This window comes from Spirosoma knui (genome assembly GCF_054780635.1).
The window spans coordinates 1-57671 of record NZ_BAAGVY010000011.1; the positions used below are offsets into that span (position 1 = coordinate 1).

The 57671-nt window shown below is 50.9% G+C and carries 43 protein-coding genes and 1 tRNA gene (1 of these 44 running past the window's edge); 19 read left to right on the plus strand and 25 right to left on the minus strand.

The features are described from left to right. Positions 1-318 precede the first annotated feature (318 nt). On the plus strand, positions 319-513 hold the full coding sequence (locus ACYVIY_RS20590; protein ID WP_460978291.1) for a hypothetical protein: 195 nt from the start codon (positions 319-321) through the stop codon (positions 511-513). A 145-nt stretch (positions 514-658) separates the two neighbouring features. On the opposite strand, the gene ACYVIY_RS20595 is transcribed toward ACYVIY_RS20590, so the two are convergent. From ACYVIY_RS20595 to ACYVIY_RS20610, 4 genes are all read right to left on the minus strand, one after another. After that, a complete protein-coding gene (locus ACYVIY_RS20595; protein ID WP_460978292.1) occupies positions 659-1219 on the minus strand; it encodes an RNA polymerase sigma factor in 561 nt (186 codons plus the stop codon). Between the two features lie 614 nt (positions 1220-1833). Beyond that, on the minus strand, positions 1834-2310 hold the full coding sequence (locus ACYVIY_RS20600; RefSeq protein ID WP_460978293.1) for a DUF2214 family protein: 477 nt from the start codon (positions 2308-2310) through the stop codon (positions 1834-1836). Next, complete coding sequence (locus ACYVIY_RS20605; RefSeq protein WP_460978294.1) at positions 2310-2729, minus strand: DUF4267 domain-containing protein; 420 nt, start codon at positions 2727-2729, stop codon at positions 2310-2312. The genes ACYVIY_RS20600 and ACYVIY_RS20605 overlap by 1 nt, the downstream gene beginning before the upstream one ends. Before the next feature lie 64 nt (positions 2730-2793). Then, positions 2794-3369 carry a Crp/Fnr family transcriptional regulator gene (locus ACYVIY_RS20610; RefSeq protein ID WP_460978295.1) on the minus strand — a complete coding sequence of 192 codons (576 nt, stop codon included), beginning with the start codon at positions 3367-3369 and terminating at the stop codon, positions 2794-2796. Between the two features lie 376 nt (positions 3370-3745). On the opposite strand from ACYVIY_RS20610, the gene ACYVIY_RS20615 reads away from it, so the two are divergent. After that, on the plus strand, positions 3746-4540 hold the full coding sequence (locus ACYVIY_RS20615; protein WP_460978296.1) for an SDR family NAD(P)-dependent oxidoreductase: 795 nt from the start codon (positions 3746-3748) through the stop codon (positions 4538-4540). A gap of 139 nt (positions 4541-4679) precedes the next feature. Here the strand turns inward: ACYVIY_RS20615 and ACYVIY_RS20620 are convergent, their stop codons facing one another. Together ACYVIY_RS20620 and ACYVIY_RS20625 are read right to left on the minus strand one after the other, a co-directional pair. Continuing rightward, a complete protein-coding gene (locus ACYVIY_RS20620; protein WP_460978297.1) occupies positions 4680-5258 on the minus strand; it encodes a Crp/Fnr family transcriptional regulator in 579 nt (192 codons plus the stop codon). A 544-nt stretch (positions 5259-5802) separates the two neighbouring features. Continuing rightward, on the minus strand, positions 5803-7074 hold the full coding sequence (locus ACYVIY_RS20625) for a sensor histidine kinase (protein WP_460978298.1): 1272 nt from the start codon (positions 7072-7074) through the stop codon (positions 5803-5805). A 1193-nt stretch (positions 7075-8267) separates the two neighbouring features. Here ACYVIY_RS20625 and ACYVIY_RS20630 point away from each other — a divergent pair. Further along, entirely contained in the window at positions 8268-9509 is a 1242-nt protein-coding gene (locus ACYVIY_RS20630; RefSeq protein WP_460978299.1) for a sensor histidine kinase, read from the plus strand. A gap of 40 nt (positions 9510-9549) precedes the next feature. On the opposite strand, the gene ACYVIY_RS20635 is transcribed toward ACYVIY_RS20630, so the two are convergent. The 3 genes from ACYVIY_RS20635 to ACYVIY_RS20645 all read right to left on the minus strand — a co-directional run bounded on the left by ACYVIY_RS20635 (position 9550) and on the right by ACYVIY_RS20645 (position 10800). Continuing rightward, positions 9550-9963, minus strand: coding sequence for a hypothetical protein (locus ACYVIY_RS20635; RefSeq protein WP_460978300.1), 414 nt, complete (start codon positions 9961-9963; stop codon positions 9550-9552). Positions 9964-10055: 92 nt separating this feature from the next. Next, positions 10056-10487 (minus strand): hypothetical protein, encoded by a 432-nt coding sequence (locus ACYVIY_RS20640; protein WP_460978301.1) that lies wholly within the window; start codon positions 10485-10487, stop codon positions 10056-10058. A gap of 16 nt (positions 10488-10503) precedes the next feature. Next, positions 10504-10800, minus strand: coding sequence for a hypothetical protein (locus ACYVIY_RS20645; RefSeq protein WP_460978302.1), 297 nt, complete (start codon positions 10798-10800; stop codon positions 10504-10506). Between the two features lie 411 nt (positions 10801-11211). Here ACYVIY_RS20645 and ACYVIY_RS20650 point away from each other — a divergent pair, with 411 nt between their 5' ends. Next, positions 11212-12750 carry a family 43 glycosylhydrolase gene (locus ACYVIY_RS20650; RefSeq protein WP_460978303.1) on the plus strand — a complete coding sequence of 513 codons (1539 nt, stop codon included), beginning with the start codon at positions 11212-11214 and terminating at the stop codon, positions 12748-12750. A 60-nt stretch (positions 12751-12810) separates the two neighbouring features. Here the strand turns inward: ACYVIY_RS20650 and ACYVIY_RS20655 are convergent, their stop codons facing one another. After that, a complete protein-coding gene (locus ACYVIY_RS20655) occupies positions 12811-13038 on the minus strand; it encodes a hypothetical protein (protein WP_460978304.1) in 228 nt (75 codons plus the stop codon). Positions 13039-13379: 341 nt separating this feature from the next. Here ACYVIY_RS20655 and ACYVIY_RS20660 point away from each other — a divergent pair, with 341 nt between their 5' ends. Together ACYVIY_RS20660 and ACYVIY_RS20665 are read left to right on the plus strand one after the other, a co-directional pair. Next, positions 13380-13982: a YceI family protein gene (locus ACYVIY_RS20660; protein WP_460978305.1), complete on the plus strand. Its 603-nt coding sequence runs from the start codon at positions 13380-13382 to the stop codon at positions 13980-13982. Positions 13983-14253: 271 nt separating this feature from the next. Further along, positions 14254-14832 carry a DUF308 domain-containing protein gene (locus ACYVIY_RS20665; protein ID WP_460978306.1) on the plus strand — a complete coding sequence of 193 codons (579 nt, stop codon included), beginning with the start codon at positions 14254-14256 and terminating at the stop codon, positions 14830-14832. Positions 14833-14917: 85 nt separating this feature from the next. Here the strand turns inward: ACYVIY_RS20665 and ACYVIY_RS20670 are convergent, their stop codons facing one another. From ACYVIY_RS20670 to ACYVIY_RS20680, 3 genes are all read right to left on the minus strand, one after another. Beyond that, positions 14918-16390 (minus strand): TonB-dependent receptor, encoded by a 1473-nt coding sequence (locus tag ACYVIY_RS20670; RefSeq protein WP_460978307.1) that lies wholly within the window; start codon positions 16388-16390, stop codon positions 14918-14920. A 208-nt stretch (positions 16391-16598) separates the two neighbouring features. Beyond that, positions 16599-18062 carry a S41 family peptidase gene (locus tag ACYVIY_RS20675; RefSeq protein WP_460978308.1) on the minus strand — a complete coding sequence of 488 codons (1464 nt, stop codon included), beginning with the start codon at positions 18060-18062 and terminating at the stop codon, positions 16599-16601. A gap of 114 nt (positions 18063-18176) precedes the next feature. Then, entirely contained in the window at positions 18177-18530 is a 354-nt protein-coding gene (locus ACYVIY_RS20680) for a YraN family protein (protein ID WP_460978309.1), read from the minus strand. A gap of 91 nt (positions 18531-18621) precedes the next feature. Here ACYVIY_RS20680 and lipB point away from each other — a divergent pair, with 91 nt between their 5' ends. The 5 genes from lipB (at position 18622) to ACYVIY_RS20705 (ending at position 23461) form a co-directional block, all read left to right on the plus strand. Next, positions 18622-19392 carry a lipoyl(octanoyl) transferase LipB gene (lipB, locus tag ACYVIY_RS20685; RefSeq protein ID WP_460978310.1) on the plus strand — a complete coding sequence of 257 codons (771 nt, stop codon included), beginning with the start codon at positions 18622-18624 and terminating at the stop codon, positions 19390-19392. 72 nt (positions 19393-19464) lie between these two features. Then, on the plus strand, positions 19465-19869 hold the full coding sequence (locus tag ACYVIY_RS20690) for a hypothetical protein (protein WP_460978311.1): 405 nt from the start codon (positions 19465-19467) through the stop codon (positions 19867-19869). A gap of 34 nt (positions 19870-19903) precedes the next feature. Beyond that, positions 19904-20641 carry a 3'-5' exonuclease gene (locus ACYVIY_RS20695; RefSeq protein ID WP_460978312.1) on the plus strand — a complete coding sequence of 246 codons (738 nt, stop codon included), beginning with the start codon at positions 19904-19906 and terminating at the stop codon, positions 20639-20641. 73 nt (positions 20642-20714) lie between these two features. Next, positions 20715-23249, plus strand: a complete 2535-nt coding sequence (rnr, locus tag ACYVIY_RS20700) for a ribonuclease R (protein WP_460978313.1) — start codon at positions 20715-20717, stop codon at positions 23247-23249. A 140-nt stretch (positions 23250-23389) separates the two neighbouring features. Then, positions 23390-23461: transfer RNA gene (locus tag ACYVIY_RS20705), tRNA-Arg, on the plus strand. Positions 23462-23663: 202 nt separating this feature from the next. Here the strand turns inward: ACYVIY_RS20705 and ACYVIY_RS20710 are convergent. Further along, positions 23664-27986, minus strand: a complete 4323-nt coding sequence (locus ACYVIY_RS20710; RefSeq protein WP_460978314.1) for a choice-of-anchor Q domain-containing protein — start codon at positions 27984-27986, stop codon at positions 23664-23666. Between the two features lie 158 nt (positions 27987-28144). On the opposite strand from ACYVIY_RS20710, the gene ACYVIY_RS20715 reads away from it, so the two are divergent. Beyond that, positions 28145-31222, plus strand: coding sequence for a hybrid sensor histidine kinase/response regulator transcription factor (locus ACYVIY_RS20715; protein ID WP_460978315.1), 3078 nt, complete (start codon positions 28145-28147; stop codon positions 31220-31222). Positions 31223-31342: 120 nt separating this feature from the next. Here the strand turns inward: ACYVIY_RS20715 and ACYVIY_RS20720 are convergent, their stop codons facing one another. From ACYVIY_RS20720 to ACYVIY_RS20730, 3 genes are all read right to left on the minus strand, one after another. Next, complete coding sequence (locus ACYVIY_RS20720) at positions 31343-33487, minus strand: beta strand repeat-containing protein (protein ID WP_460978316.1); 2145 nt, start codon at positions 33485-33487, stop codon at positions 31343-31345. Between the two features lie 642 nt (positions 33488-34129). Then, a complete protein-coding gene (locus tag ACYVIY_RS20725) occupies positions 34130-34549 on the minus strand; it encodes a response regulator (protein ID WP_460978317.1) in 420 nt (139 codons plus the stop codon). Further along, complete coding sequence (locus tag ACYVIY_RS20730; protein WP_460978318.1) at positions 34546-36447, minus strand: PAS domain-containing sensor histidine kinase; 1902 nt, start codon at positions 36445-36447, stop codon at positions 34546-34548. The genes ACYVIY_RS20725 and ACYVIY_RS20730 overlap by 4 nt, the downstream gene beginning before the upstream one ends. 412 nt (positions 36448-36859) lie before the next feature. Here ACYVIY_RS20730 and ACYVIY_RS20735 point away from each other — a divergent pair, with 412 nt between their 5' ends. Beyond that, on the plus strand, positions 36860-38248 hold the full coding sequence (locus tag ACYVIY_RS20735; protein WP_460978319.1) for a hypothetical protein: 1389 nt from the start codon (positions 36860-36862) through the stop codon (positions 38246-38248). 129 nt (positions 38249-38377) lie between these two features. On the opposite strand, the gene ACYVIY_RS20740 is transcribed toward ACYVIY_RS20735, so the two are convergent. The 4 genes from ACYVIY_RS20740 to ACYVIY_RS20755 form a co-directional block, all read right to left on the minus strand. After that, positions 38378-40564: an alpha-galactosidase gene (locus tag ACYVIY_RS20740; RefSeq protein ID WP_460978320.1), complete on the minus strand. Its 2187-nt coding sequence runs from the start codon at positions 40562-40564 to the stop codon at positions 38378-38380. A gap of 123 nt (positions 40565-40687) precedes the next feature. Then, a complete protein-coding gene (locus ACYVIY_RS20745) occupies positions 40688-41284 on the minus strand; it encodes a 3-keto-disaccharide hydrolase (RefSeq protein ID WP_460978321.1) in 597 nt (198 codons plus the stop codon). Positions 41285-41336: 52 nt separating this feature from the next. Then, the gene (locus tag ACYVIY_RS20750; RefSeq protein WP_460978322.1) at positions 41337-43325 is read right to left on the minus strand and encodes a glycoside hydrolase family 97 protein; all 1989 of its coding nucleotides are present in this window, start codon (positions 43323-43325) and stop codon (positions 41337-41339) included. A gap of 24 nt (positions 43326-43349) precedes the next feature. After that, complete coding sequence (locus tag ACYVIY_RS20755) at positions 43350-44489, minus strand: lactonase family protein (RefSeq protein WP_460978323.1); 1140 nt, start codon at positions 44487-44489, stop codon at positions 43350-43352. Positions 44490-44798: 309 nt separating this feature from the next. Between ACYVIY_RS20755 and ACYVIY_RS20760 the strand changes: the two genes are divergently transcribed. Then, the gene (locus tag ACYVIY_RS20760) at positions 44799-45677 is read left to right on the plus strand and encodes an OmpA/MotB family protein (protein ID WP_460978324.1); all 879 of its coding nucleotides are present in this window, start codon (positions 44799-44801) and stop codon (positions 45675-45677) included. 84 nt (positions 45678-45761) lie between these two features. Here the strand turns inward: ACYVIY_RS20760 and ACYVIY_RS20765 are convergent, their stop codons facing one another. Both ACYVIY_RS20765 and ACYVIY_RS20770 read right to left on the minus strand, forming a co-directional pair. Next, entirely contained in the window at positions 45762-46568 is an 807-nt protein-coding gene (locus ACYVIY_RS20765) for a lipoprotein signal peptidase (protein ID WP_460978325.1), read from the minus strand. An 83-nt stretch (positions 46569-46651) separates the two neighbouring features. Further along, positions 46652-47872, minus strand: a complete 1221-nt coding sequence (locus tag ACYVIY_RS20770; protein WP_460978326.1) for a proline dehydrogenase family protein — start codon at positions 47870-47872, stop codon at positions 46652-46654. 276 nt (positions 47873-48148) lie between these two features. Between ACYVIY_RS20770 and ACYVIY_RS20775 the strand changes: the two genes are divergently transcribed. Then, positions 48149-49246, plus strand: a complete 1098-nt coding sequence (locus tag ACYVIY_RS20775; protein ID WP_460978327.1) for a chorismate mutase — start codon at positions 48149-48151, stop codon at positions 49244-49246. A gap of 51 nt (positions 49247-49297) precedes the next feature. Here ACYVIY_RS20775 and ACYVIY_RS20780 read toward each other — a convergent pair whose 3' ends face one another. Together ACYVIY_RS20780 and ACYVIY_RS20785 are read right to left on the minus strand one after the other, a co-directional pair. Further along, on the minus strand, positions 49298-50242 hold the full coding sequence (locus ACYVIY_RS20780; RefSeq protein ID WP_460978328.1) for a DUF4249 domain-containing protein: 945 nt from the start codon (positions 50240-50242) through the stop codon (positions 49298-49300). Positions 50243-50253: 11 nt separating this feature from the next. After that, positions 50254-52653 (minus strand): TonB-dependent receptor, encoded by a 2400-nt coding sequence (locus ACYVIY_RS20785; RefSeq protein ID WP_460978329.1) that lies wholly within the window; start codon positions 52651-52653, stop codon positions 50254-50256. A gap of 224 nt (positions 52654-52877) precedes the next feature. Between ACYVIY_RS20785 and ACYVIY_RS20790 the strand changes: the two genes are divergently transcribed. The 4 genes from ACYVIY_RS20790 to ACYVIY_RS20805 all read left to right on the plus strand — a co-directional run. Further along, complete coding sequence (locus tag ACYVIY_RS20790; RefSeq protein WP_460978330.1) at positions 52878-54218, plus strand: NAD(P)/FAD-dependent oxidoreductase; 1341 nt, start codon at positions 52878-52880, stop codon at positions 54216-54218. Between the two features lie 86 nt (positions 54219-54304). Beyond that, positions 54305-56491: a S46 family peptidase gene (locus ACYVIY_RS20795; protein WP_460978508.1), complete on the plus strand. Its 2187-nt coding sequence runs from the start codon at positions 54305-54307 to the stop codon at positions 56489-56491. Positions 56492-56581: 90 nt separating this feature from the next. Continuing rightward, positions 56582-57106: a DinB family protein gene (locus tag ACYVIY_RS20800; protein ID WP_460978331.1), complete on the plus strand. Its 525-nt coding sequence runs from the start codon at positions 56582-56584 to the stop codon at positions 57104-57106. A gap of 3 nt (positions 57107-57109) precedes the next feature. Further along, positions 57110-57671 carry the 5' portion of a S9 family peptidase gene (locus tag ACYVIY_RS20805; protein ID WP_460978332.1) on the plus strand. It continues 1649 nt past the right edge of the window, so only the first 562 of its 2211 coding nucleotides appear in the window; it begins with the start codon at positions 57110-57112; its stop codon lies beyond the right edge, outside the window.

A 57671-nucleotide genomic window follows, 5' to 3' on the forward strand; every position in this document is an offset into this window, starting at 1 on the left:
CGAATGGCTTCCTGAACGATAGAATAGCGGTCTTCGGGGGTGAAACTTCGCCTAATTTTACTCATGATTTCTGAATGTAGTAGGACTAAACTGTTTTTACAATTTTGTCCAGCCATTCAGGGGGTTAAGACAACCTTTTTTGACAATAGAAAAGTAACCTAGATTTTGAACAGGTGAGCGTGATTTAGAGTCTAGATTTTAAGTAAGTTCTTCATTGTCAGCCGAACCGAAAATTTACCCATATTTAGTTAACCGGGGGCATGACCAAAGTAGAAAGTGTACGTCTAAAGAAGGTCTATATACAACTATATAAGTCTAATGAACACCTCTTTAATGATCGCTTTATCGGTAGTCGGCCAGCTAATACTGGCTATCAGCCTTGGCAAGGAAGCCCTTACTGTTTCAACAACCGGACTTGTCCGGGTAAAACAAATCCTGATCAGCAGTGTCTTTCTGGGGTTTGCCATCATGCTGAGCTGTCTTCTTTACTTTACGCTTACTCAGCAGGGTTGATATTTCTCTGCAAACAGAGACGCTTACCCTGAACTTGGGCAAACAAAAGAGCAAAACCGAACACTGTATAAGGTTCGGTTTTGCTCTTTCTACATTAGACGTCAGATCTCAGAAGAGGTTATTAAAAGAAGAGAAGAAACGTAATTTATTTACCATACTGGGCAATGTATACTTGCTGAAGTCTGTCCCGCGTTCGCTTGAGCCGCATCTTTACCGCACTCTCCGATAAGCCGTACTGCTGCGCCAGTTCTTTAACCGAAAGGTTTTGCTCATACTTAAGCTTGAGAAGTGCTAGCTCGTCAGCAGGCAGGGAGTTGACAACGGCCTCAAGCTCTCCATGCCGTTCCTCGCAGTTGGCCACGTCATCAACACTAATGGCGTCGGGGCACTGGTTTTGCAGGTCTTCCGATAAAGATTCAGTGAGCATGCGCTTGCCTATACGAAGCTGGTCCAAGCAATGATGGTGGGTGATTGAGTAGAGCCAGGTAGAGAAGGTAGATCGATGCTGGAAAGAGTCAAGTTTGTTGAATACCTTGATAAAAATGTCCTGGGTGAGATCCTGAGCAGCCTCATCATCTTGAGTCATAGACAGACACTTTTGATAGACTTTCTGAGCGTAGCGTTGGTAGAGTGCCTCAAAGCCGTCATTTTCAACTGATTGCTGATAGCGTGTCGCTAATTGTTCATCTTTGCATCGTCGAGCCATAAGAATAGAAGATTAGGCGGGTTGAACGCCCTATTAAGTTTAGGTTACTACAATAAATGTAATAGTATGTTATTGCATCTCTCTATTTTACAACTGTTTCGAGAAATAGTAAGGTGATTTATAGTTATCAATATTAGATGATCATTAATAAATACACCCTATTTAATAAAATTTTTTAAGAATAATTTATGACTATTTGTTGTGGCCTGACCGCTTAAAAGATTTAGGGGTTTAATAAGTTAACTTATCTTTTAAGTTGCTTAAACCTATTCAGTTACCAACATTAGTACTTATTTTGCTGCTAACACGAAGTATTTAAGAATAAGTGTAGGAGAGATGTTCGTTTACGCGAAGAATTAATACACCTGTTATTAAGCCATGCTTTATTGCGGGCTTCATTAACAGGTGTATGTTGGGGATTACGGAACAGATGGCAGAATCTATAAACACTAGAAAAGCGAAGGAATAGCTGGTCTGAGATCCGGCACGGTACGCCGTGGCTCAATCATCAAGCATGCCAGATCATTAATTCGCTTAGGTATTCATGAAGTAAGCAGGCTGGATTATGGGATTATGAAGCTAAACGCGATAGTTAAGGGTGGCTTTTAATCAAGCTAATCAAATTTAAAGATCGCCAGGATGATGATGGCTAAAAACACCAACGCTTGAACTTTGTGAAACCACTTCAGCTTCGTTACAACAGGTTTAATCACTAAACCCATGTTAACTTCTTCAGCGGATAGGTTATGGGTCAACGTTTTCATTAGCGGACTGCCTACCAGAAGTCCATTCAGCGGAAGCAGCAAAATCAACCCCAGTTTGACTTGGAACCAGAGCTGGTGCAGAAACACGCCCTCAGTTATAATCATCAGACCGATTCCGGAAAGGACTAACAATACACCGCCTGCCAGTAAGACTGTTCCTAAACCTGACATGAGTCTTAAAAGGCCAGTTGATGCTTTCCCTTTCGCCTTCAACAAGTCAACGAATGTGCGGAAAACTACTAGCTCGGTAACCGTGGTGCCGGCCATAAGTACGAGGCCGGAAAGGTGCACAACCAGCAACAGGTATCGTAACGTAAGTGCATCCATCAGACAGTTGCTTTTTTACGATTTCTGAACAGTAAAAAACTGGTCACAACCATGTAAACGGCAGTAGTGCCATGAACAAGCATGCGTGGCAGGTCTATCCCGTTATTCAGGTAGACTAGCAAACAGTCCGTAGCAGGGATAATGATCGCTGCCGTAAACACATAAGCGGTCGCTTTTTTCATTCGGCTTAGCAACAAGGCTAAAAGGGCTACTCCCGAAAAGACATCGCGTATCCCCTTTAGCCTGCCGAAGGTAAGATCTGAATAGCCCGACGGCTGTATACCGAAGTCTTCCACACTGATCTGAGGAACCAGAACAAACCGGACGCCGATGAAGAGAATCCCCAGCGCAACAAACATGGTCATCCAATAGGATGCGGACCGCCAGCCCCATTGGGCCGTTACATTTTCTGTTTTCATAGTAAGTTCAATTGTTCGTACAAAGCTCACTATGAAAAAACGGGCAGTCATTCACCCAGGTTAATTAATGATTTTGGGCCATTCTTTTTCGAATACGGCTAAGCGATTGGGGCTTTATGCCCACGTAAGAGGCAATGTGATATTGTGGGATGCGCTGACCCACCTCGGGAAACTTAGCTAAAAAGGTTTGGTACCGCAGCTCAGGCGAGTCGTTGTAGAAGGAGTGTAACTGATGGATGGCTGTCACAAAAACCTCCCCGATGGCCAACCGCCCGAATCGTTCACCATGTTCTACTTTTTCGTAAAACACGTCCATATTAGCGTGACTGATCGTATAAATGGTTGAGGGTTCTAGAGCCTGAATATTCGTCAGAGATGGCTGTTGAGGGAGAAAACTGGCGTAATCACAAACAAATTCGCCCTCTTTATTAAAGTAGTTAGTTCGTTCCTCACCGTCCATACTGGTATAATATCGGACGAGTCCCTGTTCAACGAAAAAGACGTTTTTGCAAACCTGACCTGCCTGAAGCAGATGCTCACCTTTTCTAAGTTTTTGTTGGCGAAACAAAGCGGTGATGCTGGCTTCATCCGCTGAGGAAAGCGGAATATAGTGCTGGATGGTTTTGAGAAGTAGATCCATACTCAAAAGTAAGCATAGTATAGCTTCGAGCGAACGAGCAAATAAAAGCAGGATTGTACTGGCTGAGTAGGATGAAAACGCTACAAACGTGGAGCCGTCGGTCAATCTATACTTCTCTCGTTTTTTGTGCAAAAGGAAAGGGGCGTTCATTAAGACTCGTCGCTCACTATTTCATTGCCACAGGAACTGACGAACATAGAACTTTGTAACAGCCTCCTTTTCAGTTAAGGTGGTTTTCAAGCGCTCCGCTCCATTATAAGGAGGGTAGTTATCATTTGGTGACAAATGTCCTCGTCGGTTCACTACTCCCTGGCGGATATTTGCCGCATCGTGGGTTGATAGCCAACCCACTGCTACATAATACGAAAGACAAGCTATGAATCTTCAATTAAATGGCAAGAAAGCGCTGGTCAGTGGCTCAACGGCTGGTATCGGGTATGCTATCGCGAAAGAACTGGCTAAGGAAGGGGCAATCGTATACATTAACGGCCGTACAGTTGACCGGGTCGAAAATGCAGTTGCTCAAATTAAGCAGGAGAGTAATAATCAACAAGTATTTGGAATAACCGCTGACTTAAGTACAGCCCAGGGAGTTAGCCAGCTTACTCAGCAACTTCCCCAGATCGATATTTTGATTAATAACCTGGGAACGGCTAATCCCAAACCGTTTATGGAGATCACCGATGAGGATTGGCAACGATTGTTTGACATCAATGTGTTGTCTGGCATTCGATTAGCCAGGACCTACTTTACCAGTATGTTGAGCCACAATTGGGGCAGGGTTATTTTTATTGCTAGTGAATCCGCCCTTCAAGTACCCCCGGAAATGATTGATTATGGGGTTACCAAAACGGCGCAAATTGCGCTGGCCAGAGGGTTGGCAGAATTAACCAAAGGAACCAATGTCACCGTCAATTCGATCCTGCCAGGACCAACCCTATCTGAAGGCTTTGGTGAATACGTTGGCATGCTAGCCAGTCAACAGAACAAGTCGCTGCAACAAGTTGAACAAGATTTTTTTGAGCACATTCGACCTACTTCGCTAATAAATCGGTTCATCCAGCCTGATGAGATTGCTCAATTGGTTACTTATCTGGCAAGCCCGCTGTCGGCGGCAACCAATGGCTCGGCTTTACGAGTGGACGGCGGGGTTGTAAAAAGCGCTTTCTAAACTGGACTAGGGAAGCCTAATTTTCTGAAGCATCTAGGTATAGTTGATGGTTTTGTCTAACCAGCTGGTCAGACAAAACCATCAACTATACCTATTTATTACCGTGGGTTTTTAGATTGGGCATTAACAGCCGTACTTTTTATGGATGAGCAAGCTGGTGTCTGATCCGGCTTAGAGTCTCTCTGGTTACGCCTAAGTAAGAGGCAATCATATGCAGGGGAACCCGGTTAGCCAGGTTAGGGAAAGCGGAGATAAACTGTTCATACTTCGCTTTAGCATCGGTACTGATGTAATTCATGATCCTATTCTGATGGGCATCGAAACTTCGGGCTAAAAGATTCTCCGTAAATCGGTTTAAGCTGGGAATCTGTTCCGTCAGCCGAGTAAAGTCAGGCTTATCAATAAGAATTACGTCACTACTTTCTAGGCTATCAATATAGCTCTTTGACGGATGGCCAGTACGGTAGCTTTCCCGGTCGCTGATCCACCAGTTTTCAGCCGCAAACCGAAGGACATGTTCCCCGCCATCTGAATCAATTCGATACAGCCGGAGGCAACCTCTGGCCACAAAGCAGGTATGATGACAGACCTCGCCTTCTTGAAGCAGGTACTGCCTTAGCCCTAATTGTTTTTCAATGCTAAACGCACGAATCGTGTCTATCTCATCACCGGTTAGACCGGCCTTCTCCTTCAAGTAACGGGCGAACGTGTCAAACATAGGTGTAGTAAAACGAATCCCGATAAACGGGTTGCTCTGTTGAATTGATGTTGTGGTACAGATGCTTCCTGAGAAGCGCTACTGGGTGTACTTTGGTTCGCTCCATTTACCAGGAGCTCTGTTCAGTTCATAACTTGACTGCCGCTAGTGGGCATTTTACTTATGGGGGCTATGATTCAACTAAAGCTGCCAATCGATAAGCTGAATTGTAAAAAGCAACTTCAACAAGCTAGCTTTCATTCAACTTACAGCGACTCCTTCAGGAGAGCTACCACTGCAAGCGCTCGAGTAATAAACATGGCGGACAATCGACCTAAGCAGCTGCGCTTATTACCGGTCAATTTGTAGTTTTAGCTGGTTAACGAGCTTCGCTCGACGGGCTTCCTGTACAGCACTTTGCTCCGCTTGTTGTAGCTGATTGCTAAGGCGTTCAAGCATGAGCTGCTGGGTGGCCATTAGTCGTTCGGTCTGCTCCACCCTTTGTTGAAGTAATGAAATCAAGTCTTGGCAAAGTGAGCGCAGAACTGCCCAGCGGTTGGGTAGGTCAGGATTGCCAGTGAATGGGCAGGCGGATGCGAAAAAGAGTACCATTACCCGGCTTGCTTTCAATCTCTAGACTTGCCCGCAGAAGCTCACATAGGCCCTTCACTATCGTTAAACCAATGCCTTCCCCCCGGTGGGCAAGAGCTGAGCTAGCCGCCTGCGCGGTAGCTCCCTGCCGGGCGTCCTGGGTAGGATTGGGCAGACCAAAGGCCGAACTTGATTCTGGAGAGGGTGCTAACACCTGGGGCAGAGAACCCGTTTGACGAGCGGTGGGCAAGCCTGGACCAGAGTCTTGGACACTAACCGTCCAACGGTAATCACTCTCCTGGCTCCAAGACACCGATACAAACCCCTGCTGAGTATGTTTAAGAGCGTTCAGCAACAAATTCTGGATGATGCGCTGTAGCAGAAGAGGGTCTGATTCCACCTTTAACTGAGTTGGTCCGTCAACTTGCAGCAGGAGGCCTTGCTGCTGAGCCAGGGGCTGGTAATCAGCTGCCAGACTGGTTAACAATTGCCCTACCTCAACCGGCTGAATGTGCAGGGGCTCCTGGCTAGCCTCCAAGCGAGCCAAATCAATGAGTTGGCTCACCAGGGCCTGGGAGTTGGCCAGATTTCGTTGCAGCATGTCCATAAACAGCTTTTGTTGATCCAAAGACTCTCCTTCTCTGCTGGCGAGAGAAGCCGCTCCCTGAATAACACCGAAACTGCCCCGCAGATCATGGGAGGACTGGTGCAGTAATATGCTACGCTGCTGGCCTAGCTCAGTTAACTGGCTCAACGTTTTCTCGAGGACCTCTACCCGGTTAGCGGCTGATTGGCGAAGTAGTTCGGTGTACTGCTGCACACTAGCCGAAGTGATCTGGTTACCAAATCGGGCTAGCTGCTCATAGGCGGTTGCCATGAGCTGTCGATCAATACTGGGAATGAACTCCCAATAGCGCCGTAGCTCTTCCAGCAGGGTGTCGTTGAGATGATGCATCTCCGTTGACAGCTCTTCTAAGGCATGGCCTTTCTGCCAGCGGTGCAGTCCATGTTCAGCGGCTAATAGACTAATGGAGTCAACTTCGGCTTGGCCACGCAGACGGTGCTCAAGTTCATTGAGCATGAATGGCACTTTGTTATTAAACTCTTCCCGACTTAAGCTAGCAGCATTTTTCAGGTCCGGATCGCTCTCGCAAGCAGCCCGCCAGTTGTTGAGTACCGCTTCGCGCCGACTGGCTAGATAGATGGCCACTTGACCTAAGGAGGCAGAAAGAGATGAAGGGTTCATAGTTGAGCTTAAAAGGAGGGGCGCCGGAGCGGTTTTAATGTAGGCTATAGCTACCGGGTAATCAGGGAAATAAAACCCGCTGGTAAACTTACGCAAAACAAGCTAGCCAACCGTTACTAAATCCAACTGACACCCAATGACTCGCCTATGAGCGGGGTTAGCCACCTCGACCACCTTACAGGAGGTCTACCTTTTAGAATAACTCTGAAGTGATCCGTTGAATGTGTTCTTATGTACTCTTGAGATAAGCCCTGCCCCACCTACTCCTTATCGTTTAATTATCAAGCGGCAAGTATTGTCGCAGGTGAGGGCAGACAGCATGAGCATGAATGAGTCATACAGATTTTGTATCTACTGGCAATAGCCCTAACTGGTTAAATCAGATATTCTGAAACAGATTTCTACTCCCCAGTCAATCAGTTCCTGCACATGGAAGAGGTCATCCGGAGAACTGAAGACTAGTGTGTTAAATGCATTGCGACGTAGTAAACAAAACGGCCACCGCTAATGGGTGGCCGCTTGCTAACTCATAACCTATAAAAGAGCAACTTCACTACTGTTCCAAAATCGCATTACGTGCGCATATCAAGCTGTCAATGATTTAGCGCAAGTGAGCGATTAAGACAAATTTGTAAAACAGCGTTGATTGATCTTTCTCAGACTTACCTAGTAATGTGTTTAATTTATTAAAAAACGCTCTTGCTCTACGTAACCGGTCAGTTTAGTAACCGACTGGCCTGACCCGTAACGTATTAAATGGACGGCTCAGCTACAAAAAAGCCCAGCTATTTCGCGATACCTGGGCTTTCCAATTCTATCCACACCATAAAGAGGGCTTGCCCTCTTATGCTCACCAAATGTAATGACTTTCGCAATACAGCCTCGTTCTTTGCATAAATATGTCAAAAAAATGACTATAAAATACCTGTACGGTAGCTGTATATACGAGAGATGTCAATTATGATACTTAATAACTGGGCTAAGTATACATAATGCCTTATCGACCTTAGGATTGGCACAACCGGCCCTAGTCAGGACAGACTGATCACGAGTAGCTTGATCGCTTCATTATCGAAATCTATCGCTAATTTAGTATAGCGAAACTCAGTGAAATCGCGTGGATATGCTGGTTAACGGGTTGCAATGTGTATTTTTAACCAGCAAGTGAATCGGATAATAAATGTGAGGGCCATATGGCTAACGGAATAGAGTTGCCCCATGCTGATATGGCTTTAGAGAATGAGCGTCTGCAACTGGCCTTACAGGCCGCTGGTGTGGGTACCTGGGACTACAATCTGGAGACTGGTTTTGCCCAGTGGTCTACAATCTGTAAACAACTGTTTGGCTTACCTCCTCAGGCGACTGTAAATGCTGCCATTTTACTGGACCAGGTACATCCCGATGATCGGGAACGGGTGCGTCAGGCTAATCTTAGAATTCTAAGCCCGGAAAGTGATGGGGAGCACAACGTCTTGTTCCGTACGATCAGCGAACAGGGGCAGTTGCGCTGGGTTCAGGCAAAAGGTAAAACCATCCGTAATGAACACGGACAGGTTCTTCGGTTTAACGGTGTTGTCTTCGATATAACCGAGTTAAAGCTAGCTCAGGAAGCTCAGGTCCGCAGTGCCCAGGTGCTGGAACAACGAGTCGCCGAACGAACGCAGGCGTTGAATGACGCCAACCGCCAATTGAAAAAATCGAATGATAGCCTGACCGAATTTGCCTACGTAGCATCGCACGATCTGCAGGAGCCGCTCCGTAAAATTCAGGCATTTGGCGATCTGCTGAAAAGCCAGTACAGTGTTCAGTTGGGGAGTGGAGTCGACTACCTGGAGCGCATGCAGACGGCTTCCCTGCGGATGTCAACTTTGATCAAGGATCTACTGACCCTTTCCCGGCTCTCTTCCCAGCAGGAAGCGATTGCGCAGGTCTCCCTCTTCGAATTAGTTAAGGCCGTGCTGTCTGATCTTGAGCTAACGATTCAGGAGACGGCGGCCGTGATTACAATCGATACCCTGCCTATTATTGCCGGGTATCGATCGCAGTTGAATCAGCTTTTTCAGAATCTGTTGTCAAACGCGCTGAAGTTTCATCCGCCCGGCGCTACGCCTGCTGTCCGGGTGCAGAGTCAGATTATACAAAGCGATGCTTTACCGGAGGCCGTTAAGCTAGGCCCAGGGATTACTCGCTATCATCGCATCGACGTCGTTGACAACGGCATTGGATTCGACCAAAAGCATGCTGGACGTATCTTTCAGGTATTTCAGCGGCTGCACGGTAAAAGTCAATACGTCGGTACGGGCATCGGATTAGCCATTTGCGAAAAAGTGGTCACTAACCACGATGGAATCATAACGGCGACCAGCCAACCGGGGAACGGTGCTATGTTCAGCGTGTATCTGCCCGCCTATGAATCCAATGTTGAACCGCTATAACGTTACGTAGGTACTGCCGCTTACCTACCAGCTCAACTTGCTACTTAGTACCGTTGAACGTTAGGGAGAAGGGCGCGCTTGCCGTACCGCTGCTGGCTCCCGTCAGAACAGCATTCATCGTCTTGTCTACGAACGTACCGGTTCCACCACTAAGATTATAAGCGGTTCCCAGGAGCGTAGCGGATGTTGCAGGGATCGTAAATGCATTGTTGTTCAGAGTAGCCGAAAGCGCCTGACCCTGAAATTCGAGCGTAATGCCGTTACTGACCGAGGTCGACTTCGAGACTGTAATGTCGGCGGGTATGGTGACAGGCTGGCTTGTTAAACCTATTGCGGCTGAACCTTTATACGTACCTACGTATTGGTCACGTGAGTCGGAGGGGGTCTCTGTAGTTGATTTGCTACAGGAAAGAAAACCGGTAACGAGCAGCAAACAGAAGGCGTGTTTTAACATAGTTGACAGGTAGTAGAGGTGAACGATATATAAATTTCGAGTATTCAGTAAAGCGATTACTGCCGACAACTCGCCAACGGCCAGCTAACGAGCTAAGGTATAAGGTATTCGACCGTGGCCTGATCAAGTGTTTTGGCGTATCGGTCAACAACTTCGCTCAGTCGCTGAAAACCGGTTTTAGCCAGTTCGCTGGCCGATGCCTGATAAACCAGCGGTTCACTGGTGGAGCTTGAGCTAGCCGAGCCTTGTCCCTTAAAGACAACAACGCTGTTTTCGACCGTGGCCACGATACGTAAGTTAATGCCCTGAACTACGGTGTAGGCGGTTGCAATGGTGCCCTGATCTTCGTCGGCGGTTTCTACATCAAATCCATGATCTTCCAGAAACGTCAATGTCGATTCGAACAAAGCTGAATCTGCTACCGTAGTAGTTACTTCAATGCCCTCGGCCCCTTCTGGTATCGACTGCGAACGTACTATGAATGAACAGGTAAACAGGCAGAGGAGAGCAACAGCGAGCTTCATCAGTGATCGGGGAGGTTCAACAGATTTCGTTGAAATATGTATTGGTATCCGGGATGTCGGTACCCTTAATGACTAATGCTGGATTTTGTTGTTCATATTCCTGGATACAACGTTCGCCTGATTCGGTGAGCTGATAATAAGGCTGGTCAACGCCCGGCCCATGAACCACTCTGATTAAATTATTACCTAGCAAAACAGCTAGGCAATAGCTGATCATCAGGTCGTCGAAGGGGACCTCTCGGGTTAGCTGCTGACGAGTAACCGGCTTAACAATAGCAGTAAGCGTATGATACTGACCAAACGTGAGTAACATCGTTTTATCTGTTTTACCCATAACGCTTTCGTGAACCGATTGGTACATTCACGTTATAGATAAACCTAACCTGTTTAGAGCCTGCAATATACTAAGGACAAGCGGTGTTTTCCACGAATTCGATGTATCGGTCACGTAAACAGACCCAATACCGACGTTTTCAGCAAATGCATTACGTTCTAAGCATATGTAGTACGTGAAAATCTTCATTCGTAAAGCAATAAGTTTACAATCACGGCCACCTGTTTGCGAAGGCCTTTTGATAAAAGATCAGTGAGTGGCTCCGACTATCTTGTTATACATAAACTCCAGGAACAGAAAACTAGCTGTGTGTTTTATCAACTTGGTTAATTGGCAGGCCATTCTATCCCCTGAACCGACAACGCTTACCGATATTACCAACGTGCTCGTATGACCTACTTTCGAATTGCATTGTATTACACCGTAGCAGGCCTGATGGCCTGGGGCTGTAGAAGTTCAACTCCATCGGGTGCGAACACCACCCGTAACCAGCTTGCCACACCCGTACTGGTAATGCCGGGCGATTACCCCGATCCGTCGGTGACTAAGATCGGAAGTACGTACTGGGCTACGGCTACCTCGTCGAACTGGTTTCCAGCTTATCCGTTGCTTAAATCAACGGATCTGGTAAATTGGCAGACGACGGGTTTCGTATTCAGCAAAAAACCAGACTGGGCCGATTATTACTTCTGGGCGCCGGAGCTAACTTACGACAACGGCCGGGTATATGTCTATTACACCGCTCACAAAAAGGGCGGCAACTTGTGCGTGGCGGTGGCCAGCGCCGACAAACCTGAAGGACCTTACCGGGATCATGGGCCGTTGGTCTGCGAAATCGACGGGTCGATTGACGCCTTTCCCATGCGTGATGAAACCGGCAAGTTGTACCTGATCTGGAAGGAAGATGGCAATAGCGTCGGAAAGCCAACGCCAATCTGGGCGCAACCGATGAACGAAGAACGTACCGCCTTAACCGGCGAGAAACGCGAACTGTTCCGGAATGATGCCTCCTGGGAAGCGAACCTGGTCGAAGGCGTATCGATGATAAAACACCAGGATTACTATTACGCGTTTTACGCGGCTGCGGGCTGTTGCGGACCGGGCTGTACCTATGCTACCGGCATTGCCCGGGCTAAGAACTTGCTCGGCCCCTGGGAAAAATACAGCAAAAATCCCATCATGACGGCCGATGCAGTCTGGAAATGCCCTGGTCATGGTACGCCTGTCGAACGAAACGGACGTGACTTTTTTCTTTACCACGCCTATAATAAAGAAGAGGACGTTCACGTAGGCAGACAGACTTTACTGCGCGAATTTCGCTTTACCAACGATGGCTGGCTGGCTTTTGAGGGAACCGCTCAGCCGGTCCCGACCGCGCGGCCTACGGTGCGGGAGGAGTTTAGTGGCAACGCTTTGTCAACCGCCTGGAACTGGTCTGTTTTCCATCAGCCGACGGTCTCCGTGCAGAATGGACTGTTGCGGTTAGCGGCCCAACCCGATAAAGTTGGTGAGTACGTAGCGCACCGCACAACGGCGGGCAACTATACGGCCCAGACGACCATACGCAGGCAAACCTCTACTGCTGAAGCAGGTCTGGCTTTAATTGGTGATGATGACAATGCTGTGGGTATATCCCTCGCAAACGGGCAAACAATCGTTTGGAAGCGCGAGAAAGGCGTTGATCAGAAGCTGGCTACGACAAACGCACCGACCGGAGAAGCCATAACGCTGCGGACGACCGTGAAGAACGGGAAAACCATTTCGTTCGCTTACAGCGTAGATGGAAAATCGTTCGTCTCAATGGACGCCGGCCCTATAGATGGCTCCTTTCTGCCACCCTGGGACCGGGCCGTACGTGTCGGTTTAACCGCAAAGGGTAATCGTGAACAGGCCGCCTTATTCGATACGTTTACCATAACGTCTGAGTAAACACAAGCATTGCGAAGCCTGCGTCCGGCATTACGTATCGGAACAATACCTGCTGACTAACTATTTGCAGGTCGTCACTACCGTTAGGCTGGCATTGGTAAAGCTGTTAGCAGTTGTAAAGGCCGCTACTTCATCGTCTCCGCATACTTTTTGTTCGTTTCGGTTTACCTGTCCCGTTGGCCCGTAGGTGAGCGTTTCGCAGCTTTTGCAGTTCTTTTTCTTAAACACTCCGCCTTCGCAGGAGGCCAGCACAAGTACGGCTACGGCCGCTATTCCTAAATGTTTCATACGTGTCTTGTTGCTTAGGCAACACTGGTGAACGCTTGTATAACTGAATCCAATACAGAGTGTTGGGTCACTTGCGACTTCACGTACGTATACTATAATGCGGATATTTTCGTACTAGTAGTGAATAGCCGATTGGGGTAACTACTTAGGCTAGGTATTTGAGCGGATTTACCGTTTTGTGTGAGTACTTACCCTCGTCCATGTATTGGCATTAAGCAGGCTGATCTGTCTGTTTAGTGAAATAAAATTGGCATTCAGCGCGCTTAGCTTGCATATAATCAATAATCGGGACAGTTTTACAGAAGCTTGTCGTATATAGTTAACCAAAACCTAAGTAGTACATGAAGCGAGTATTTTTTACAGTTGCGATTGCGTTGGCTTCGTTCTCAACGTATGCTCAAACCACCTGGGGCATGGATAAAGCCCACTCTAAACTTGGGTTTACCGTTACCCACCTGGCCCTGACAGAAGTAGATGGTAATTTCAAAACGTTCGACGCAAAAGTAACGGCTACCAAGCCCGATCTGTCGGATGCTGTATTTGAACTTACGGCGGATGTGAACAGCATCAGCACGGATAACGAACGGCGCGACAATCACCTGAAGAGCCCTGACTTTTTCGATGCCGCTAAATACCCAACCATTACGTTCAAAAGTAAGTCGTTCCAGAAAGTAGAGGGTAAGAAGTACAAGATCTTGGGTGATCTGACCATGCATGGCGTAACCAAGCCTGTTACGCTCGATGCGGTTATGAATGGCCCGGTAACGATGGAGAACCCACGCGGTAAACAGGAAAAAGCTGGTTTCAAAATTGCCGGTACACTAAAACGCTCCGATTTTGGCGTCGGCTCTTCGTCGACTGTCGTGGTGAGCGATGAAGTTGAAATCAAAGCTAACGGCGAGTTTGCCAAGCAGGATCAGGCCGTATCTGAAGTGAAAAAGTAGCTACTTCGTTTCGATAAGGAAACCCGCTGACAAGTAGTCTAGGCTACAGTCAGCGGGTTTTTTATTGGGAGCTGTCGTGAGAGTATTGATATAGGTTATGACCAAAAGTTGCCGCCGAGAAGACGCACATCAGCTTTTGGTCCGCTGCATAATCTGTTATGCACATTGTTTATTCACTATTCATAGCGCCTTTCGAGCTACAATAAAACAAACGTCTTTTCCTATAGGTTAACAATCATATTAACAGCGTACACTCAACTTACTCAACGATATGGCACATACTCATTCGGCTCCACGCTGGTGGCTTTTACTAGTTAGGGGCGTTCTGTACATTCTGATCGGCGCATTCATGTTTGTGTTTGCGAGTTCGTATACCGCACAATCCGGACATATTATTGGCGCGCTGGCCATTCTGGCCGGGGCTTGCCAGCTTGCCTTTTCATTTACGAACCGGGGCACGGAGAGCAACAACATGTGGGGTATCCTGCACGGCATTGCCGACTTAGGCTTTGGCATTGCCATGTTCATCTATTCGCAAGGCACAATCAAAGGATTTGTCGATGTACTCGGCTTCTGGGCCATGATGTACGCCTTTCTACAGGCGGTACAGGCTATGTACGCGTTCCTGTCGGCGCGTGGCGGAACAGGTGTTAATTTGCCCAGCGTTCTGGTTCACTTCGCCAACGTACTGATCGCGGGTGGCCTGACCTTTACGTTGCTATTACGTCCAGCGGGCTTTGACTCGACACTTGGTTACGTTGGCGTTTTCCCGATTATCCTGGGAGCGCTGATTATTGTGTTAACCCAGCAAATGCGAGCGCAGGCTGATCGGGCATCGTATCAGCACTAGTCACACCACTTTACGTAACAAAAAAGCCACAGATCGCTGTGGCTTTTTTGTTACGTCCTGAGAAGCAAGTTATTACGTTAACTAGCTACGTTCCACTGGCAATCTGTTCTTCCTGTTGCTGCCGGACCTGCTGCCCAATGGAAACATACTCGACCTCGCAGGGGTAGCCAAATAGGCAATTATCTTTAATCTGCCGAGCCACGCGTTCTGGTACCATCTGCTCCCAGCCGTCCTCCCCCTGTTGAATCATCTCCAGGACATGATCGGTTGAAATGTGCAGATTCTGTTCGTTATAATCCGTAATGTCTTCGATTTTGTCGTTCCGCACGAGGTACTGAAACAGGGGTTCTAGCGTTGGCGGCAACTCGAATTCGTTGCAGGTGTAGATACTGCCGTTTTTCAGCGTTGGATACACAAACAGTTTCACTTTTCGGCTGAACAACGTTGCAAACGACTCCAGAATACCCCCCGGTAGAAATTCGTAGTGGCCCTCCTCAAAGATGTATTCCAGATTCGGAATGCCAACAATCAGGCCGATTTTCAGGCGGGTTAATCGCGCCAGATATGCCACCAGCTTATAATACTCCAGGTAATTGGAAATCATCACCGTCTGGCCCATCGAACACAGAATATCGACCCGATCCAGAAAATCTTTCTCGTCGATTCCCTGATCGTTGGCTTTCAGGTTGTGGAGCGTTAACTCGGCCATCGATATAACCCGGTTTGGGTCAACATCTGATTCCGCCTTAAACTGTTTGATGCCATTTTCGATCATGTCCATCTGAACGTTGGTGACCGGACGTAACCGCCCGCGCATGACCAGAATATGCTTTTTATACAGAGCTTCCGACGGTTGCAGTACCTGACCATCGGGACCGAACAGGGCCGCATCCGTAAATCCGTTCTTGACCAGATGCAGGCTCATCAGTCGGTTGTCGACGTCCGCAAAGTCGGGACCGTTGAACCGAATCATGTCAATCTGAATGCGCTCGGGTGCCAGATCATCCATGAGCGACAGCACGAGCGTCTCCGGCGATTTTGCGTAATAATAACAGCCATATATCAGGTTGACGCCAATGATACCAAGTGCCTGCTGCTGCAGGATGTTCTCATTGTCGAGCATCCGAACGTGGATGATCACATCGTTGTAGCCAGCCTGCGGATTCAATTGAAAGCGACAGCCAATCCAGCCGTGCGCATCGTTCGTTTTCTGATAATTCAGGGCAACAACGGTATTCGCGAACGCAAAAAAGGTTGTGTCGGAGCCGCGTTTCTCGGCCAGCCGTTTCTCAAGTAAGCTGTATTCTTTGGTGAGCATTTTCACCAGTCTCGACTCCACTACGTAGCGCCCGCTTTCTTCGACGCCATAGATAGAGTCGCTGAACGTCATATCGTAGGCTGACATCGTTTTGGCGATGGTACCCGAAGAGCCCCCCGCCTTAAAAAACATCGCAGCCGTTTCCTGACCCGCGCCGATCTCGGCAAACGAACCGTAGATTTTTCGGTCAAGGTTGATCCGTAATGCTTTCTGTTTTGTGCCAATATTCTTCTCGTACATGATCTTGGCGGCTTGCTGATGCTAAATATACAGACGAAACGAGACAAAACTCGTGCCTGCCTGTCTTCTCAACATCGGTTGTTGATGGGTTGTTTCCGTAATGTTGACCATCATTTTCGGAAAGAGTTTAATTGTCTGGTAAAAGTCCAGAAAACTCAAAAGGCAGTTATATAACTGCCTTTTGAGTTTTCACGTAACGCGAGGCTGATTAACGACTTACACCCAGCGCATCGGCGAACATGTTACCACCGGCGGCCTTACGATCGAGCGAAGAACCGACGCTTGGCAAGGCATCGATCGCGGTTGGAGCCGGCCGACGAGCCGTACGGGAACCCGTGATCTGACCAATCGCTTCGCCGAGCAGGGTCTCCGTGATGTCGCCAAACGCTTTCATGCCGATGATCGGCTCCGTCACTTCCACGGAGGGAGTAAATCCACCGGCATAGTCGGTGAAGCCGTCGGCATTTGCCGATTTAAAGGTAAGCGGCTGCATGCCCCATTTGATACGTCCCGACTTGTCAGAGATTGTGATTGAGCCAACGTTTTTGCCGATCGTTTTCGTACCAATCGTCGTTACGGTCATATAGGGACGGAGGCCATTGATGATCAGCTCACTGGCAGAGGCCGTGCTCCTTGTAGTCAGGATGTAGACCCGGTTCAGGTTAGCGCCAATATTGTTGTGCTTGCTCACAAAGTGCTGCGTATTCCAGTTCGGACCGTACCGCTGGTTGTAATCGGCCGTAACGGTATTGTTCCACTTCTGTGCGTAATACACCTTCGAAGCATCGACGTTTTTGCCGATCAGGCTGGCCAGCTTAGTCGATGAACTAACGTAGCCCCCCCGGTTGTAGCGCAAATCCAGAACTAGTTCGGTAACCCCTTTCTGCTTGAATTTACCGAAGATGTTATCGAGCTTACCATCATATTCATTAGCAGTGCTGCCGTTAGCACCTGGTATAAACTGGTTATACACTACATAACCGATGGTTTTGCCGCCAATGGTATAGGTCGTATCCAGCAGAACGGGGTCTTCCTGAAACACTACAGCCGTCACTTGTTTCGTCTGCGCATTGTCAACTACGGCTCCATTGGCCAGCGACGCCATGCCAAACGTTAAGACGTCGCCGGCGAGTAGCTCTCCGTAGTTCGTAGCGGTCATCGGCTGGCCGTTCACTTTTGTGAAGATGTCGCCCCGCTTAAGACCGGCCTGAGCCGCCGGTGAGCCAGGTAATACGTACAGAACGGAGCCGATCACATTCGCTCTGGTCTGATCGCGGTAAAAAAATTTGTACTCCATACCAGTCGTTTTCGACTGTCCGCTCAGCGATGCCTGCAACTCCTGGGCGCTTTCCTGAATCCAGGAAAACCGGTCGCGGTCGATGTTGGCCGTGTTAGTGTACTCGTATAGTAGCGACTTAAAGAAATTTTCGGGTGTTAACGACTTATCTGGATTCGCCGGAAGCTTGTCGTTCCAGAGGTAATAGTAATTCATATTGGCCAGAATCCAGTCGTTCACTTCCTGCGTGGTTACCGGGCCGGACGTGACCGTCGACGAAATGCCCGCGGTTACCGGAGAGGGCGTTACGTCCGGCTCTTTCTTGCAGGACGACAGCAAAAAAGTACCTGAAATGGCTAAAAGCAGCGCCGGACGTAGGGCACTTAGTTTTCTCATAGATAGTTGTTGAAGAGCAGCTTAACTGTGCTAGTACATAACGAAAAATAGCCAGAAATAATTTACCAGGAGACCGCTAAAGGCCCGGTTTGTTTCAATATTCTTCAACAAAACTCAGGCAAAGGCGTCTTCGATGTGCTTCACCCGAAACTCGTTGTTTCGCATAGTAATCGCGATAATATCAAAACGCAGGTCGAACAGCCAGTTGTGCGCAAATACGTAGTGCTCGGCGGCCCGCATGACCAGCTTCGCTTTGGTGTACGAGACAAACTCTTCGGGGTTGCCAAACGATAGGTTGGTGCGGGTCTTGACCTCAACAAATACCAGTAGTTTGCCCTTCTTGGCGATGAGGTCAATTTCGGCGTGCTGATGGCGGTAGTTACGGGCTACTATTTCGTAGCCGTTGTCCTGAAGGTACCGAACGGCGTGGTCTTCGCCTTGCTTGCCGGTTTCATTGTGCTGGGCCATGAATGGTATGGATTACAGGGTACGGATCGAACGAAAGCCGCTGTTCTCATTGTTATCAATAGAATGCGGTTTGCCCAGGGTAAGGCGTTCGATGAGTAAAACAAGGCATAGTCAGGTGAATAAACAAGTAGAGGTGCGGCAGTTGGGTATGGTCGAGTACCAGGCCGCCTGGGATGAACAGGAGCGGCTGTTTGCGCAGATCGTAGCGCAGAAGCTCCAGAATCGAAACGCCAGCGTGAGCGATCAGCAGATGACGCCGAACTACCTGCTGTTTTGCGAACATCCGCACGTGTATACGCTTGGCACCAGCGGTCACAAAGACAATCTGCTGGTTGACGAAGAGCGGCTGGCCCGCGACTACGGCGCTACCTTCTTCAAGATCAGGCGCGGGGGCGACATTACGTACCATGGGCCGGGACAACTGGTTGGTTACCCGATTCTGGACTTGGACAACTTTTTTACGGACATCCACCAGTACATGCGGTTTCTGGAGGAAAGTATCATCCTGACCTTAGCCGATTATGGCCTTCGGGCGGGGCGTATTGATGGGTTAACGGGTGTTTGGCTTGGTTATGACGATACGCAGTCGGATGGTCCGGCCCGCAAAATCTGCGCGATGGGCGTTAAAGCCAGTCGTTGGGTAACAATGCACGGATTTGCGTTGAACGTCAATACAGATTTGCGTTATTTTAACCATATTGTCCCCTGTGGCATCACCGACAAGGCCGTTACGTCACTGGCAGCCGAATTAGGTCGGGAGGTTCCACTCGGTGAAGTAGCCGAACGGGTGCAGCAGCATCTGGCGAAGTTGTTTGAGATGAAGTTAATTCAGGAGATTGACACGCAGCGTGTGTTGCGTTAAGACGGTCGCAGCCGCCCTGCCTTGTGCAGCGGGCAACGAAGTCTGACCACGCTACGTCATATATGTACAGGAATGAAAAAAGACATTAATTTTTTGCCCGTTGAGGGCGTACAGGTTGTGATCGCCCGTAAGGAGAATGTAGCTGGCGGCTACGATTGGCAGGTTTATTTAATCAACCAGAACGACGTCTCAATCAAGACCGTGTTTGTTACGTCGAAAGGCTATGGCCTGAAAGACGAGGAAGAACAGAAAACATCCACACTTCGACACTTTTTCGTGGAAGTACAGCCCGGAGCGCACGAGATCGTGGAAACGATTATGCCCGATGTATTCCACTTGAACAATGAGTACTGGGTTAGTTATTTTATTGATGATCAGATTTTTGACAAGAAGTTTATCTTCGTGCCCGACAGCATTGTCGAAGAAAATCTTGTGACTGTTCCCGCCCTGGGGCTGGAGGGGATTTTGCACGACTAAGTGTTGCGGAACGTCCGCCTGTTCGCTAAAGCCTATGCCGCAAACCGTATCCTGGAAACGTCGACTTAAGAACTTTCTGTTTATCGACCTCAAGACAGTGGCCGGTGCGCCGTCGCTGTTATCCGTAGATCCGCGTTTGCAACGGCAATGGGAAGAGAAAAGCCGTCATTTCAAGGGCGAAGACGAGGTATCAGCAGCTGGTTGGTACGACCGTCGGGCGTCGTTTTACGCCGAGTTTGGCAAGATTATTTCGATCGGGGTGGGCGGTCTGTTCTTTAACGAAGGCGATCAACCCCGGCTGAAAGTAAAGATTTTGAGCAACGACGATGAGGAAGCCCTGCTTACTGATTTCCTAACCATCGTTAACCGCTACCCACCCGGCGAACTAACCTTCTGTGCGCATAACGGGAAAGAGTTTGATTACCCGTACCTGTGCCGACGGATGATGGTGAATGGTCTGCCGCTGCCACCCTCTCTGCAAATTTCGGGGAAGAAACCCTGGGAGATTCTCCATAAAGACACCCTCGAACACTGGCAGTTTGGCGACAAACGCCACTTTGTGCCGCTCGATCTGCTGGCCGCCGTGCTGAACGTACCGACGCGGCCGCTGGAATGGATGGGTGACCGCACCAGCGAAGTCTACTACCGCGAACACGACTGGGCACGTATTGAACAGTACGCCCGTGACTCCGTGGTGATGTTGGTACAGGTGTACCTGCGCATGGTGGGTGCTCCGCTCGTAGCCGACGAGCATATTGTGATGAGCGATTGATCAACTGCACTAAACTCTTGCTCGATTAATCGCTTTTATAGAAACCGCGGGTTAAAGCCCGTGAACAAGAAGAATGAGAAACGGAAAACCGAAACAAAATAAATATAACCGGCCTGGAGGGGCCCGGTCTGGAGAGACCCGGCCCGCTGGGACCGGTCAGTCTGCGACGACGCGGCCTCGTGAGAAAGGGCTTGAAAAACAGAATAAGTCTGGATATGGCCGCCCTGTCCAGCAGGCCAGTCCAGGCCGGGCCGACTCGTTCCTGGACGAGATGAAGAACGACCTGATGGCGTTTTTTCAGATTAACAGCGAGCAATCGTTCACGCAGGACGAAGTGCTCGATCATTTTGGTACCAGCGACCGGCGCATGAAACTGATCATGCACGGCCTGATCGGTGAACTGACCGAAGAGGGTTCCCTGGTTCGTTTGCCCAATGGTAGTTACCGGGCCGATGCTGACGCCAATCTGGTTGAAGGCGTAGTCGATCACGTCAATTCGCGCTTTGCGTTCGTCGTACCGGCTACCGCAAACGGAATTCGGGGCGACCGCGATGACGACATCTGGGTGTCTACCGAAGACCTGAACGGAGCCGTTGATGGCGACCGCGTGAGTGTCGTCCGATTTGCCGATTCCCGGAATGGATCGGGCGGACGTTCCCGACGTCGGATCGAAGGCAAAGTAGCCAATGTTATCGAACGGGGACGTACCGAACTGGTGGGGCGCATCGATGTGTGGCCGACTTATGGCTTTGTGATTCCCGATAGCAAAAAGATCTACGAAGACATTTTCATCCCGAAGGAAAAGCTGGGTGGTGCAAACGACGGCGAGAAGGTCATTGTCCGGCTAACCAAATATCCGCAGCCAAATAGTAACAAACAGCAGTTCGAAGGCGAAGTGGTTACGGTGCTGGGCGTAGCGGGTCAGAATAATACCGAAATGCACGCTATTCTGGCTGAGTTTGGCTTGCCCATTCACTTCCCGGAAGACGTAGAGCGGGAGGCCGAAGCCATTCCGACCGAAATTCAGGAAGCCGAGATTGCGAACCGGCGCGACATGCGTGAGGTCACTACGTTCACGATCGACCCGGTGGATGCCAAGGACTTTGATGATGCACTGTCGGTGCAGATTTTAGACAATGGCAACTACCAGATTGGCGTTCACATTGCCGACGTAACACACTACGTAGTACCGGGCTCGAAATTGGAAAGTGAAGCGTATAATCGCGCTACGTCGGTGTATCTGGTCGATCGGGTTGTGCCGATGCTGCCCGAAAAGCTGTCGAACGGCCTGTGTTCACTACGTCCAAACGAAGATAAGCTGACGTTTTCGGCAGTCTTTGAAATGACGCCAGATGCGCACATTGCGAAAGAATGGTTCGGGCGGACGGTCATCCACTCGAACCGGCGTTTTTCGTACGAAGAAGCGCAGGATATTCTGAACAACAGCAACGGCGATTACCTGGCCGAACTACAACTGCTGAATGAGCTGGCGTATAAGCTACGCGACGAACGGTTCAAGCACGGTGCCATTAATTTCGAAACGGTTGAGGTGCGCTTCAAGCTGGACGAAAACGGCGTTCCAATCGCTGTGTTTCCCAAGATTCGGCAGGATACCAACAAACTCATCGAAGAGTTCATGCTGCTAGCGAACAAGCGGGTAGCGGAGTTTGTGCATTCGTTGTCGAAGAAAGGCAAGGGCCGCTCGGCCGAGGAAGAGGAAAACACGATGGTGTATCGGGTACACGAAGGGCCGGACGATGACAAACTGCGTGGGTTCGCTGATTTTGCCCGTCGGCTGGGTTACAAGCTCAATGTCGATGATGAGCATCTGTCAAGTTCGATGAACCGCTTCATGGAAAGCATTGAAGGCAAACCCGAAGCGAACATGTTGCAGCAACTGGCGGTACGTACCATGTCGAAAGCGCGGTACAGCACCGAAGACCTGGGCCACTTTGGGCTGGCGTTCCGGCGATATTCGCACTTTACGTCGCCCATTCGGCGCTATCCCGACATGATGGCACATCGACTGTTGCAGCACTATCTCAATCATGGCAAACCCGCTGATCGCGAAGAATACGAAGAACGTTGTCGGCATTCATCGGAGCGCGAACGGATGGCGGCTGAAGCGGAACGGGCCAGCATCAAGTACAAGCAGGTCGAGTTCATGAGCCGCATGCCCCACGATCGCACCTTTGAAGGCGTCATTTCGGGGGTAACCGAATTTGGTTTCTTCGTCGAGATCACGGAGAACAGTTGCGAAGGGCTCGTGCGGATGCAGGACCTCAGCGACGATTACTACGAATTCGACAAAGACAATTATCGGATCATTGGGCAGCGTACCAAGAAGATGTACACGTTCGGCGATCAGGTTGAGGTGCGGGTGAAAGAAACGAATCTCGGCCGCCGGAGTATGGATTTCGCCTTGGTCGGCGATAAAGCTGCCAGACGCCAGGCTGATAACGAATTGTCGAGCCACTCAGGTCGGCGCGGGTCGCGATCTGCTAAAACAGCCAGTGCTTCCTCGTCACGGTGGGGGAGTAGCTCGAGCCGTCGTGATGCGCCTGCGGCTAAAGGTGAGAACCGGCGCGGTGGCCGCGGACGACGTTAATTGAGTCTGGTCAAGCCCTCTCGAACTACAGGTAGTTCGAGAGGGCGTTCGATTATAAGCGATGCGGTTAGGCGTAAATCTTAAAGCTAAGCTTGCGTTATAGACGAAAAAACCGCTATATTTGCGCTCCTAAACGGAATGCTCCCGTAGTTCAATGGATAGAATTATGGTTTCCGGTACCATCGATAGGGGTTCGAATCCCTTCGGGAGCACACAAAGTCTATAAAGGCTAATTCGCTAGAGTAAGGTTTTACTCATCATCAGCGGATTAGCCTTTATGTTTTATGGCGGAAAATACATTATCGTCAACCAATCCGTCTTCTGTTCAGACAACCTCATCCTTTCATAACCAGATAAGCCCGGTATTTTCAGTACCGGGCTTATCTGGTTATGAAAGGATTTAAGGGAGCCTTGTTAAGGTTTGATGACCTTCACACTTTGCCGTTGGGCGGGTAGCCCGTTACCGGCTTCGCTGACTACCTGCAACAGATACATCCCGCTGGCTTGTCCCTGTATATTCCAATCAATGAGTTGCTGGGAATCGGCTTGCTGCCATTGCTGCTGACGTATCGACCTGCCGCTTACATCAACCAATTCTACTTGCAACGAGCGACCCTCAGCGCCCCGCACGATGGCCCGCAGTCTATCCTGTTGGATAGGGTTAGGGGCTAGCTCGACCTGTAACGGAGTTTCCAGACTCGCTATCTCCCTGGCCCGGCAGTTAGCATCCACGGTTAAGCGGTACGGTCCGTAGACTCTGACGGTGCCCGAACGGTCGGTAACTTTCAGGAAGAAGTTGCCCTGGGTGTTGGTTTGGGCGTTGATCAGGGTTAAACTCGACGTAGCGGTGCCTCGAAAGAGTTGGGGTGTCTCCATCAGCTTAGGGCTAGTGAGACTGTTCTTGTACCACTCGTACTTCACCGGATCACCTTCTACCACTACGTTGATGACCGCTGTACCACCCCGGCAGACAGTAGGGTTGTTACCCCCCGTTACCGTCGTAGAAGCTATGGTTGAACAGCCGTTGTCCTGGCGGGTCACCGTCACTGAGTATACTCCCGCCGTGGTGACACTGGCCTTGTTGCTATTGCCTTGTTGGGCAGCACCGTTGCTGAACGTATAGCTATAGCTTCCGCTTGGGGTAGCCGTTGCAGTGAGTGTCACGCTGGTGTTGGTAAAAGACAAGGGGCCGGTATTGGTCAGACTAATACTAGGGCTTATCGTGCTACTTGTTACCTCGGTAGTGGCCGTGGATGAACAGCCACTTGTCGTAGTCAGCGTCACCGAGTAGAGCCCGCCTTGAGTGGCAGTTGCCGTGCTGGCGGACCCGGTCTGGTTTAGGCCGGGCCCCACAAAGGTGTAGCTGCCCTGGTCGGGGGAAGTGGCTACTAGGCTGACGCTGAGTTGGCTACAGGTAAGTGGTCCGGTAGCGCTCAGACTCACGCTGGGAGTAGGGTTAACGCTCAGGTTAAAGGCGGTAGAGGTGACGGAGTTGCAGTTGCCCGTCACCACCACCAGATAGCTGCCCGCCTGAGCCGGGCTGACGTTGGTCAGCGTCAGGGTGGCGCTCTGCTGAGCCGTCCCCAGCGAGCTGTTATCCTTGTACCACTGGTAGCTGTTCACCGTGCCGCTGGTGCTGATCGAAGCGGTGACGGTGGCTCCGGCGCAGACAGCCGTGGCATTAGCCGGTTGCTGAGCGATACCGACGGTGGGGCTTCCCTGGAACTCGTAAGCACCCAGGTCGATGGTGCGCACCCGCCGGGGGTTGCCTGCCAGGTCGGTGTCGGGTAGGGTGAAGGAAACCAGGTTGCCAACGGTATAACTGATCGTGCTGTTGCCCGCATCCACCAGGGGGGAGCACGCACTTAGCCGAAAATCGCCGTTGGCCGCATCGACAAAGAGCGGGTCCACCGACAGGTTGCCCGTGCCGGGCTGGACGCCATCCTGGGTGTCAGTGTAGCTGTAGTTGATAATGGGAAATGAGGGATCACTTTTTGCGTAGGCACTGCCACCCAGCTCGGACTGGTTCCCCCAGATAATCGAGTTGAACAGCCAGAATCGGCCATAGTCACTGTACAACGCACTACCGCCAAAATAGGAACGGTTCCCGCTGAAGGTGCAGTTTAAGAGAAAAACATCCGAAAGGCGGTTGTAGATAGCCCCTCCCCGCACACCGTTGTTGCTGCTGAAGACACAGTTAGTCAGAACCACCCCTTTGGCAGTAGAGACGTAGAGGCCCCCGCCATCCGGGTCTGCATTGGAAATCACCGGACCAGGCTTGCCCACAAACCGGCAGCCCGTCAGGGTGAAGTTGTCGGCCTCCAGGAACATGGCTGAAGCGTTGCCAAAAATTGTGGAGTTCTGCAGGAACTCGCAGTTGGTCAGACTCCCCGTAACCCCATCGTTGACATAGAGCCCACCCCCGTCACCGGACTGCGAATTGTTTTCCCGGAAGATGCAGTTGGTCAGATTGACCGAGCCCGCCTTGACACACATGCCAGCGCCTGTGCGCCCAACGTTTTTGACAAAGTCCACCGAGCGCAGGGTCAACGACCCATCCAGCATCAAGAGTCCTCCTCCGGAGTTGTTAGGGGCGTTGTAGGCCGGATCAGAGCTGCGGGCCTCGCCCTGGGTGATGACCAGCCCATCGAGTACCGCGCTGCCGGTGATCATTGTAACCACATGCATCACATCACTGGCTTGGCTTTGGTCATAGGTGTCGTTGCCGTTGAGGTCGCCCGAGAGGGTGGTTGAGGAGGGGTTGGTGGTGCGGTTGTTGGTGCCAGCGGTGTAGCCCCCGTACACTTCAACCCCAGCAGCCAAACTGAAGCTGGCGGTGCGGTCGGTGGTAGTGGTGGTGGGTTTGTAGAGACCACCGGCCACCAGGACGGTGGTGCCGCTGGGGGCAGTGGCCAGCGCCCCTTGCAGGGCGGTGCCGGGCAGGGCGTTGTCCCAGGAGGAGCCGTCGCCACTGCCATTACCGGAGGGCGTCACATAAAGCGTAGCTGTAGAGTAAGGACTGACCGCTAAGCTAAAGGCGGTAGAGGTGACGGAGTTGCAGTTGCCCGTCACCACCACCAGATAGCTGCCCGCCTGAGCCGGGCTGACGTTGGTCAGCGTCAGGGTGGCGCTCTGCTGAGCCGTCCCCAGCGAGCTGTTATCCTTGTACCACTGGTAGCCGTTCACCGTGCCGCTGGTGCTGATCGAAGCGGTGACGGTGGCTCCGGCGCAGACAGCCGTGGCATTAGCCGGTTGCTGAGCGATACCGACGGTGGGGCTTCCCTGGAACTCGTAAGCACCCAGGTCGATGGTGCGCACCCGCCGGGGGTTGCCTGCCAGGTCGGTGTCGGGTAGGGTGAAGGAAACCAGGTTGCCAACGGTATAACTGATCGTGCTGTTGCCCGCATCCACCAGGGGGGAGCACGCACTTAGCCGAAAATCGCCGTTGGCCGCATCGACAAAGAGCGGGTCCACCGACAGGTTGCCCGTGCCGGGCTGGACGCCATCCTGGGTGTCAGTGTAGCTGTAGTTGATAATGGGAAATGAGGGATCACTTTTTGCGTAGGCACTGCCACCCAGCTCGGACTGGTTCCCCCAGATAATCGAGTTGAACAGCCAGAATCGGCCATAGTCACTGTACAACGCACTACCGCCAAAATAGGAACGGTTCCCGCTGAAGGTGCAGTTTAAGAGAAAAACATCCGAAAGGCGGTTGTAGATAGCCCCTCCCCGCACACCGTTGTTGCTGCTGAAGACACAGTTAGTCAGAACCACCCCTTTGGCAGTAGAGACGTAGAGGCCCCCGCCATCCGGGTCTGCATTGGAAATCACCGGACCAGGCTTGCCCACAAACCGGCAGCCCGTCAGGGTGAAGTTGTCGGCCTCCAGGAACATGGCTGAAGCGTTGCCAAAAATTGTGGAGTTCTGCAGGAACTCGCAGTTGGTCAGACTCCCCGTAACCCCATCGTTGACATAGAGCCCACCCCCGTCACCGGACTGCGAATTGTTTTCCCGGAAGATGCAGTTGGTCAGATTGACCGAGCCCGCCTTGACACACATGCCAGCGCCTGTGCGCCCAACGTTTTTGACAAAGTCCACCGAGCGCAGGGTCAACGACCCATCCAGCATCAAGAGTCCTCCTCCGGAGTTGTTAGGGGCGTTGTAGGCCGGATCAGAGCTGCGGGCCTCGCCCTGGGTGATGACCAGCCCATCGAGTACCGCGCTGCCGGTGATCATTGTAACCACATGCATCACATCACTGGCTTGGCTTTGGTCATAGGTGTCGTTGCCGTTGAGGTCGCCCGAGAGGGTGGTTGAGGAGGGGTTGGTGGTGCGGTTGTTGGTGCCAGCGGTGTAGCCCCCGTACACTTCAACCCCAGCAGCCAAACTGAAGCTGGCGGTGCGGTCGGTGGTAGTGGTGGTGGGTTTGTAGAGACCACCGGCCACCAGGACGGTGGTGCCGCTGGGGGCAGTGGCCAGCGCCCCTTGCAGGGCGGTGCCGGGCAGGGCGTTGTCCCAGGAGGAGCCGTCGCCACTGCCGTTACCGGAGGGCGTAACGTACAGGGGGTTCTGAGCCAGCGCCAACGGGCTTACCAACATCAGCAGCCACCCAATACGGCTCAAGCGTCGGTGGGGGCGAAGGGAAATTAAAGTAAGCGTACCACACTGGGCGTTGGCGACCAGAGCCAGCACCAGTGCCTGGGCGATGCGTACCCATGTTTGTAAAGTTGGTTTCATGGACATTGTATGGGTTATAATGTAGGGGCAAACCTAAGCAGGCCGATAGGTCAAAGTCTATCACAAATGTTCCATTTTTTGTACTATTGTTCCATTTTGCAGCCTGCCAGCAACTTTGTATCTTCGTTGCCACCTTTGGTTGTCAATTGAAATTGGTTTTGCGTATACTTCTGTTGTGGCTGGTTTTGCAGGCAACATCCTCGCAGGCTCAGCAGGTGATGCCTCGCCTTGTTGGGAAATTTGCCGTTCCCCCTACCCTCAACTTCAATACGGTAGGCGCTACTCAGGACGCCCGGGGGAATCTGTGGTTTGCTACCAACGATGGTGTCGTGCGTTTCGATGGCCATCAGTTCAAAGCGTACCACGATCCGGTGCTTCGTCAGGGCGACGACTACTTCCACGTAGTGCCCTCGCCCGATGGGCGCATCTGGTGCAAACTGGGCCGGGGCAGTGCGCTGTCGTACATCGACCCTACGCTGGATCGGATCGTGCGCATTCCGGATTCAACCCGCTTAGTACGGGAGCACCTGTCGCAGTGGCGGAGCAACTACGTCTTTGCCGATGCCGACGCTATGGTCTGGATTGCCCTGCGTCGGCGGGGGCTGATCCGCTTCAATCCCCGTACCTACGCCGTTGAGAAAATATTTGATCAACCCGACGAAGCCGCCCGCTGGATTACCCAGGATCGCGCCGGAACCATCTGGTTCACGACCAGTAAAGCGGTGTACGCCTATAATCCGACCTCACGGGCGCTGAAACGCTACCGTAATGAGCTAGGCTCCCCGAATCGAAATAAATCAGTTCCGTCGGACCAGGTGTTTGCAATTGGCATTCACGCTCGGCCCGATGGTACCATTCTCGTAGGTTTGAGCGATGAGGTAGACGTAATTCACCCGGCTACGGGGCAGGTGACCCATCTGGAGCTTATGCCCAGTAAGTTTTATCCGAACCAGATTCCTCTGGACTTCTACGAAGACCCGCAAGGGAATACTTATTTCAGGACCTCGACGACTTCCTACCGATACACTCGTGAGGGAAAGCTGGAGCAACTGGAGTTCGGTGCGCTCTCGGCTCCGGTCTTTCACCTGTTCCCAAGCCGCAACAATCGGCTTTGGGTTACCTCCGGGCAAACCTTGCTGGAATATGACTTAGCGCATATACGTCCGCTACCCGCCTTTAACCTGATCGACGTAGTCGTTAACGGCACCCGGCTGGAAAAATCCAACGATCGTCGGCGGTTCGTTCGCGATTCGCTGGGTCACCCTACGCTGACAGTTCAGGAGGGCGATCTCATTAATATCGACCTGTCTCCCTACATTGACGACGTGACGCGGGCATTCCGGCACCGGCTGGAAGGTTACGACCAGCAGTGGAACGTAATAGAGGAAGCAGCCACTTCGGTTTCGTATCAGTTGTCGGCAGGAACGTATAAGCTGCTGCTCAATCGGTTCATCGTGCCACACAAGTGGGAAAGCGAGGTGTCGCAGCTGACCATAATCGTACGGCCGCCATTCTGGAAGACAAGCTGGTTTCTTTCGCTTTGTGGTATCGTGGTTGCTGGAGTAGGTATTGTTCTGTTCCGTAGCTGGAAATTACGTCAGGAATTAGCCCGTCGGGAGTTTGAAGCGGCTACCCTGCGGGAACTCGATGAGCTGAAAAGTCGCTTTTTCGCCAATATCACCCATGAGTTTCGGACGCCCCTGACCATCATTCTCAATGCTACTGAACAGTTGGAAACATTTGACTCCCGGAATGTGGAGCGGTCCCGTCTGGAGGCTTCTATTCAACGAAACGCCTGGCAGCTCCTGCGGCTGGTTAACCAAACCCTGGATCTGGACAAGCTTGAGGCCGGTAAGCTTGAGCGTCGGGACCAACTCGGCGATCCATTCGCTTTTGTTGAACAGGTAGTCGAACAGTTCAGGGGACTGGCTCACCAGAAGCAGATTGAGCTGAGCTGGGTGCCGACTCCGCAGGCATCGAACGGGAAACTGTTCTTATTTGATGCGGATAAACTCGAAACGATCAGCTATAATCTGCTGGCCAATGCCCTCAAGTTTACCCCCGACGGTGGACGAGTAAGCGTTGAGCTAACCATTGATGATGAATACGAGCTGCAATTGCGGGTAAAGGATAGTGGTATCGGTATTCCGTCGGAGGCCTTGCCCAAAATCTTCGAGCGCTTTCATCAGGTCGATAATTCGTCTACCCGAAGCTACGCGGGAACGGGCCTGGGGTTGGCTCTGGTCAGTGAACTGACGAAATGGCTGGGAGGGCGGGTTCAGGTTGACAGCACGCCCGAACGGGGTAGTACCTTTACCGTCACTTTGCCGCTACGATCCAACGCCAGTCCGGACGATACGTTGGTTGGACTGCCAACCCAGAGTCCGGTGAAGTTTACCCCATCAGAATCCTCTTTTCCTGCAAAACCTATCTCCGCTACTGAACAGCCTGACCAGGATACGCAAGATGAGTTGCTTACCCAACCTCTGGTGCTGGTCGTAGAAGACAATGAGGAGTTACGTGCTTATATGCAGAGTTATTTGACCACTCACTACCGCATCCTCACGGCTGTAAATGGTCGTATAGGACTGGAAATGGCTATTGCCGAAGTGCCTGACTTGATTATCAGTGACGTAATGATGCCTGAGATGGATGGCTACGAACTAGTCGGTCGGCTCAAGGCGGACGAACGTACCAGCCATATTCCCAGTATACTTTTAACGGCCCGCTCGTCGGCTGACAGTCGACTGAAAGGCCTGGGAGCCGGGGCCGATGATTATCTGATAAAACCGTTCAGTCTGGAAGAGTTGAGCCTGCGCATACGTAACAACCTGCGTACCCGGCAAAACTGGCAACGGCGGTTGCTTGCTCACAGCGAACCCGAAGGGACTGAACGACTGGACAGTTCCCCTCTTGACAAAGAAGCGCAGTTTCTGGCCCGGCTGCGTGGGCTCATTCTTGAGCACTTAACCGACGAGAAAGTTGACGTTGACTGGCTGGCTGAGCAGGTACGGATGAGCCGCACCCAGCTCCACCGGAAACTGACGGCGTTGACTGACATGAACACGACCCGATTTATCCACAGCGTTCGGCTCAGCAAAGCAGTTGAACTTTTGCAAACCAGTGAGTTCAACATAGCCCAGATAGCGCAGTCAGTTGGATACCGTTCACAGTCGTATTTCAGCAAAGTGTTTCAGGAACACTATGGCTACGCGCCCATGAAGCTGAAACATTAACTCAGCGTTAGTCCACTCTCTTCACCCGCCACTTCGCGTTGAGTAGTGATACACATACTCAGACCTAACTTAATAGTTGTTTTTTGTTACTGCGAACGACCGATACGAACGTCATTTACGTTAAAAGTGCTGCGTGACGACCTGAGTATTGTTGTTGCCGATTTGGCTATAGCGGTAGGTTACTCCCATGTTGCCTCCTTCCTGCACCAGCGTCAGGCGGTTGTTGTAACCCTGCTGAGAGCCAAACGAACCCGGATCACCGGCCATATTTAACACTTTATTGTTGTTGCCATTCTGGGTGATGTCAACCGAGTTGTTGTTACCCACTTGCAGGAACCGGGCGAAATTATTGGATCCGTTCTGGGTAATAGTGGCTGCGTTGTCGTTTGAAGAGGAGGGTGACCCCTGCAATCCTTGTTGAAGAAAAGCTACATTGTTTGAACCCGCCACCTGACTAATCGTCGCTACGTTACCGTATTGACCGGATCCATCGGCGTTCGAGCCCGCAAATTGAAGAATCGTAGCCACGTTGTTTATACCTCCCGAAGTCTGGCTAATGGACGCTAACGCCCGCTGAGAGCTCGTTGTCTGCACAATCAGCGCCTGCGACCCGTTACCGTTGCTCTGCGTCACCGTAGCCGTATTGAAACGTCCATCCTGGAATATGTTAGCGGTGTGAGCGTTTCCGGATAGCTGCGCGATGCTGGCTACGTTGTCATTCGCCAGCGTGCCGACCAGACTAACGGGAGTACCGTTTAGTCCGTTGAGGGTGAAAATATTACCAGCCGCGTCCTGAAGGGCCCCATCCCGTCCCTGAGCGATATGCGCTCGCAAACCGGTACCACTCACCTGGTTAATGGCAGCCGTATTTCGGTTTGCCTGCAAAACGGCTCCGTTCACTGCAACGCCCTGGTCGATCAGGGCAACTCCGGTGGCGGTAGGATCGACCGTAAAACCACCCGCTCCGTTTGTAGAGAGTGCACCGTTACCGACTACTCCGACTTCCTGAGTAATCGAGGCACTGTTGTTTTGACCACTGCTCTGCCCGCTGGCCTGGTCGATAAGCAGATTACTGTTCTGATTGATGGTCGCCAGTGTTCCTTTACCCATCTGGCTGATGGTCGCTACGTCCCCGCTGGAATAGGTGCCCCCGTTGCTGCCGGTTCCCTGAAGAATCTGCGCCGACGAGTGCGTGGCGGTTCCCGTTTGGGCAATCGTAGCCTGATCCCGATGCGTTGCCGAGAAATAGCCCTGGACAACGGTAGCCGCATTCGTACCTCCGCCCGTACTAGTTTGCTGGATCGTAGCGGTACTTTGTTCGTCGGAACCCAGGCCAAATACGCCCTGATAGATAAACGCACCGCTACCAAGAGCCGATTGGTCGATGCTGGCCTGGGTTCCGATCGTTTCCCCTCCGCCCGCGCCCTGATAGATTAAGGCTTCGGTTTGTACTGCCGACTGAACAATGGTTGCCCGGCTGCTTTCAGAGCGGCCAGCGGTATTATCGTCGAACGGAAGGCCGCCCTGGCCGATGCTGGCCTTTACGTTGCTCGCCGTCTGCGTAACAATAGCCAGGTTGCCCACCGCTTCGGGCAGGACAAACGCACCGAGAGCCACATCGGTATCTGAAGCCCGACCCTGCTGAATCTGAGCAAAGGCGTTGACCGTTGGAGCCGCTGCTATGCCAGAACCTGTGTATCCCTGGTAAATGAAACTCCTGTTGTTTACCGAATTATGGCTCTGACTCATCAGGGCCTGGTTAATGGTTCCGTTCTGGTAGATTTCGCCTGTATTTCGACGGCTATTGTTATTCTCAAGGATAGCAGCGGCATTACCAGCCCCCGTCTGAGCAATGCCAGCGAAATTGCCATCCCCACCGGGTGCGCCAATCGTGGCCGAAGCGGACGTACCTCCTCCACTCAGTCCGTCGGGTCCTCCATTCTGTGTAATAATGGCATTGTTAGAAGGCCCACCGTCCTGACTGATACCGGAGCGATTGCCCTGCGAACCGTCGTTCTGCTGAATGGTCAGTTGGTTAGCTCCGGTGTTCGTCGGGGTGCCCTGAAAGGTGATCGCATAGTTACCGTAGTTGACTCCGTTGAGTGATGGCGTTGCGTTCTGGCGCTGCTCAATTAGGCCAACCTGATTAGCGCCCGACTGATTGTGCTGGGCATACTGTTGTTGACCGACTTGCTGAATAATCTGGGCGTATGCTGCTGTGGCCAGAATGGTTAAGGCAAAAGAGGCTAAGATTCGTTTTTTCATGAACAAGGATTTGTTGCTACAAAGGGCCGTTTCGCTACGGCTCAAGTCAATCGTTGATCGAGGTTAGTAAGACCACTTTTCTGATCGGACGTTGACAAACCGCAATCAAACGTAGTGGAATCTGAGCGCGTCGGGTAGGAGCAATGAATAACGGGCCGAAATGATTGTATAGTCAGCTTAAAGCATGCAATAATTGACAGGTACGCCAGCGCTAACCAACTCGCGACTTGATCCTGGTCGGGTACAGAAAAGAAACGGCCGTCTTGATATAGACTGTAAACAGAAGAGTGGTGAGCTTAAGCTTCGAGTGCTACCGCTGCGCGGACTGGTGCGACGAAACCCATGTCTGATCTAATAAAAAGAGTCGTAGATATCAGGACTCTTTGGGGAAGAATTGATAAAGATATTATTTCGAGAATAGGACTATCGCTAATCTCTATACGTCTCGCCGGTTCAGTTAATCAGCGAGACGTACCGCTTTCCTTTCCGAACAGACTTTACGGAATACCAGTACAACTTTGATCTCTGAAAAATATGTAGCTTATAACACGTACTGAGTCTATAGCCGTAGCTATGGACTCAGTTAGCTGAACCAATTTATAAAGTCGTATCCAGAAGTAGCCCGTGGGGCTGGAATCTCCACTAGTTAACGTTTTTTACCAGATTTTTCTGCTCAATACGTTGGTACAGTTCTTTGCCGTACGTATCGTATTCAAGAAACGTATCGGGCTTGACCAGGTAATCAGCCGCACCCAGCGCTAAGCATTTAGCGATCACAGAGGGGGTAGACGACGTTGAGGTAATGATAACGGGTAAGTGGCCGTAGGTAGTTTTGTTCTGCAACGCTTCCAGAACCTCATAGCCATTCGTTATGGGCATATTCAGATCTGATAAAATCAGATCGGGTAATCCGGTTTGATTGGCTTCGAGCCATTCTAACAACAGACGTCCGTTTTCGGCCTGTGCTACAATATCGAACAGGCCGGTTTGTTCAATGCCCTTTTTCATAAAGAGCCGTTCGTCGTCGTCGTTTTCCACTATAACAATCTGATACTTTTTCATTCCTTCAAAAGCTTGCCAGCTTGATTAAGTGTAAAATAAAACGTAGTGCCTTTCCCTAGTTCCGATTCAAGCCAAATCTGACCACCGTGCCGCTCAACAACCTTTTTGCAGATCGCTAAGCCAATGCCTACTCCCGGATAATCTTTGGGGGTATGAAGCCTGCGGAATACGTCAAATACTTTCGTTAAATCGTCGTCCGCAATGCCAATGCCATTGTCCGATACGCTAAACTTAACCTGATCGTCAACAAGTTGAGTACTGATCGTAACATGGGGTGTTTTACCCGCCGTAAATTTAAGGGCATTGTTGACCAGGTTTTGCAGCAATTGAATCAACTGCAGCCGGTTTCCCCAAACACGATCAACTCCCAGGTGAAGATCAACCTGAGCCTGACTTACTTCGGTTGATGCTTTCACGTTTTCTAATACCTCTCCGACCAGCGACTGAACATTCAACTCTTCGAGCCTTAGCTCATCTTTGCTAAGCTGCGAATAGTGCAACAGATACTGAATAAGCTCTTTCATGCGAGAGGACGCCTGGATCGATTTGTTGATATAATCGTCCACGGTCCGCCTGGCTTCAGGTTCTAGTTCCTGCTGAGTGAGTAGCAGAAAACTTTTGATGGTTCGCAGCGGCTCCTGCAGATCATGGGAAACAATGGACGTAAACTTTTCCAGTTCTTCATTGGCAGCAGCTAATTCTGCATTGCTTGCCTGCAATACGATGTTTAGCTGGCGGTAGCGTTCGTAGCTTTCCCGTAAGGCTTCTTCGACCTGTTTGCGTTCGGTTAAATCTCTTGTGACCTTCGAGAAACCAATGTGTACGCCCTGGGCATTATAAACGGCTGTAATCACTACGTTGGCCCAGAAGGAACTGCCATCTTTCCGAATTCGCCAGCCTTCTTCTTCGTACTTACCCGTGGCCAACGCAATAGTTAATTCGCGGGCTGGTTTCCCATCTATGATATCGTTTTCGGGGTAAAAGATCGAGAAGTATTTGCCAATGATCTCTTCCGTCGTATAGCCTTTGATGCGACGAGCGCCTTCGTTCCAGTTGATAACCCGCCCTTTTTCGTCGAGCATAAAGATCCCGTAATCGGTAATCTGCTCAACCAGCGACCGGTACTGTTCTTCGCTCTGGAGCAGAGTTTCCTGCGCCTGTTTACGTTCGGTCAGATCCCGGGTAACCTTTGAGAAACCGATGTGCTGGTTCTGTTCGTTGTACAGGGCGGTGATGACAATATTGGCCCAGAAAACCGCGCCGTTCTTTTTCACCCGCCAGCCTTCTTCCTCATATTTACCCGTCTGACAGGCGATGACCAGTTCACGAGCCGGTTTCTGAGTAGCCAGGTCTTCAGACGTGTAAAAGATGGAAAAGTGCTTACCCAGAATCTCGCTGGACGAATAGCCCTTGATGCTTTTGGCACCCTCGTTCCAGGTGCTGATATGTCCTTCTGTATCCAGCATAAAAATGGCGTAATCTTTAACGCCTTCTACCATTAGCCGGTACCGCTCTTCCTGCTTGAGCAGATAAAGCTCCTGCTGTTTAGCCTGGGAGCGGTCTTCAAGCAGGCAGCAGTAACCGATGAACGTACTGCGCTCGTCCATCAGACAGCTTAGGGTAATCTCTCCCCAGAACCGGGTCTGGTCCTTTTTATGCCGCCAGCCTTGCGCAATAAACTGACCGTTTTTCCGGGTTAAATCCAGCTCGTATTCAGCTTTAATAGTGTCAGACGTGGGACTATACAGCAGCGAAATGTGCTGACCGAGCAGTTCGCTCAGACCGTACTGGGTAATGTGGCAGGCCGCAGCATTAGCAAAGTTAATATAGCCATCCTTGTCCAGGCTAAAAATAGCATGGGGTAAGGTCTGAAGCAGCAAGCCGCTATCGGTACGCATGAGTAAGGTAGTAGAGGGGCAGTAAAGTTAATGCAGGGGAATTAAAAAAATGCTATTAGGTCAGCATTGCTGGAGTTAGCGATTTTATGGACAAAATGCCCGGCTTTATGTAGGCGTACATGGTATAACCCCGGTCTGTATACGAATGGTAAGTCTCGATGACAAGCCAGTCCGAAGGCTTGAGCCAGGTTGCATTATGTATGTTTTTGAAACTCCGAGCCTGACGTTGATGTCGACGTAGGTGAAAAGCGTTCATAAGGCACTTAGCAATTTGTACGTAAAAGATCGCGCTCAATATTAGCGGTTTAGCACGGAATTTGTACGCTGAATACCATATATATAAACTATGTGTTACTGCGTATCAGTCACCAAGAACTGTAAATAATCACAAATTCTATAAGCCGTTGGTGCTATGAAAAACCTCTTCTATTCATGCTGCATTTGTTTACTTACCCTATCTGGCAGTTACGTATCAGCGCAAAACAACTACGTTGTCAATACGCCAAATTCTGATGTGCCAGGTTACGACAATATGCTGATCGGTCCCAACTGTGGCATCAGCATTACGACTGGTTATAACAATGCGTTCATGGGTATTCGAGCGGGGCAGAACAACACCACCGGCTACAGCAATGCGTTTCTGGGTGCCAATTCGGGCCGATCGAACACGTCGGGGAGTAACAACGCGTACCTGGGCGTTGACGTCGGCTACTTCAATACCACGGGCAGTAACAACGCTTTTATAGGATACAGCGCTGGCTTTTCCAATACGACCGGTAATAACAATACGTTCGTAGGCGGGCAGTCGGGGCTTTCGAATACGACCGGGCTCAACAATGCTTTCGTAGGAACATCGGCGGGATATAGCAATACGACAGGACGCAACAATACATACGTAGGCGATAAAGCGGGCCGGAACAATCAATTGGGAAATATGAATACTTTTCTGGGACCGCAGGCTGGTTTCAGCGCGCAGGCCGATTCAAACACATTTGTGGGGTATCAGGCAGGGTATAGTACAACTACCGGTCAGGGTAATACGTTTTTCGGAATACTATCAGGGAAAGGCAATATGACGGGTAGTCGGAATACCTTCGTGGGCAACCAGGCCGGCCCTGCAACCAGCTACGGCAGCGACAACGTATATATTGGCTATAGCAGTGGCCAGCATGACCGCGGCTCCCGTAATACGTTTCTGGGTTACCAGACGGGTGTCGCATTAACCGAGAATGCTCAACCACTCCGCAATGCCACAGCCATTGGCGCTGGTGCCAGTGTGGCCGTGAGCGATGCGGTCGTGTTGGGAAATAAGGCTAATGTAGGCATTGGTACCTCGTCGCCCACGGCGCGGCTACATGTAGAGAGTGGTCAACCCAACGAGTCCGGCTTGCGGCTAGCTGACTTGACCGCTTATAGCCCCGTCACGCAGGCGAGCGATGCGTTCTTGACGGTCGACGAGCAGGGGTATGTGCGTAAGGCCCGGTATCAGCTAAAAATTAACACGGTCAACGAATGGAGTGATAACGTGTTTTCCTCTACGTACCGACTGGCTCCTTTGGATGAAGTAGCGGCTTTTATCAAGCAAAAAGGGCATTTACCGGGTGTTCCCTCAGCCGAAGCCGTTGTCAAAGAAGGCGTTGATCTGGTGAAAATGAACGCTACGTTGCTTGAGAAGATTGAAGAACTAACCCTGTACGTAATTGCCTTACAGAAAGCCGATCAGCAGAAAAATCAGTCTATTGACCAGCAAAATCAACGTATAAAACAGCTGGAAGCACTGATTACTAAAGCGCCTAAATGAACTATTGACGGAAGTGTGTACTGACCCGAGATTGGTGTGTAAGAGTACAGCAACGGCCAACTCGTATTCCCCTATCCCGCAAGGAGAGGGGACAGGGGTGAGGGTAGATAGGCTTCATAATTAGTCGCATCAATTGACCACTGTTACTTCAAGAACAACACTCGTTCGGCGGGTATCGACATTAGGGTTGAAACCAATGGTCATTAAGTAATTTCCTGAGTAGGTCGTTGTGTTCTGATTGATAGGAGACCGCGCACCGGGGTAGACATTCAGTTCACGAACCGAATATGTTTTGGCCGGGTTGAGGCCCTGCAGCCGGATGGAACCCGTAGTGCCGGCTTTATACCGGTTATTGGTCAGGTACGTGAACCAGACGGCCTGATCCTGCTTTTCGTTGACATACATCAGCGACGCTACGTCTCCCGCATAGGGTGAAGCCAGTCTGTACTGGTCGCCCTGCCATACGATGCCCTTGATACGTTCGTACGTTTTCAGGGCTTCCTGGCTGAACTGAAGTTCTTTCTCGTCGAGTTTACTGACCACAATATCATAGCCCAGCTTACCCATCATGGCTACGTCTGTCCGGAATTTTATAGGCTGTTTGCCCCAGTCAGTGACGTGGTTACAAGTAGCAATAGCCGGGAAGAAATAGGAATAATTCCATTGAATAAACACCCGTTCCAGCCCATCGGTGTTATCGCTCGGCCAAAATTCGGTAAAATAACGGAGTGCGCCGTAATCAACCCGGCCACCTCCGCCCGAACACAGCATCATTGGCAGTTTAGGATATTTAGCATGCAGCCGCTCCAGGACTTTGTAAAGGCCCTGCACATACTCAACGTACAGGTGAGACGGGTTCGGGTTGGTAGCCGAAAACGCGTTATAGATAACGGCATTGCAATCCCACTTAATGTAGCCCAGCGTCGGGTTCTTGGCCACGATGCCGTCGACAATACCGTACACGAAGTCCTGCACTTTGGGGTTCGTTAAATCGAGTACGAGCTGATTCCGGAAGTAGTACTCCTGGCGGTTAGGTAATTTCAGTACCCAGTCCGGATGTTTTTCGTAGAGTTCGCTCTTAGGATTCACCATTTCCGGTTCGAGCCAGATCCCGAATTTGATACCGGCACTTTCGGCTTCCTTTACCAGGTAGCCTAATCCATGCGGCAGCTTTTTGACATTTTCCTGCCAATCACCTAAACCGGCGCGGTCGTTGTTACGTGGGTACTTGTTGCCGAACCAGCCATCATCAAGCAGGAACAGATCGACGCCTAACTTCTTACCATCTTTAAAGAGTTCCGTCAGCTTTTGTTCGTTAAAATCGAAGAAGGTTGCTTCCCAGTTGTTGAGTAAGGTCAATCGATTGCCCTGCCCCTGCGGAATCCGGAATTTGCGGGCCCAGCGGTGCAGGCTACGGCTGGCAGTTCCTTTTCCGGTACTGGAGTAAGTGAATAAGAACGCCGGAGTGGTAAACTCCTTTCCCGGTGCTAACGTATACGCCGAGGCATAAGGGTTGATGCCCGCTGTCAGGCGCAGGTTATGCAGGGGATCAACCTCGAACGCGATCTGATAATTGCCCGACCAGGCCAGCGTACCTGCCATCACTTCACCGGTGTTTTCCTGCGCGGGTTCGTTCAGGGCTACCAGAAAGGAAGGAGGCTGGAACAAATCGGCGCGGGTACCCAGCTTCGTATCCAGTAGTTTGATGCCTTCCGTCAGCGGTTCCTCCGTAGGGTTCATTTCATTGGCCCAGTCGCCGTGAAAATGAGTAAGGTAGTAGTGCTGGCCGGGGATGTACAGATTCGCCGATGCGTATTTGTGGAGCGTTACGTTCTTTTTTTCCGTGTGTCGGATGGTTGACCACTGTTCAATGACGTCCTCGTTCTGGTATGCTTTGTAATACAAGGTAACTTCAAACGGATACTGCGGATCTTTGAGGAAAACGGCCGTTTGGATAACCCCCTCAGCAACCGATTTCTGCTCGTGCCGAACGTAGCGTAGATCCAGCGACGGGTTGCCGTCCGCGTGGGTCACCTGAATCGCCGGTTCCAGCAGATTTCGGCTTCCGGCCGGTGTATAGGCTGAATTATACAAACCGGTATAATCTTCACCTCGTTTTCCATTAGCTGGAATTCGGGCGTATTCGTCTGGTCGGCTCAGTCGCTGGCCAAAGTGAACGATGGTCGGGTTCTGCTCTTTATCGACCCGAATTACCAGGGCGGTTTTACGGGTTTCAATCGCAATATGATCGTCGCCCATTGCCGGTTGGACGAGCAGGAAAGAAGCGAAAAAGAGAACGAGTAAACCAGATTGCATGAAGGATTTCACTGGGTAATTTATCAAAAAAGACTACCGAACAGAATGCCCGGTAGTCTGTGGGGTAATGCGGAAAATAAGGAATTGGGCCTGATTAATACGTATCAAGAGCGTAGACCTACTTTAAAGCGGCTTCAGCTCCAGTTTCCGCCAGCGAACTTTGATTCCGCCACCATCGTGAATTTGCAACGCAACCGAGCCGTTGGCCTGACCGATCTTTTCGTCGTGCAAATCAACCATCTGCTGCCCATTAAGGTAGGTCTGCACATGGTCGCCTTCAACCCGAACGCGCAGGGTATTCCATTCACTTGGTTTGAGAATGTTTTCTTTCTCGTCGGGAATCTGGACCATCCAGCCGCGGCCATACGATTCGTAGATGCCACCCGTGTCGTGGTTTGGCGGAGCCACTTCGACTTGCCAACCTGTAATTTTAGTGCCTTCGATGCTGGAGCGGAAAAACACACCGCTGTTTCCGTTCGCTTCCTGCTTGAACTGGAGCGACAGATCGAAGTTTTTGTATTGCTGTTCCGTCGCCAGGTAGCCATACCCTTTGTCCGGGCCACTTTCGCAGATGAGTTCACCATTTTCGACGTACCATTTTTCGGTACCGTAGATTTTCCAGCCGTTCAGGTTTTTTCCGTTGAACAGGCGAATCGTTTTGGTTGGCGCCGTGAAGGCGAACAGGGCCAGCAGCAGGCCCAGAGCAGCGAGTTGTTTCATCGTGGGTTGACGTTATTGGTACTAGTAATAGGGTTTAAACGTAATGAACTACTCATTTCTTTTTGAGTTGCAACACAAATCCGCCCCCTTGCGCCATGTGTAAGTTCAGGGAATCGGCTCGGGTAACGGTTCGCTGGGTGAACTGGTAATCAACCGGGTTTCGATCGGCATTGATGCCGTCCAGGCAGCCGATCACCTCATACGTACCGGCACCCAGAAAACTAAGCGGTAAAGATACGTCACGAGCTGTCCAGTTGGTTAAGGCGCCCACAAACCAGTCATTGCCCAACCGACGCCCTGTGACAATGTACTCGCCAAGCTGAGCGTCTAAAACTTGGGTATCGTCATACGTAGTGGGTAAGCGGCCTAAGAAGTCCATGAAGCGTGGTTCCAGCAGCGCCTGCGATGGATTGCCGGAGAAAATGGGCATTGGACTGTCATACACCACAAACATGGCCAGTTGATGACAGCGCGTTCCCTGCGACATCACCTGACCCGCAATCGGTCGAAATTGCTCTTTGGTCGCATTGTTGAGCAGACCCGGTTCGTAATCCATTGGGCCCGATACCATCCGGATAAACGGCAACAAGACGTCATGGTCCGGCGTGGGCTTGCTGCTCCAGATGTTGTACTCTGACCCTAACACCCCTTCGCGCGTAATGGCGTGTGGATACGTCCGCTCGAAGCCCGCTGGTTTGTAGGCTCCGTGGTACATGATCATGATTTTCGCCTTTGCGCAGGCTTCGGCCACCCGCGTGTAGAAATTCACCATCTTCTGATCGTCACGGTCCATAAAGTCAGTCATGATGAAATCAACGCCCCATGACTGAAACTGCTTCAGCGCGGGTTCCAACTGCCGGTCGAGGGTAGCGGCCAGCGTCCACATACTGAGCCGGATTCCCTGCGAACGGGCGTAGGCGACAAGTTCCGGAATGTCCAGACCGGGTGTGATCTTGAATAAATCCTGGTAATCTGACCAGCCCGCATCTAACAAAATCCGGTCGAAGCCAAAACGTTTTGCCCAGTCAACGTAGTACTTATACGTAGCGGTGTTAATGCCCGCCCGAAAGGGAACGTTGAACAGGTTGATGTTGGTGATCCATTCGTCGGTGCATTTTCCTGGCCGAATCCACGATACGTCCGTCAGGCGGCTCGGCGTAGCCAGGCGGTAGACCAGATCGGACGCGGGCAAATCGCGGTCGCTACCAATGACCAGCACCCGCCACGGAAAGGTTCGGGTACCGATCGTCCGTGCGATGAAGCTGGCCCGTTGCGAAACAACCCATTGCGGAAATTCGCCGGGCAGCAGTCGTTCCGCCAGTGGGTAATGCGCAAATACGCCTGTCAGCGACGTTCCCCGGCGGGCCAGAAACATGCCCGGATAATCCAGCAAATCTGATTCAGTCAGCACAATTCGCGGCCCTGATGCCGGAGCAAGCAATACAGGCGAAAAGCAAAGTGCGGTGTCCGGCATCTGGCTCATCGGCTGAATCTGATACGGCTCCTCGAACGACGTATGAAACCGATCGACGCCCGAACGCGGTTGCACAGTCGGGTAATATACGATTGGATTATTGGCAAACGTAAAGTGAGCGGTTTCGTTACGTATGGTGATCGAGTCCGGAAACGAAGTGCTGAATCGATACGCTACACCATCGTTATACGCCCGAAATTCAAGCGAATACTGGTCGCGGAACGTAAGGCGCAGCGCTGTATATTGATCGGTTACTACCCGGCGTTTCGTGGCAACGGGGGCCAGAATCGAATCGCGAACAGCCAGAATACGGCTGCGCCGAGGTTGCGCGCCGACACCGAGTACGCGCCCGTCGGATAACGCCATTGCAATAGCTGATGGATTCACCAATTGCTGTCGGTCATAGTTTACCGATAAACGAACACTGTCGGTAATCGCAACGACCAGCGTAATGCGGCCATCGGGCGACGTAATGCTGCGCTGGAAAGGCCGTGGCGCACCGTAAACCATACCGCACAGAACCAGCAGCGGGATAAATACGTAGCGTTTGAAGGGGTAAGCAACCATACTCTATTCAGCAACCGAAAGCAATCACTTCGCCACAAGCACACATACTGGAGATGGGACCTTTACCGATTGGCCTGTGTAGGTCAGCTTTCCCGTCTTCGCATCCCGCTTAAAAAGGGTAATGTTATCCGTATCCTGATTGGCCACGAATACGTATTCACCTTTGGGATCAATCAGGAAATTGCGGGGTGTTTTGCCTTCCGTGGGCTGATCGCCTACTTTGGTTAGTCGGCCATCGTTCCCAATTGCAAAGATGGTTAACGCATTGTGCCCCCGGTTCGACTGGTACAGGAATTTGCCGCTCGGATCAATGTGGATGTCAGCGCTGGTATTCTGACCGGTAAAATCAGCTGGTAAAGTTTGTACACCATCATCCAATACGGTCAGGGCACCGGTTTTTGCGTTACGTGAGAAGACAGCTACCGACGAAGTAAGTTCTTCAACCAGATACGCATACTTGCCATTCGGATGAAATGTAAAGTGGCGGGGACCCGAACCCGGCTTTACCGTTACGTATGGCGTTTGCGCGGGTTTCACCTTGCTGGCCTTCAGGTCGGGTTCAAAAATATGCAGTTTGTCCGTACCCAAATCCGCTACGTACACAAACCGGTTATCGGGCGCTACCGTGGCCGAATGAACGTGTGCTTTTTCCTGCCGCTGTTTGTTCGGGCCGGTTCCTGAGTTTTGCACGCTATCGGTAGGAGTGCCTAATGTACCGTCGGCATTTACTGGCAGAACGGCCAGACTACCCCCTCCGTAGTTAGCCACGAACGCGGTCTTGCCAGTTTGATCAATACTAATATGGCAGGGACCATTGCCAAGAGACGACTGACTGTTCAGAAAATTGAGTTTGCCGGTTGCTTTATCGATGGCGTAAGCGCTGACGGCTCCCGCCCGACCCGGTCCGGATGTCTGGCCTTCATTGACCGAATACAGGAAGCGACCCGAGGGGTGAATCGCCAAGAAGGACGGGCTTTTCAGCCCCGAAATGGACTGCAACTGCTGCATCGTTCCAGCCTTCCGGTCAAACTCGAATACGTAAATGCCCTCGCTCCCTCGAACGGAGTACGTGCCAATATACATGATCTCTTTGCGAGATTGAGCAGTGGTCGATAAAGCCATTCCAAATAACGTAATGCCAAAGCAAATCAGAAATTTATGCATATAATTCAGGAAGAACAGAAGAGAAAAGTAATAAGCAGACGCAAACTACCGGCAGAGGAATAAATTGAGCAAACAATCGATCTATTATTCGATTTTAAGGGTTATTAAGTCTGAGCTAGTCTCGTATTTTGGTGAGTTTTCAGGGACTCGGCAAGGAAATATTTGGGTGAGAATACTTTTAGATGAAGCAGTCTGTTGGAACGGTTAGCCAGAATCTACTTACTTTTGCAGAATGATTAACCCGTTATCAGTTAGTCTGTATTGATTAAACCTAACTTTTCGTTACCGTCAACATTACCCCTTACTAGTATGAAACGAGTATTAATAGTTTTTGCGGCCGTAGCTATGCTTTCCTCGTGTAATAGCAAAAAGCGTCTGGCTGAAATCAAATCATTGCAGGAGGCACGGGATAAAGCCGTTGCCTCATTGAACGACTGCGACCAGCGTACGGCAACCCTACGCTCTCAACTTTCCGCCAAAGACACTGATCTGCAGGGAAAGGATAAGCAAGTAAGCGATTTACAGGCACAGATCGATTACCTCAAAAAGACGAACACCAACTTGTTGGATCGGATGTCTGACCTGTCGATTGTGAGTAAATCAGGTGCCGAAAGCATTAAGAAATCGCTTGAAACGCTCAACGAGCAAACCAAGTACACCAACAATTTGAACGCTAGCATTCAGCGGAAAGATTCGTTGAACCTGGCGCTGGTAATGAGTCTAAAGCGTTCGCTGGACGACATCAACGATCAGGATGTTCAGGTTGAGGTGAAGAAAGGTGTGGTATACGTATCGATCTCGGATAAACTGTTGTTCAAGTCGGGTAGCTACGACATTACGCCCCGCGCTGAGTCCGTATTAGGCAAAGTAGCGAAAGTGGTGAACGACCACAAGGAGTTAGATATTCTGGTAGAAGGTCACACAGACATTGTACCTATTTCAACCGCGTCGATCAAAGATAACTGGGATTTGAGCGCGTTACGGGCTACATCGGTAGTACGTACGTTGCAGGGCAAGTTTGGCGTTTCACCAGAGCGTATGACAGCGGGTGGCCGTTCGGAATACAGTCCTAAAGATGACAACACGACTTCGACCGGACGTCAGCAAAACCGTCGTACTGAAATCATCATTACGCCGAAGCTTGACCAGTTCTTCAACCTGCTATCCAGCGGACAGGCGGGCAAATAAGCCGATCAGTCAACATAGGGTTATCAAACAAAAGCCGCATGTCATTCGACATGCGGCTTTTGTTTGATAGAACGATAAAGGAAATTACTCGTTATGCTTAGGCTCCTCGGGCAGCACAGATTCCGACTCTGGTGTCGACGTTGCAGCAGCATTAGGCTCTGACTCCGCTGCTGAATTCTGGACCTCGTCAGTTGTCGGATCAGCGGCTGCGGGTTCAGCACCATCCGTTTCGCTTAATTCGGCAGCGGGCAGAACCGATGCCTCGACCGGATCAGGACCGGAAACGGGCAACATACCATGATCGGCAGGGTGTTCGCCGAAGAAACGGCGCTGGAAGAACAAGATCAAACAAACCCCAATGAAAATACAGGAATCGGCAATATTGAAGATCGGAGTCGAGTAATATTGCCCGCCCCAGACCGGAACCCATTCAGGAATAAAGCCTTCCCATACGTCCACAAAGATCATGTCGATTACCTGCCCATGAAACCAGGGCGTTGGTGAGCCGTATGGAGCGTTGTTTAAAAATACGCCGTAAAACGTGCTGTCGATTACGTTACCTACCGCTCCCGCCAGAATCATAGACATCGCCCAGAGCAGGCCGTCGGGTGCTCCACGATGCGCCAGATGAACCAGGTAATAGCCAATGCCTACCATCGCGAACAGCCGGAATACGCTCAGAAGCAATTTACCGTATTCGTAGCCTAACTGCATACCAAACGCCATGCCGGGGTTCAGAACGTAGTGCAGTTTAAACCAGTCGCCAACCACTTTAATCTGGCCGGCAAAGCCAGGTGCCATATAAAAATGTACCGCCAATTTAACGCCCTGATCAACGGCGATTAGCAGTAACGTAAGCAGAAAAAACTTAAGAGGACTTTTACGAATCATAAAAAATGGCCCAACCCGAAGGTTGGGCCGTTTACAAAATGCCTAATCAGCGTGACCAACACGGTATGCCGGAGGAACCAGCATCAGACCTTACAACCCTTACGCCGTTTCAGTTCGTTCGCGACCAGCTTATACTCCCGACTGCTCTGGCCAGCAATTGATTTATTCTCGTCGGCCCGCCGGAATAAGTACGGCATCACCGCTTCAACGGGACCGTAGGGAACGTACTTCGCTACGTTATAGCCTGCGTTAGCGAGATTGTACGAAATATTATCACTCATTCCCAATAGCTGCGCGAAGTAAATGTGCGTATCGTTAGGAGCAATGCCTAAATGACTCATTTGCTGCGTACAGTACTGACAACTGTATTCATTGTGGGTACCCAGGCAGATGGAAACGACATCCCGGTTTTCGAGGCAGTAGTCAATAGCTGCGTTGAAATCCCGATCGGTGTCTTCCTTTGTGGCCTGAATTGGGTCCTGATATTCACCTTCGTGAGCCCGTAGCCGCTCCTTTTCCAGATACGCACCACGTACTAGTTTGGCCCCTAGGTAATATCCCTTTGCGCGTGCTTCGTTCACGTCCCGCCGGAGGTGGTCAAGGCTTTCCCAACGGTAAAATTGATACGTATTATAGACAACCGGCCGTTCGTGGTTATACCGGTCCATCATCTCGTAGGCGAGTGTATCGATGGTATCCTGAATCCAGCTTTCCTCAGCGTCGATAAAGATGCGCACATTCCGCTCGTAGGCACGGCGGCACAACGTATCAACCCGCTTCAGGACCCGGTCGAACTCCGCTTTCTGCTCTTTATTCAACGAGTCGCCAATCTGAACGGCTTCGAGCAGGTCAGTGGAGGCAAGTCCGGTAATTTTAAAGACAGAGAAGGGGATATCGGAGGATTCGCTGGCGCGCTCGATGGTGCGAAGGATTTCAAGCGTGGTTTCGTCAAAACTTTTTTCGTTTTCCTCGCCTTCAACTGAGTAATCGAGGATGGTTCCGACGTGAGCGTTGTGCAGTTGCTGGATGGTCTTTTCGGAATCGCTAATGCTTTCTCCCCCACAGAATTGCTCAAAAATTGTGTTCTTGATCAGGAATTTAATGGGAAGATGAAGTCGCAGCGCAATCTTTATGAAAAAAGTCCCTAAATTTACCAGCCATCCTTGATTCATCAACGCAAATAACCAGTAGGTCTTTCGAAGTTTGAAGTCCGACTGGGACGAGAAAGCAATCGAAGTGTCCTCAAATGAAACGGGTCGGAGGTCCGGTTTTACTTCTGCAAACCCTTGGACAGTGTCCGGCATTAGATTACTTCGGTTCGACATATCAGTGCTCCGTTTGGGCGGTGCTACTTCCATAGCGTTAGGTGCGCGACGGTTAACGTGGCCGAAATATATAACGAAATTTCGGTCAATCGGTTAAACTTACCGGCGCGGCTTGTTCGATAAAGTAAAAATAGCTTTAGACAAATGAAGGAACCGGCTTGAAAAACAGCTGATTCCCTCTGCAAATATACCACAAAATACCAATTAAAAGTTCCCGATAGAGTATCCGTATTACTCGTCTATTACGCGTTTCTTATGAAGGTAGAATTAGCCGTAGAGCCGCTTGCCTCGTGGATTGAGACTAACGGCAAACCACTGATCATCGCTGGTCCTTGCAGCGCCGAGACCGAAGATCAATTAGTTGAAACCGCCCGCCAGCTGAAGGCTCTGGGCGCAGTTCATGCCATTCGCGCCGGGGTGTGGAAACCCCGCACCCGTCCAGGTAGTTTTGAAGGCATGGGCGAAGCTGCTTTGCCGTGGATTCAGCGGGCTAAAGCCGAAACGGGCTTACCGTTCGCGGTTGAGGTTGCTACTCCAGAGCACATCGAATTGTCGTTGAAATACGGCGTTGATATTTTATGGGTTGGTGCCCGAACAACGGTTAACCCCTTTAACGTACAGGAAATTGCGGATGCGCTACGTGGCGTTGACGTACCCGTGCTGGTCAAAAACCCGGTAAACCCTGATCTGGCGTTATGGGTCGGTGCGTTTGAACGGATCGCAGGCGCGGGTATTAAGAAGCTGGGCGCTATCCACCGGGGGTTTGCCACGGGCGAAGCCAGCAAATACCGGAACGTACCAATGTGGCAGATGGCCATTGAGCTCAAATCGATCTTCCCACAACTTCCGATCATTGGCGATCCAAGCCACATGGCCGGTAAGCGGGCGTATCTGAACGAGCTGGCGCAGATGGCGATGGACCTCAACTACGATGGTCTGATCGTTGAATCGCACATTGATCCCGATAAAGCGTGGAGTGATGCTGCTCAGCAGTTGACGCCAGCGGCCTTCGGTGAGATGCTGGACCACCTGCAAATTCGGCAGGTTGAATCGCAGAACCTGGAGTTCCAGGGTTTCATGGAACAGTCACGGCGCAGCATCGATAACGTAGACCGGCAGATCGTGGAAATGCTCGCGGCTCGTATGGCTCTTGTAGAGCGCCTGGCCGAATACAAACGGGATAATAATGTTACGTTGTTCCAGCCTGATCGTTGGAAAGAGATATTGAAAACCCGCACCGAAATGGGGCAGCGGTTAGGTCTGTATCCTGAATTGGTTGAAGAAATCTACAAGATCATTCACATGGAGTCAATTCGGAAACAAACCGAAGTGATGAACAGCCAGACCGCCTAGATAATGTAAAGTCTATAAAAAGGGGAGTTGCCGATAAGGTGATTCCCCTTTTTATTTCAGCGTTAGCACAACCGTTGATTTATTATAACCGGCAAAGCAGCCTAACCCACCCTGAATGTTGCTGGGAATCAGAACCGGTTCGGCGAACGGGTTACCGGAAGCCTGTGCCTGCCGGCCAACGGCATACTGGTAATTATAATATGCTCGATCAATACTCAGCAGATCGACAACAACCTTTGCCAATTTGAAATTGTCCAGGAAGCTCCCTGATCCGGTTGTATTAGGGGTTCTACCGTTTATGAAAGCGCGCTCTGATTCCATTTTAGCTCCCCGGCTGTTGTCGTCGGTTTGTAAGCTACTGGTATTCGTATCGAAGCGGAGAGTTCTAAATTCCACACGCCGGGCCGTATCAGGCTTACTGTTTACGTATTGAAAGTTGCCCGCGATCTGGTAAAAGTTTGTTTCATCGGCTGGGTCCTGCCAATGCGCTCGTACAAAATAGCGACGCTGCTGCCGGATAATCTGGTTGACAATGGTCGAGTCAAAGTCCAGACTTTCCAGTTTAACGAATTTGGGTATTGTGCAACTGCTTTCGGCCCGCTCACCCTCAGCCGTCTGAACAACGAGCTTATACGTGCGACCCGCTATGATCGGAAACCGACTGGCTGCTGCGCGGTAATAGTCCGTGGAACTGACCTTATTCGTTTGGGTATACAGGGCTATCGTCCGGTCGCCTTCCGATAGGGTAACCACCGCGCCGGGAATATTGTCGTACGCACTCGTATTTGTGCTATCACTCAACACGGTTTGCGAACGAGATACTTTTACGGCCAGCACACTATCCTGCGGAGAAAGAAAGCACGTAACAACTAGTTTGGACGCCTGTCGATTCAATAACTCGGGGTCTACTTCGTTCCGTAAGCTATCACAGCTCGACAAGAGCAAACCGCAGGCGAGTAGTGGGGTAATTAGATGAAGAATAAAACGATTTGTCACGAGCCAATACGTTAAAACTTGAAGTTGTAACTGACGGCAGGAACAACTGGAAAAACTGAATAGCGAAATAGGCCGGTACGTTGGCCACTGCCTTCGCTGACCGATTCGAGCCGGTAAAAAAACGGGTTACGGCGGTTGTAGAGATTATAAACGCTAAGCTCCCAGGTCCGCTCGTGGTGTTTCTTGGTCTTGTGAAACTGAATCCCGATGTCCATACGGTGATACGGCTCCGCCCGGAACGTGTTTTTCTGAGCGCCATAATCCTGCACACTTCGATTGTTCTGAAATAAGCTCTGGACCAATTCATTCCTCGACGTATAGAAAAACGTAGTACCGGGCTGATAGGAGTTGTACAACCCAACCGGCATAGTCAGGGCCTGCCCCGTACCATACACCCACGTTCCCGACAGCGTAATGCGCTTGTTCAGTTCGTAGATGCCGACCAGGGAAATATCGTGCCGACGGTCGTAGCGGGGGTAAAAAGGTCGACCAGCGTTTAATTCGGCAAATTGCCATTGCGTCCAGGATAAGGTGTAGCCCGCCCAGCCGGTGAAACGACCCGTCTTCTTTTGCAGTAAAACTTCCGCCCCGTACGACCAACCCCGGCCCGCCGTTACGTTGTCTTCCCACCGGATTTTCTCGGCTGACGTTGGGTCGCCGATCAATAAAAAGCTGGCTCCTTCCTTGTAGTTGATGATGTTATCCATCGTTTTGTAGTACCCCTCAACGGTCAGCGCCAAGCCTTTGTCTGAGAAGTCTTTGGCAATACCGACCGCTACCTGCTGCGACTGCTGCGGTTTAACCCGATCGGTGGTAGATACCCACAAATCCGTCGGTAAGCCAATACCGGTGTTCGACAATAAATGGATGTACTGATTCATCAGGGCATACGACGCTTTTACCGACAAGTTCGGCTTGATCGTATACGCTGCTGATAAGCGGGGTTCTGGCCGAAGATAGGCCACATCTTTTTGTTGGAAATAACTCAGTCGAATGCCACCGTTTACGCGCCAGCGATCCGTTGGTCGCCAGGTATCTTCGGCGTAAATACCCGACTCCAGGACGTCGATATTTTCGATGTTGATGTTGTACTGATTGATATTGGCGTTCTGCAACACGACCGCGCTGGGCGTAAAGCGGTGATAAATACTTTGTACACCCATCCGTACCGAATGCTGGGGAGTTGGGTAAAAATCGACGTCGTACTTAAGCGAAAAGTCCCGGATACCTGAGTTGTAACGGAGTGAGAACGTATCGTTTCCGCTGCTATTGGTTTCGTCGGATGCGATCTGAAATTTGTAGTCGCTGAAAATCAGCGATAGGTTCGAGAATAGCTTCTGGTTGAAAAGGTGATTCCAGCGTAACGTTCCGGTTGCATTGCCCCAGCTCAGGCTGACGTCGGTGCCGAGTTCAGCATCGCGGGCGTAGAACCGGTCACGGCCGAAGTAGCCACTCAAGTATAGCTTATTCTTCGGATCGAGATCATAATTCGCTTTGGCGTTTAAATCATAGAAATAATAACCCGCCGTGGTTTGTCCGTCCGTTTGCGCCCGCACGAGTGGAGCGGCTACTACGTCTAAATACGTACGTCGGCCTGATACCAGAAAAGAACCCCTTTTATTCTTTGTCAATGGACCTTCTAGAACCAGTCGGGATGCAATAAGGCCAATGCCGCCTTCGCCGTGGAGCTTTTCCCGGTTGCCATCTTTCATGTTCAGTTCAATGACCGAAGACAGCCGGCCGCCGAATCGCGCCGGAAAGCCACCTTTGGTTAATTCAACGCTCTTGAGCGCATCGCCGTTGAAGACCGAAAAAAAGCCGAACAGGTGATTGGCATTATACACAATGGCGTCGTCGAGAATAACCAGGTTCTGGTCGGGGCCGCCCCCGCGAACATAGATACCCGTCTGTCCTTCCGAGCCTTTCTGAACGCCGGGCATCAGTTGCAGCACTTTCAGGACGTCTTTCTCACCCAAAAAAGCCGGGATTTTCTTGATCTGGGCTACCGGTACATCAATGCGGCTCATCTGCGGGCTCTCGCTTACTTTTTCATCCGAGCGCCCGGCCTTCACCTCTACTTCCGACAAAATGCGGCCGGGGGTGAGCGTTACGTTCAACGTCGTGTTGGCCCGAAGACTGATCAACTGGTCGGCCGTTTCATAGCCGACGAATGAAAAGGCCAGCCGGATGCTATCCTGAGCGGGTAAGGTAAGGGAATAGAAACCGTACGTATTCGTCGTGGTTCCGGTTGATGTGCCGGGCAGATAAACGTTAACCCCAATCAACGCTTCCTGACTGCCTTTTTCGCGTACGTAGCCACTTACCGTGACGCGCTGCCGATTCGTATTCTGAGCCAGTAAACTACCAACGAACAGATAATGAAGAAGAAGGACGCATAAGCCTGTCCGCATAATGTTAGATGAATTCGAACTCAGAAATCTGACCTTATTAACCAAGCCAGATCCATCATTTTAGCCAGTTACGCAAGCACTGGACTGGTAAATAATATGTTGTATACTAAAACGGTGTAGTTTCTTGACAATTGCTCACCTTTCGCGATCAAGTTCAAACAAAACACTTGATTACAAGGTAATAAACCCAGGAAAAGCACTGTGAATGAAACAACTGACCGACCATGCTTCAATACGATAAACTTTCGCTGAATATACCGGAAACCAAGAAACCGCGCGTCGTCATCATTGGTGGTGGCTTCGGAGGAATGAATCTGGCTAAAAGCCTGCGCAATACAGATGTACAGGTCGTCTTGTTTGATAAACAGAATTATAATGGCTTCTGGCCGCTGCTGTATCAGGTAGCAACCGCCGGTCTTGAGCCCGACGCCATTGCCGAACCGTTCCGGAAGATGTTCGACGGACATGACGACTTTCATTTCCGGATGGTTCGCGTGAATAAGGTCGACACCGCCACCCAGACTGTTTCAACGCTCATTGGTGACCTGCACTACGATTATCTGATCGTAGCCACCGGATCAAAATCGAATTTCTTTGGTAACGAGCAGATTCAAAAATACGCATTTCCGCTCAAAACTATACCCGAAGCGCTGAACATACGGAGTCAGTTTCTGCAATGCTTTGAGCAGGCCAGCATCACGCGCGATCCGGCCGAACGAAAAAGTCTGCTTACTTTCGTAATTGCCGGTGCGGGCCCGACTGGCGTCGAGATGGCGGGTTCGCTGGCCGAGATGCGCAAACACGTATTGCCCGCTGACTATCCGGGTCTCGATTTTAGCGAGATGTGCATCTATATTGTAGAAGGCATGGCCAAAGTGCTGCCGCCCATGTCGGACGAAGCGGGTAAGAAGTCGCAGCAGTACTTAGAGGATCTGGGCGTAATTATCAAACTGAATACGTTCGTTGAATCATACGATGGCGAAACCGTTACGTTCAAAGGCGGTGAACAGATTAAAACCCAAACGCTGGTTTGGGGGGCAGGCGTAACCGGTGCCATGATCGAAGGGATTCCCGTCGAATCGACCGAACGGGGCCGGATTTTGGTTGACCCAATTAACCGGGTGCAGGGCCTTACGAACGTGTTTGCCATCGGCGACATCGCGTTTATGAAAACCGAGAAATGGCCGAAAGGGCATCCGGGCGTAGCGCAGCCCGCTATCCAGCAGGGAAATCACCTGGCCAAAAACTTACGACGCATCCTTAAAAACGAACCGACCGAACCGTTTGAGTATTTCGACAAAGGCTCATTGGCCATTGTTGGCCGGAGCCGGGCGGTGGCTGATTTGCCGGGAAACCTGCACCTGGGAGGGTTTATCGCCTGGATGGCCTGGTTATTTGTGCATATCTGGTACCTGGTCGGCTTCCGGAGCAAACTCATTGTCTTTAGCAACTGGATGTACCGGCTGTTCACCTATCAGCGTGGTACGCGACTCATCATCCGGCCCTTCATTCGGAAAGATGATAACGTATCGAACGAAATTCTGATGAAGAACGAAGTCGCTTAACGGCCAGGCAGGAGCTTGCTTAATTTGTAGGGTAGTAGATTCTCCCGTCCAGCTGGCGGATTGTCTGGACTAACGTACTGATTATGATGAAATCTGTTTTACGCGCTGGTTTGTTGGCCAATGTGGTATTGGTTGGTTGGCTAACCAGCGCGCTCGCGCAAAATGCACCGGCGTCAATTAATCCCGATACAGTAAAAGGAAGTCCGCTCGACCTCGGGAAGATGTGGACATTTGACACGCCACCTAAAGAGTTTTTTCAGAAAACCTATAAATTCACCGCCGATGACAAATGGTTCGATGAAGTCCGGCTGGCCTCACTCCGTTTTGCGGACTACTGTTCAGCGTCGTTTGTGTCGGCCAATGGGTTGGTTATGACCAACCACCACTGCGCCCGCGAGTCGGGAACGGGCGTAACGCGGAAGGGAGAAGACCTGAACGCAACGGGCTTTTTTGCCAAAACGCTGGCTGAGGAACGTAAGGTAAACGGATTGTTTGTCGATCAACTGGTGAAGATTGAAGACGTAACGAAGCGCGTGCAGGACGCCATGAGCAGCACGGCATCCGCCCAGGCGCAAACCGATGAGGCTCAGCTACAGGCCCGCGAACAGGTTTTTTCGGCTATCAAGCAGGAGTACGCTGCCAAAAACGATTGGCAGGGACTTGAGTTACAAACCATTACTTTTTACAACGGCGGTCGCTACGCCCTATATGGCTTCAAACGGTACACGGACGTGCGGCTGGTGTTCATGCCTGAACTACAGCTCGGCTTCTTCGGCGGTGATTACGATAATTTTACGTACCCGCGTTACGCTTTAGACTGTTCCTTTTTTCGAGTCTATGACAACGGCAAACCCTTGCAGACCAGTCATTTTTTTAAGTTCAATACCAACGGCGTTCGCGATGGTGAGCCAATTTTTGTGATCGGCAATCCCGGCCATACCGAACGACTCAAAACTGTAGCGGAGTTAGAGTTCGACCGGGATGTACAGACTCCGGCTACAATTCAGCAGCTACGTAATCGCTCGGGCGCTTTGCAGACATATAACGCAACCGCTAAAAGCGACAGCGTTTTGAACGAAATTTTCAGCTACGAAAACAGCATTAAAGCCTATAATGGGCAACTGGCAGGGCTGCGCGATCCGTACCTAATGGCCCGAAAAGCGGCTTTTGAACGGCAGTTTAAAGCCGATGCGAAGGCGAAGAACCTGCCGACCGATCAGCTAGCTACCTGGGATGAGATGGCCGCCAGTATGGCGCAGCTACGTAGTTTGTTTAAGGATGCCAACTACCTCGGTCCGAGCGAACGTACCATGGGCGAGTTGCTGACATTTGCGAACGTGGCTACCCAATTCGGCGAACTGGCCGCTACCCGGCCGCAGGATGCCGAACGGGCCCGGTCGCTGATGGAGCCGCCCACGGTTAAAAGCCAAGTGCTGGAAGAAGCGTATCTGGCCGCTCACCTGGCCGAAGCGCAGGCTGGCTTAGGGGCTGATGATCCTTACGTAAAAGCCGCTTTGGCCGGGCCTAATGGAACAACGCGCACACCAAAGGAAGCGGCTGCTTACCTGATTAAGAATACGAAGCTAACAGACCCCGCTTTCGTCAGCGATCTGGTCACCCGAACTGGCTCGATTGGTACTTCGAACGATCCGATGCTGGCCCTGGCGCGAATTGGGTTTCCGAGGTATCTAGCTGCGGCCCGTCAGGCCCGTCAACTTACGCAGCGGCAGGAGGTGTTACGTGGCCAATTAGGCCGGATGCTGTATGCGGTGTATGGCACGGCCGTTCCGCCGGATGCTACATTCTCGCTTCGGATCAACGACGGCATTGTCAAGAGTTACGACTATAATGGGACAAAAGCGCCCATCATCACAACTTTTGCGGGGTTGTACGATCGGAATTACTCATTTGCTGATAAAGCACCCTGGAATTTACCTGCCCGCTGGAAGAATCCACCTGCCGAATTGCTTAAACAACCGATGTGCTTTATTTCAACGAACGACATCATCGGCGGTAATTCGGGCAGCCCGATGATCAATAAGAACCGGGAAGCTGTGGGATTGGTCTTTGATGGCAATATGGAAAGCCTGCCCGGCGAGTTCATCTTTGTGCCGGATGCCAACCGGAGCATCTCGGTTCATTCGGGAGGTATAATCGCAGCCATGCGGTATATCTATAAAGCAGACCGGCTGGTCAATGAGTTGACGGGAGGAGGTAGTGCGGCATCGCAGCCTAAACCCAAAACGGCCAATGCCAGTCGTTCGAGCCGATAATCAGCCAGAAAGACGACTTTGGCTGCACAAACTCCCCGAAAGTTTCAGTACTTTCGGGGAGTTTGTGTTTCTGATTAATCATATCCTACCATGACTAAGTCTGAGATTCCGGTTTTGCCGCAGTTCTTCGATCGCTATATCAATATTGCGGACAACGAGGACCTGATTGACGCCCTCACTGCCGTTACGTCCTTCGATCAATTGATTCCCGCCGAAACTCTGGAAGCTTTGGGTGAACTTCGTTACGCGCCCGGCAAATGGACTGTAAAAGATATTCTTCAGCATGTAATCGACAACGAACGTATTATGTCGTATCGGGCCATGCGGTTTGCCCGTAATGATAAAACGGAGTTACCTGGCTATGACGAAGAGCCATTTGCTCAATTTGCTCAGGCTAATCGACGGAGTATTCCTGATCTGTACGAAGAGTATACCTTAGTCCGGCAGTCGAGTATCGCTTTATTCAAAAGCTTCGATCGGGAAATGATGCTGCGTAGTGGCGTCTGCTTCCATCAAACCATAACTGTTTTAGCGCTTGGCTACGTACTGGTTGGCCATGCAAAACATCATGCCAATATCATTCGTGAACGCTACGTACCGCTTCTGAATCAATAAACTATGTTGAAACGCTTTATCATTCTCCTGGCCGTCACGGCTCAGACGGTTTGCGCCCAGACTAAATCGAAAGTTACCGTTACCGACCTGACTCGCATCAAACAAGTTGGAGGCATTGAAGTATCCCCGGATGGTCAACGGGCTGTGTATACGGTAACCACCATCGAGCCAAATCCTGATCAGAAAGAAGAGTACGATTACAAAACACATATATACCTGACGGGCTTGAAGGCCGGTGACGCAAAGGCGCTAACGCGTGGTCCGGAGTCGGCCAGGCAGGCTGTATGGTCGCCCGATGGGAAGAGTATTGCTTTCGTCCGTTCGGTGAAAAGTAAGAGCCAGATTTTCATTATGCCGCTCGACGGGGGAGAAGCCTGGCAGCTCACGAACAGTACGTATGGCGCTTCCAATCCACTCTGGTCGCCGGATGGAAAACGGCTGGCTTTCACGGGGGGCGTATCGATGGCGCAAATGATGACGGATTCCCTGATTAATCCGACAAAGCGAACGCCGTCGTGGTCGCTGGAAAAGCCGGGCTTTGCCAGTAACGCCTTTATTAAAGAAG

Coding starts and splice junctions, on each gene's coding strand:
- ACYVIY_RS20595 (WP_460978292.1), bottom strand. CDS start 1,219: ATGGCTCGACGATGCAAAGATGAACAATTAGCGACACGCTATCAGCAA.
- ACYVIY_RS20660 (WP_460978305.1), top strand. CDS start 13,380: ATGAAGCGAGTATTTTTTACAGTTGCGATTGCGTTGGCTTCGTTCTCA.
- ACYVIY_RS20740 (WP_460978320.1), bottom strand. CDS start 40,564: ATGCAATCTGGTTTACTCGTTCTCTTTTTCGCTTCTTTCCTGCTCGTC.
- ACYVIY_RS20665 (WP_460978306.1), top strand. CDS start 14,254: ATGGCACATACTCATTCGGCTCCACGCTGGTGGCTTTTACTAGTTAGG.
- ACYVIY_RS20745 (WP_460978321.1), bottom strand. CDS start 41,284: ATGAAACAACTCGCTGCTCTGGGCCTGCTGCTGGCCCTGTTCGCCTTC.
- ACYVIY_RS20625 (WP_460978298.1), bottom strand. CDS start 7,074: ATGAACCCTTCATCTCTTTCTGCCTCCTTAGGTCAAGTGGCCATCTAT.
- ACYVIY_RS20790 (WP_460978330.1), top strand. CDS start 52,878: ATGCTTCAATACGATAAACTTTCGCTGAATATACCGGAAACCAAGAAA.
- ACYVIY_RS20590 (WP_460978291.1), top strand. CDS start 319: ATGAACACCTCTTTAATGATCGCTTTATCGGTAGTCGGCCAGCTAATA.
- ACYVIY_RS20710 (WP_460978314.1), bottom strand. CDS start 27,986: ATGAAACCAACTTTACAAACATGGGTACGCATCGCCCAGGCACTGGTG.
- ACYVIY_RS20760 (WP_460978324.1), top strand. CDS start 44,799: ATGAAACGAGTATTAATAGTTTTTGCGGCCGTAGCTATGCTTTCCTCG.
- ACYVIY_RS20775 (WP_460978327.1), top strand. CDS start 48,149: ATGAAGGTAGAATTAGCCGTAGAGCCGCTTGCCTCGTGGATTGAGACT.
- ACYVIY_RS20785 (WP_460978329.1), bottom strand. CDS start 52,653: ATGCGGACAGGCTTATGCGTCCTTCTTCTTCATTATCTGTTCGTTGGT.
- ACYVIY_RS20670 (WP_460978307.1), bottom strand. CDS start 16,390: ATGTACGAGAAGAATATTGGCACAAAACAGAAAGCATTACGGATCAAC.
- ACYVIY_RS20605 (WP_460978294.1), bottom strand. CDS start 2,729: ATGAAAACAGAAAATGTAACGGCCCAATGGGGCTGGCGGTCCGCATCC.
- ACYVIY_RS20755 (WP_460978323.1), bottom strand. CDS start 44,489: ATGCATAAATTTCTGATTTGCTTTGGCATTACGTTATTTGGAATGGCT.
- ACYVIY_RS20750 (WP_460978322.1), bottom strand. CDS start 43,325: ATGGTTGCTTACCCCTTCAAACGCTACGTATTTATCCCGCTGCTGGTT.
- ACYVIY_RS20800 (WP_460978331.1), top strand. CDS start 56,582: ATGACTAAGTCTGAGATTCCGGTTTTGCCGCAGTTCTTCGATCGCTAT.
- ACYVIY_RS20620 (WP_460978297.1), bottom strand. CDS start 5,258: ATGTTTGACACGTTCGCCCGTTACTTGAAGGAGAAGGCCGGTCTAACC.
- ACYVIY_RS20725 (WP_460978317.1), bottom strand. CDS start 34,549: ATGAAAAAGTATCAGATTGTTATAGTGGAAAACGACGACGACGAACGG.
- ACYVIY_RS20645 (WP_460978302.1), bottom strand. CDS start 10,800: ATGTTACTCACGTTTGGTCAGTATCATACGCTTACTGCTATTGTTAAG.
- ACYVIY_RS20640 (WP_460978301.1), bottom strand. CDS start 10,487: ATGAAGCTCGCTGTTGCTCTCCTCTGCCTGTTTACCTGTTCATTCATA.
- ACYVIY_RS20690 (WP_460978311.1), top strand. CDS start 19,465: ATGAAAAAAGACATTAATTTTTTGCCCGTTGAGGGCGTACAGGTTGTG.
- ACYVIY_RS20650 (WP_460978303.1), top strand. CDS start 11,212: ATGACCTACTTTCGAATTGCATTGTATTACACCGTAGCAGGCCTGATG.
- lipB (WP_460978310.1), top strand. CDS start 18,622: ATGAGTAAAACAAGGCATAGTCAGGTGAATAAACAAGTAGAGGTGCGG.
- ACYVIY_RS20730 (WP_460978318.1), bottom strand. CDS start 36,447: ATGCGTACCGATAGCGGCTTGCTGCTTCAGACCTTACCCCATGCTATT.
- ACYVIY_RS20635 (WP_460978300.1), bottom strand. CDS start 9,963: ATGTTAAAACACGCCTTCTGTTTGCTGCTCGTTACCGGTTTTCTTTCC.
- ACYVIY_RS20735 (WP_460978319.1), top strand. CDS start 36,860: ATGAAAAACCTCTTCTATTCATGCTGCATTTGTTTACTTACCCTATCT.
- ACYVIY_RS20630 (WP_460978299.1), top strand. CDS start 8,268: ATGGCTAACGGAATAGAGTTGCCCCATGCTGATATGGCTTTAGAGAAT.
- ACYVIY_RS20655 (WP_460978304.1), bottom strand. CDS start 13,038: ATGAAACATTTAGGAATAGCGGCCGTAGCCGTACTTGTGCTGGCCTCC.
- ACYVIY_RS20675 (WP_460978308.1), bottom strand. CDS start 18,062: ATGAGAAAACTAAGTGCCCTACGTCCGGCGCTGCTTTTAGCCATTTCA.
- ACYVIY_RS20680 (WP_460978309.1), bottom strand. CDS start 18,530: ATGGCCCAGCACAATGAAACCGGCAAGCAAGGCGAAGACCACGCCGTT.
- ACYVIY_RS20795 (WP_460978508.1), top strand. CDS start 54,305: ATGAAATCTGTTTTACGCGCTGGTTTGTTGGCCAATGTGGTATTGGTT.
- ACYVIY_RS20600 (WP_460978293.1), bottom strand. CDS start 2,310: ATGGATGCACTTACGTTACGATACCTGTTGCTGGTTGTGCACCTTTCC.
- ACYVIY_RS20615 (WP_460978296.1), top strand. CDS start 3,746: ATGAATCTTCAATTAAATGGCAAGAAAGCGCTGGTCAGTGGCTCAACG.
- ACYVIY_RS20695 (WP_460978312.1), top strand. CDS start 19,904: ATGCCGCAAACCGTATCCTGGAAACGTCGACTTAAGAACTTTCTGTTT.
- ACYVIY_RS20610 (WP_460978295.1), bottom strand. CDS start 3,369: ATGGATCTACTTCTCAAAACCATCCAGCACTATATTCCGCTTTCCTCA.
- ACYVIY_RS20770 (WP_460978326.1), bottom strand. CDS start 47,872: ATGCCGGACACTGTCCAAGGGTTTGCAGAAGTAAAACCGGACCTCCGA.
- rnr (WP_460978313.1), top strand. CDS start 20,715: ATGAGAAACGGAAAACCGAAACAAAATAAATATAACCGGCCTGGAGGG.
- ACYVIY_RS20765 (WP_460978325.1), bottom strand. CDS start 46,568: ATGATTCGTAAAAGTCCTCTTAAGTTTTTTCTGCTTACGTTACTGCTA.
- ACYVIY_RS20720 (WP_460978316.1), bottom strand. CDS start 33,487: ATGAAAAAACGAATCTTAGCCTCTTTTGCCTTAACCATTCTGGCCACA.